This is a genomic window from Cerasibacillus quisquiliarum (genome assembly GCF_014202495.1).
Classification (GTDB): Bacteria; Bacillota; Bacilli; order Bacillales; family Amphibacillaceae; genus Cerasibacillus; species Cerasibacillus quisquiliarum.
On record NZ_JACHHA010000002.1, the window covers coordinates 115343 to 173013 of the forward strand.

Below are 57671 nucleotides of genomic sequence, written 5' to 3' on the forward strand. Positions count from 1 at the left end.
CTATCCTTCGTTATTAATGAACTGGGAGAAAATTAATAATCGCTTCTAACAATGCTGTCATAATCGGAATAGAAATGACTAAAATAAAAACCTTACCCGCTAACTCTATTTTTGTTGCAATTGATAAGAGACCCGCATCTTTTGTTAAAGATGAACCAAGTTCAGTCAGATATGCAATACCAACAATCTTTAAAATCGTTTCAATATACATCCCCTCTATAGATGCCCTCTCTCCCAAATTGTGAATTAATTCAAACACATCACTAATATGATTAATAACAACCGAAAAGATGAGAATACTAGTAACTAATATGATTAAATAACCAATTGGGGCGCCAAATTCTTGTAAAATTAAGTAAAATATACTTGCAATAATACCAATCATAACAAGTTGAACAATTTCCATAACAATCTATCCTTGTAGTAAAAAGACAGATTTAATTTTTTGGAAAAGATCAGAAAGACCATTAATCACAATAGCAAGAACGATGATGAACCCAACAAGTGTTGCAAAATGAGCAATCTCTTCTTTTCCCATCTGTTTTAGTATCGTATGAATCATTGCGACAATTATGCCAATTCCAGCGATTTGAAATAAAATGCTAGCATCAAAAATCATAAATACGCCCCTCCAAAAGTTAACAGACATATATCAAATAAGAATTAACACGATAAATACGCCTGCCAAAAATCCGATCGATTTAGCCATTTGAGAAAACTTTAAATGTTGATCTCTCGCCTCATCTAATTCACGATCTAAGTGCGTCATCGCTAAATAGATATGTTTTTGTTGTTGTGATAGATCATGTTGACCAATTGAACGACCAAACTGGTAAAGTACTTCAGCTTCATTTCTTCCTAAATATGACCGTGATAAAAATAATTGGACACTTTTTCGCCATATTTCTGGGAACTCATCATTTGTTTCTTTCATCTTCTTCACTAAGAGTCGAAACAAATAGTTAACAGGATATGGCATGCGTTTACTAACAATTAGAAATGCTTCTTGTAAAGGTAATTGACTATATAACATTTCTCCTTCTAATATTTGTAAGGCATGTTTTAATTGGCGAATTTGCTTTGGTCTTCCAGAAAGCTGGCGGCTCCATTCAAAGCCAATCATTGTTGTAGCCATGATGATTAGTAGAGCGCCAAACCACTTCATGTTTTTCCTTCCTCCCCGATCGGATGATTGGACGCATTGAAGAATCATAAATGACTTTTATTCGGCCTCTTTTTTTCTTATTTAAAATAACGAGTCTTTCAAAAATATTTTCTTCAAATAAACGTAAAAATGAAGGTCTCTTTCTTATATCTTTCACGGAACTTCCGTGGGCAGTGCAAATGACTTTAACCCCTGCATGAACTGCCTCCATTAAAGCTGTAACATCGTCGTTACTTCCGATTTCATCCACTACTAATATATCTGGTGACATTGAGCGAATAAGCATCATCATCCCTTCTGCTTTTGGACATGCATCTAAAATATCCGTTCTTTTTCCTAAATCATGTTGTGGTACCCCTTTTATAGATGCGCCAATTTCTGACCTTTCATCAATAACTCCAACCTTATGCGCAGGAACATGATTCCAACCACTCGAAATGAGGCGTATTAAATCACGGATATACGTTGTCTTTCCGGTTTGTGGCGCTCCGATGATAAGTGTATTTTTGTATTCTTTGTCATATAGATAAGGAATGAGCGTCTTGGCAACGCCTTTGATTTGTTTAGCGATTCTAATATTGAAATATGAAATGGGCTGAATAGCTTTTACTACCCCATTTTCCGTATTTACTTTACCCGCAATTCCAACACGATGACCTCCCTGTATAGTAATAAATCCTTCACGTAATTCATCTGTTAAACGATATAATGAAAATTCACTTAATTGATTAATAATATGGACACGGTCATGATGTGTCGGAATAAGATTCGGCAGCCACTCATGATGATTGGTAAAAATCAATTCAATCGGCTTTTCAGTCCGTATTCGTATTTCTTGTAGTTTGTCCCATCGATCAACAAGACTTTGTTCTAGCTGATTACGTATCACCTGCGGAAATAAACGAAGTATCTCTTCCATTCTTATCACTCTTTACAATTAACTTTATAAACATTGTATGTTTAAGATGACAAAATATGATTAATGGTCATTTAAAAACAAAAAAAGAACAGTCATTATGACTGTTCTATAAATATAAAATATATGGATTATGATGAACGGGATACATATTTTCCCTCTGATGTGTTAATAACTAACACATCACCAACATCTACAAATAATGGTACTTGTATCACTAGACCAGTCTCTAAAGTTGCTGGTTTAGAACCCCCACTCGCAGTGTCACCTTTAATACCTGGATCAGTTTCAGTTACGACCAATTCAACCGTATTTGGTAAATCAATTCCTAATACTTCTCCCTCATACATCACTAACGATACTTCTGTGTTTTCTTTAATAAACTTTAGTTCGTATTCAATTTGACTTGTTTGTAATTCAACTTGTTCATAAGTTTCTGTATCCATAAATGCATGTATATCACCGGAGGCATATAAATATTGCATGTTTTTGTGTTCAACATGAGCCCGCGCTACTTTTTCACCAGCACGGAATGTTTTCTCTTGAATATTTCCATTCCTTAGATTACGTAATTTACTGCGAACGAATGCTGCTCCCTTTCCTGGCTTCACATGTTGGAAATCAATGACTTGCCATACATCATTATCAAGTTGAATAGTAAGTCCTGTCCGAAAATCATTAACTGAAATCACTTATTATCCTCCTTTAGTGTTAACTGCCTGTTAACTGGCACCTATAATATAATCAATTCTTTCGTTGACTTTGTCAAGCGTTCATTACCTGTTTTAGTAATAACAATATCATCCTCAATACGACAACCACCAACTTGTGGCACATAAATACCTGGCTCAACAGTAACAACCATGCCTGGCTCTAAAACGGTTTCTGAAATATATGATAACGATGGTCCTTCATGCACTTCCATACCAAGACCATGACCAGTTGAATGACCAAAGTACTCACCGTAACCCTTCTCCGTTATATAATCACGTGTCAGTGCATCGGCTTCTTTTCCAGTCATACCTGGTTTAATTCCGTTTATCCCTCTTAATTGCGCTTCTAACACAATCTGATAAATTTCTTTTAATTGATCACTAATATCGCCAACTGCTAGTGTTCTTGTAATATCTGAGCAATAACCTTGATATAATGCACCATAGTCTAATGTAACAAGTTCACCAGATTGTATTTCTTTTTCAGAAGCAACGCCATGCGGCAGAGCTGAGCGATAGCCAGAAGCAACAATCATATCAAAACTTGAAGATGTAGCTCCTTGTTTTCGCATAAAAAATTCCAATTCATTGGCAATATCAATTTCTTTTACGCCTGGCTTTATGTATTTCTGAATATGTGCGTATGCATCATCAGCTATTTGTGCTGCTTTTTTCATAATGGCTAATTCTTCTTCAGTTTTATACATCCGAAGCTTTTCAACAACTTGATTTGTAGGGATTAATTCAGCATTAATAGCTTGTTTATATTGTTCATAAGTAGCAAAGGACAAATGATTTTTTTCAAAGCCAACGCGTTTTACATTCATTTTCTCAAGTTGTGAGTTAATCTCTTTATGCATTGCTTGTTTATGTTCGACAACATTAAAATGTTTAACTTGCTCTCCAGCTTGTTCTGTATAGCGGAAGTCTGTAATAAATACAGCATCATTCAAACTGACAATCGCTACGCCAGCTGTCCCGGTAAAACCGGTCATATACCGTCTGTTTTCTGGTTTTGTAATCAAAATAGCATCAAGATTTTCATCTTCTAAAACCCGTCTAATATTTTTAATTTTCTCCATTTCCCTATCTCTCCTCTATTTATTTTTGCCGTTTTGGAATAATTTCTTCAATTAAAGCTTCTGTGGCAAGTTTATAACCATAAAGACCTAATCCAACAATTTGACCGACACATGCTGACGCAATAAGTGACTGTCTGCGAAACGAATCACGTTGATGAATATTAGAGATATGTACTTCTATAACGGGTACTTCAATAGCTAATATAGCATCCAACAATGCAACACTCGTATGTGTATAAGCGGCTGGATTGAATATAATGCCTTCATACTTTCCTGTAGCCCCTTGTATTTCATCAATTAAGTTTCCTTCATGATTAGATTGAACAGATGTTACGTTATAACCTTTTTTTTGAGCAACTTCGTTTACAGTTCGTTCAATGTCCTCTAATGTAAAAGTACCGTAAATATCAGGCTCTCTAGCACCTAATAAATTTAAGTTTGGTCCATTCAATAATAAAATTTGCTTCATACTATCTAATCCCCTTATAGTTACAATATTCATTTTACCATAAATAGGGAAGAAAGATAATGATAATCTAGGATGACCATATTTTTAATATTAATTTGAATATTTTGCTTGCGCTTGCTCATAGTCATAAGAAATACTATAGCCAATGAAAATGCCATAAATAATGAATAAGCTTAACGTCGTAACGATTGTATTAAATGGTAATTCATTGATTGATGGATTTTGTGGGAACATTGGCTTAAGTATGTAAAAAGCAATTGCCCAAAGTACGATTCCATAGAAAATACCTGCTAAAATCGATTGGATTTTCTTAAGAAAAAGGTAATATAATAACGCCACTCCGATTGAAATGAATCCACTCATTAGTATCGTTATGACATCACCTAAAAAAGTTTCGGTCCACTCCGCTTTTATCCAAGAACGAAGTAAAAATGATTTAGGGGAAACAATTGTAAAATTAAATACATAGACAAGTATCCAAATCATACTCCAAAATACGCCACCAAAAAAACCCGTTGTTAATGTATGATTTATCGTTTGACTTCGCATACTTTTCTCCATGATATCACCCTCCACGTTTCGTATGATGTGACTAAATAAATAAACCAATGTGAAATCGGTTTGATAAAGGTATAATAAATTAAAATAGTGGTATAAAAGAAATAGATGGAAAGAAAGGATGGATTTCTAATGAAGCGTAATCACTTATTTGTTGTATTAGTCATTGGACTGGCCCTCTTTGGTGTTTTATCACAACTCGTGACAAATTTTACCGGATTTGTTAAACAGTTATTATATATTTCTCTTATCATATCCTTTGTTTTTATGATCAGTTATCTTTTAGTTAAATTTCTATCGAATCAGCCATCTGAAATGAAAAAATATAAACAAGCAGCCAAACAGTCGAATAAAAAGTATAACCAACCTAAAAAAATAAGAAAACAAAAAGAAAAAAGTCGGATCCAACCATTCCGTACCCACAAAAATCGCTCTCATTTTCACGTAATTGATGGAAAGAAAAAGTAGACATAGTCACCCGTTATATTCATTTTGATTTTTCTATTTATTGCACATTATATGTTCTCTTTTTTAATGTCTAGGATTTTATACGTCAATTATCACCTTGTCCTATTCATGAGTTATTTGTCCCCCACACCATCTTTGATAATGGATTTGGATGTAAAAAAACACAGTTCGTTCAGCCTATGAACTTTATATTGTTTTTTATTATGTACCAATAATGAATTATTATGTTAAATTTATCTTAAATAAAACAAAAAAGACGTGGACACTATGACGGTGTGCACGTCGATTCTGAGAATGATTAGTGAGGCCAACTTTTTAAAAAATTCCTTGCATAATATTTTCCTTTTTTCTTTAATTCCTCAATAGTTTTATGAGATAAATTAAAATCAATCGCTTCAACTTCGTGGACAGGAATAAAAATAATATGACGTTCATGATCTTTAGAAATGTAGCGAGCATCATGTGCTTGTTTCATAGTCGCAAAAAGGGCTAAAAATAAATCAAGCGCATGCTTTATTTTTTTCGGTTGTGTTTGTTCTACTGATTCACTTAATTTAACGCCGAGTACAGGACGCTTAAGCGTTTTAGAATTAGCCTTGTTTTGATCAAAAATCCACAATGGGAAATTGCTTAATAACCCGCCATCAACGATGATACTTACCGTTCCTCTCTTTCCATATATTCTATCTGGCATAAAAAAGAATGGAAATCCCGCACTCATTCGAACTGCTTTTGCTACAGAAAAAGTTTCTGGCTTCATGCCATATAAGCGTTCTAAATCGTCAGGGATAACGACGAGTCGGCCAAGGGTTAAATCACTAGCAACAACCTTTAAATCATCACTTTTTAAATCGCCAAATGTATGAATTCCTTTTTCAGCTAAAATGTGCTCAATCCAACTTTCTAATTTCTTTCCGCGATATAAACCCATTTGGAAATATAAAAATATCCATTTACTTCCAGGGATAATAGAGACGAGTCTCGGTGGATCTAATAGTTTTTTTAAATTTAAATATTTGAGGTGTCGTTCGATTTCAATCAGTGAATAACCTGCTGCAAGAAAGGACGCAAGAATTGCACCGGCTGAAGTTCCAGCTACACGCTTAATGGTTAAATTCGCTCCATAGATTTCCTCTAATGCCCCTAAAAAAGCATAGGCTTTCACACCACCACCAGAAAAAACAGCATCTATTTTCATCGATCCACTCCTTGCTTAACCTTTTTAATATTGTAAGCAAAAGGAGGGATCATTAGAACCTGTCGTCTGTTGAATCTTGGATTTTTCGTAATTGTTCTAATCTATTTTCATCTTCTTTAAAGTATGCGACTAAATCAGCTATCCGATCAATTGAATTCCAACTCAGATGATGTTCAATACCTTCTACATCTTCATAAATATTTTCTTGTTCAACACCTATAATTTCTAAAAATTCTTCAAGTAAATCATGACGGAAAACAAGTCGCTTACCAATTTTATTACCCTTTTCCGTTAAAACAAAGCCTCTATATTTTTCATAATCTAAATAATTATCCTTATCTAACTTCTGAACCATTTTTGTCACTGATGAAGGATGAACTTCGAGCTCTTCAGCAATATCAGATACTCGAGCATATCCTTTTGTTTCAATTAATATATAAATTTTTTCTATATAATCTTCCATACTCGGTGTTGGCATCATATCTCCTCTTTCTTCTTATCATAAAGGCAAAAATCTTTCATACAAATGATACCTTAAAAGTATTGATATTACAAGCTTATCGAGAATTATATTAATACAGTTCATAATAAAGTAAACCATTTAAAAACATTTTTGGTTTACAGAAAAAAATATGGACTGTTTAATTTATATATATTTCTTTTATAATAAACCTTTGAAAAAAATATCGATAAACAATATAATGATATGTATAAAGATATACGGGGGAAGTATTAATGAAATTTTTAGTCATTGCACTTGTTATTTTAGTAACAATTAGTGTGTTTCGATATTTTAGACAACGTACATTCTTAAAAACATTAACCGAAACACAATTTATTGAAGGTTATCGAAAAGCACAACTCATTGATGTCAGGGAGCCACAAGAATTTAATAGTGGTCATATATTGGGGGCTAGAAATATTCCGCTGTCACAATTAAAACATCGACTTGTTGAATTACGTAAAGATAAACCAGTATATTTATATGGTCAGAGTGAGTTTCGTTCTGCTAGGGCTGCGCAAATCTTGCATAAGCACGGTTATCAAGATCTAAATCAACTAAAAGGCGGCTTTAAAAAATGGACGGGTAAAGTAAAGCGTTCATAACAATCTAATAAAAAGGTTCCAAATTATCTTTAACCGATAATTGGAACCTTTTTTTAATATACCCCATCTGGCCTAGTCTTCTTTTATATATCTTAAAACCGGCTTTCTTGCTGCTAATGTTTCATCCAATCGCTTAACAACCGTCGTATGTGGTGCTTCTTGGACTATTTCAGGGTTGTTTTCAACTTCATCTGCAATTGTCAACATCGTATCAATAAATCCATCTAACGTTTCTTTTGTTTCAGTTTCTGGTGGCTCAATCATCATCGCTTCTTCTACATTAAGCGGGAAGTAAATTGTTGGCGGATGATACTCATAATCTAATAAGCGTTTAGCTATATCAAGTGTTCGAACTCCTAGTTTCTTTTGCTTTTTGCCAGATAAAACAAACTCATGTTTACAATGCTGTTTATATGGGAGTTCGTAAACTGATTCAAGTTTACGCATAACATAGTTGGCGTTCATCACTGCATACTCACTAACTTTCTTTAATCCTTCTGCTCCCAACGTTCGAATATAAGTATAAGCACGTAAATAAATACTAAAGTTTCCATAATATGGCTTAACGCGTCCAATTGATTGCGGTCGATCATAATCGAATGTATAGCCGTCCTCATTTTTTACGATGACTGGTTTCGGTAAAAATGGTTCTAATTCCTTTGTTACACCGATAGGACCTGATCCCGGACCACCACCACCATGTGGACCTGAAAATGTTTTGTGTAAGTTTAAATGAACAACATCAAAGCCCATATCTCCTGGACGTGCATAACCCATAATGGCGTTTAAATTTGCACCATCATAGTACAATCGACCACCAGCTTCATGCACAATTTTTTTCATCTCCAAAATTTCTGTTTCAAATAGCCCAAGTGTGTTTGGGTTTGTTAACATTAATGCCGCAGTATCTTCCCCAACAACACGTTTTAAATCATCTAGATCGACAAGGCCATTTTCATTAGATTTGACGGTAACTGATTCGAAGCCAGCAACTGTTGCTGACGCAGGGTTTGTCCCGTGTGCAGAGTCTGGAACAATAACTTTTGTTCGTTTAAAATCACCATTTGCCTCATGAAAAGCACGAATCATCATTAAACCAGACCACTCACCATGAGCGCCAGCAGCTGGTTGTAATGAGATTTCATACATACCGGTAATTTCTTTTAAATGTTGTTGCATATCATACATCATTTCAAGTGCACCTTGGACTGTTTTAGGATGTTGATATGGATGAATATGACTAAATCCTGGTAACCTAGCAATATCTTCATTTATTTTCGGATTATACTTCATCGTACATGAACCAAGTGGATAAAATCCAGAATCAACACCAAAATTTCGTGTAGATAAAGCAGTATAATGACGCATGAGCTCTAACTCGCTAAGCTCTGGTAATTCAGGTGGTGTTTGTCGGATATATTCATCGGAAAATTCTTCCGATAAATCCACTTCAGGCACGTCTAATTCTGGGAGACTATAGCTGACTCTACCTTCTTTACTACGCTCAAAGATTAACGGAAAATCTTTATTAGCCATTTAGAACAACCCCCAATTCTTTTACAAATGTATCAATTTCTTCTTTTGTACGAACTTCAGTAACGGCCACTAACATATGGTTTTTTAGTTCTGGATAAACCGTTTGCAAATCGTAGCCACCGATAATTCCCTTCTCTAACAGATAATCATTTACTTCTGAAACAGATTTAGGTAATTTAATGACGAATTCGTTAAAGAAAGGTCCGGAAAATGCAATATCAACACCTAAATCTTGAATCTTCTGTTTTGCATAACGCGCTTTTTTCATATTTAATAAAGTCATTTTCTTTATCCCATGCTTACCAATTGAACTCATAGCGACAGCACTTGCTAACGCATTTAAAGCTTGATTGGAACATATATTTGATGTTGCTTTATCACGGCGAATATGTTGCTCTCTTGCTTGTAATGTTAAGACAAAGCCACGCTTACCTTCTTCATCAACCGTTTGTCCAACGAGGCGACCAGGTACTTTACGCATTAATTTCTTTGTTGTGGCAAAGTATCCACAATGTGGTCCACCAAATTGCGTTGGAATACCAAACACTTGTGTGTCACCTACAACAATATCCGCTCCGAATTCTGCAGGGGGAGTTAGAAAGCCAAGTGCTAATGGATTACTGGATACGATAAACATCGTTTTCTTATCGTTCTTAATTAATTTATTTATCTTAGCCATCGGTTCGATTTGCCCAAAGAAATTTGGGTACTGAATGACCACTCCTGCTATTGTTTCGTCAAGATGTGCTTCCAACTGTTCTAAATCTGTTACACCATCTTTGTAATCAATCTCAATAACATCAATATGTTGCCCCCGTGCATATGTTTCAATAACTTCTCTTGATTCAGGATGAACAGTTTTTGAAACAAGCACTTTTTTCCTTCTCGTTTGTCCTGCACTTAATGTGACAGCTTCTGCTAATGACGTTCCACCGTCATACATAGAAGAATTTGCTATTGGTAAACCTGTTAGCTCCGAGATCATCGTTTGAAATTCAAAAATTGCTTGTAAGCCACCTTGAGAAATTTCTGGTTGATATGGTGTGTAAGCTGTATAAAATTCTGATCTTGAAATGACATGGTCAACAACAGATGGAATAAAATGATCATATACACCTGCGCCTAAAAACGATGTGTATTCAGTTAAATTATAGTTTTTATTCGCCATCTGTGTTAATTCTCTTTTTAATTCGGCTTCACTTACTGGTTTTTTTAATTTCAAAGGTTCTTTTAATAAAATATCTTTAGGAATATCTGAAAATAATTCATCTGATGAATCCACACCTATTGCTTTTAACATGTCTTTCTTATCATTTTCAGTCATTGGTAAGTAACGGAAATCCATATGAAAGCCTCCTCTATTTATTTTTTAAAAAAGGTGTCTCAATCACTTTCGCTTTTAATTTTCGTTTTCTGACTTGAATCATGATTTCAGTTCCTACATTGGCATAGTCAGTTTGGATAAGCGCTAGACCGATATTCTTTTTTAATGTAGGGGCTTGCGTTCCGGAAGTCACGTGCCCAATTTTTTCATCTTCATGCCACACATCATAACCTGTTCTTGGAATTCCACGATCAATCATTTCAATCCCTACTAATTTTCTCGTCGTACCATTTTCAATTTGATTTTTTAACACATCTTCACCGATAAATGGTATACCCTTATCAATTTTCACAAAGAACTTTAGTCCCGCTTCAATCGGTGTAATATTTTCTGTAAGTTCTTGACCATATAACGGAAGATTTGCTTCAAATCGTAGAGTATCCCGTGCTCCTAATCCTACTGGCACAAGTCCATCGTCTTTACCGGCTTCTAATATTTTATTCCAAAGCTCTATACCGAATGATTGATCAATATATATTTCAAACCCATCTTCTCCAGTATAGCCTGTCCGAGAGACAATTGCTTCTGTATTCATGCCATGGAAACGAATATCAGAACGAAAACGGAAAAACTTAATGTCTTCTAAGTTCGCGTCTGTTAATTTTTGCAAAATGTTTTCAGCTTTTGGCCCTTGAAGAGCGAGCTGGACGTAATCTTTCGTCACATTAGAAATAGTTAACTCTTCCGAACTATATTCATTATGTTTACTTAACCATTGGAAATCTTTTTCTGTATTTGCAGCGTTAACGACTAATAAATAATGTTGTTCTTCTAACATATAAATGAGGAAATCATCAATTACACCACCGTTTTCATTACACATAAATGTATATTGAGCGCGATTTGGTGTTAAATTTGAAACATCATTTGTTGTCATTTTTTGTAAGAATGATAAGCTTTTCGGGCCTTTTACGACAATCTCTCCCATATGAGAAACGTCAAATAAGCCTGCCTTTGTCCGTGTGACTTCATGTTCATGTTTAATTCCGGAAAATTGAACAGGTAAGTCCCAACCACCGAAGTCAATCGTTTTCGCCCCATATTTCTCGTATTCTGAAAATATTGGCGTTCTTTTCAGTTCGCTCATGACATCCTCTCCCTTATTCATTTTTTATTGATCACATCATCTTCCATCTCTGTCTTATAACCAGAAAGTTGCACACTTATTATAAGTGCTTGCTTCGTGGGTGGTTTACATTTATATAAACACTCTCCAGAGGCGCGTCAAGTAAGAGTCTGTTTGCCTGAGAGATTCGCCTTTATAGCTTGCTCCTTCGGCGGTACATAAAACTCGTCTGTACACTCTCCCCCTACTATCATTCGCTTGTTCATTATGAAATCATTTTTATTGGTTAAACTATGTTTATAACATGATGTCCTAAGTATTTCAAAACCATTATAGCATAGAAATTCTTGATTCGCTTTAATCTTTTTAAATTTGTTAACACATAAAAAAGGAAGTATTTATATATGAACGAACTTGACATTGTATTTGAAAAAAATTTTATACAACAATTAGAAGAAAGAGTCATAAACGATCTTCCTACGTCATCATGGGATTTATTTAAAATGACGTACGATATCCAAAAGTCTACACTCATTCACACATCTGACGACTTATTAGCCATTGATTATCTCCCTCATTTAACTTGTTTGCCGCATCAACTTAACACAGCCAAACAGGTCGTCATGCAGATGAATGGGTGTGCAATTCTAGCCGATGAAGTAGGGTTAGGTAAAACGATTGAAGCGGGTCTTATTTTAAAAGAATATATGATTCGTGGATTAGTAAAAAAGGTACTTATATTAGTTCCTGCTTCATTAGTTAATCAATGGATAGATGAACTCGTAAATAAATTTTATATTCCTGCCGTAGCTTATCGTAAAGGTTATTCGTGGAAACATGTTGATATTATGGTTGCTTCTTTAGATACAGCTAAAAGAGCACCGCATTGTTCTGAAATTCACAACATTAATTATGATTTAATCATTATTGACGAAGCGCATAAATTAAAAAATCATCAAACAAAAAACTATCAATTTGTCAAAGGAATTAAAAAGAAATATTGCTTACTTTTAACAGCAACTCCTATTCAAAACCATCTAAGTGAAATATTCAATCTCATATCCATTCTAAAACCAGGTCATCTCGGAAATTATAAAGCATTTATAGAGAAGTATGTTAAAGCGGTACCGAGCATTGAAGACAATCATTATTTAAAAGAATTAATCAATAAAGTGATGATACGCCATACGCGTAAAGATACAAATATTAAACCTTCAAAGCGCCATATTAAAACGATATGGGTTGATTTTTCTAAAGAAGAAGAAACATATTATAAGCAACTTGAATATGAGCTTGGAAATAAAGTACCATTTCTAAAATTAACTTTATTAAGAGAGATATGTTCTTCACGTGAAGCGTGTTACATGTCTTTAAAAAAGCTAAGTAACAATAGCGATCATCCAGTAGAAGATTTACATTCATTTATTGATGGTCTAGAAAAGTTACCACAACATGCAAAAGCTAGAAAGGTAATCGAAATCATTAAAAAAATAGGAAATGAAAAAGTAATCATCTTCACTGAGTATCATGCAACTCAATATTTTTTACAATGGTATTTACAACAGCATGGGATATCTTCGGTACCTTATCGTGGTGGTTTCTCGCGTTCAAAAAAAGAGTGGATGCGGCAATTATTTCAACATGACCGCCAAGTATTAATTGCTACTGAAGCTGGTGGTGAAGGAATTAATCTTCAATTCTGTCATTATATGATTAACTATGATTTACCGTGGAATCCAATGCGTCTTGAGCAACGTATTGGACGAATCCATCGATACGGTCAAAAGAAAGATGTTTATATTTATAATCTCGCTACTAAGCAAACGATTGAAGAACATATTATGAATATTTTATATAAAAAGCTCAATTTATTTGAAAGAGTAATCGGTGAACTGGATGATATATTATCAAAACTCCTTATCACAGACTTAGAATCAGAAATTCAAGCGATTTTTCATAAATCGACATCGACTGGTGAAGCAAAAGTAAAGTTGAATCACTTAACCTCAATCATCCAAGAAAATATTGAATTATATGAAGAGATGGGTGAAACAAATGGTACTAACAAACCTTGATTATTTTTTCACCACGTTTTTTAAAGCACATCGCTGTAAAATCATTCATAAAGAAAAAGGGCTAATAAAAGTACAACTCACTAAAGAATTAGATCGAGAATTAATGAATCGCCCTTTTTATTGGCATTATATGGAGAAAATGGGCCAAAAAGGTGAACCAATGAAACTTACTTTTATAACCGATCCAAATCATCCTAATCAACAGTCAGGTGAATGGGTTCATTTTGGAAGCCCACGTCTCCAACAAATAATAAATCATTTAAAAAAGAATGAGATATTTGCGAAACTCTATCAATACGTTTCTTCACATGTTGAAACACCGCTTTATCCTTGGTTAGTAATCAATATAAAAATTATTTATCAAGGGAAACAAACAAGAGAAGAGCTTTTTTCCATTGGATTAAACTTGATTAACGGATTAATGCGAACGAATATGATGGAGTCTATACATGATTTATCTTTTCAACGTTCAGTTCCGGATTTTTGTTTTCCATTGTCCCCGCTTATACGACTTAAAAGTGGATATCGGCGAATAGAGAACGTGTTAAAACAATATATCTATGACCAAGATCAAACATGGGTAGAAGAAACATTAGCTACCGGTAAACATGAATTAGCTTTATTACAGCATTTTTATGAATCAAGGGATGATGAAAATGAAGCACTTTATCAAAAGGAAGTATCAGATATAAAAAATCGTTATCAGCCGAAGATCATCGTTCAAGTCATTAATGGTGGGCTGTTCTATTTAACAGATTCTTACCAAAATTAAAATAGCATGGGTAATTAGCCATGCTATTTTTGCTGTAATTTCAATGCTGTTTTAATTAGAAATGGAAGGACACCGAACCATCGATCATAATATCCGCTCTGATCTTTAAATGATTTTGTCTCCTTGTTTAGTCTATGTTTTTTAGATCCATAATCGAGATAGCGAACAAATTGTTCAGTCGCATATTTAATAATATCACTTCCAGACATGAACATTTACCTCTCTTTACTTTTAATGATTACTTCTCTATATGATGCCAAATACATGCACGATTTATTCAAACATTCCATAATGTCTTGAATCACCGTCTCAACATCTTTCTCATCCGTATCTACTGTTATATCAGCACACGCTTCATACATTGCTTGCCGTTTTTTATAAAGTATTTTTCTTTTCTCTAAAGAATGTCCCCATAACGGTCTATTCATATCATCTTTCAACCGTTTTGAAATTTCATGAAACGATGCATACAAATAAATAATCGTACCATTTTGTTTCATCCATTCGATATTTTCCTTTCTCTCAACAATACCACCACCAGTGGCAATAATAGGTTCATTTAAATTTTTTAAAACTTTTGATTCATAATCTCGAAAAGCACTTTCACCTTGTTCGATAAAAATATCTGGTATTTTTTTTTCATACATTCTCTCAATTTCTTGATCTGTATCTGCATATGTTTCATTCCATAATTGACTTAATCGCTTAGCGATGGTTGACTTCCCACTACCCATAAAGCCAACTAAGTATACAATAGTCATTATTAAACATCCTTTGTAAAATATTTTTTATAAAAAGCAGGATTTTAGTAGTTTATGTCGAATAATATATTTAAAGGAGGTGAGCTATGTGTGAATCCTGCTAAATCACTTTCTGACAAATTACTTGAGTCTGCCTGTCGATTGAAAGCTACTGATATCCATTTCTATCCTATCACTGGGGAAACGAAAGTGTTTTTCCGAATTCATGGACAAAGAATTTACTATCAATCGATTCCACTAAAACAATATGAACTTCTTCTTACTTATTATAAGTTTACATCAGGAATGGATATAGGTGAAACGAGAAAACCTCAAAATGGGATGTTGCCTTATCAAACCCAATTACAAAATTATTCATTACGATTATCCACTCTTCCTGTAAATCACACTGAAAGTTTAGCTATTCGAATTCTTCCACAAGATGACGTTTCTTCGTTAAATGAATTATTCCTTTTTCCTTCTCAACTTAAGCAATTAAAGCAATGGTTCCATAACAGCTCTGGATTAATACTTTTTACTGGACCTACCGGTGTCGGTAAAACGACTACATTATACGCTATATTAAAATCGATTATTAAAGAAGGACGTTTTCAAACAATAACGTTAGAAGATCCGATTGAAAAAAATCTGCAAGGGATTTTACAAGTGCAAATCAATGAGAAAGCTGGTATCTCATATCACGTTGGTTTAAAGGCAGCCTTACGTCATGACCCTGATATCATAATGGTAGGAGAAATTCGCGACGCTTATACAGCAGAATTTGCCTTTGATGCTTCCTTAACAGGGCATCTCGTCTTAAGCACGATGCATGCACATGATACAATCGGTACTTTATATCGCTTACTTGAAATGGGACTTAATAAAACTGATCTCAGTCAAACTTTAATTGGTGTTGCATCTTTGCAACTTCTACATGTAGATATAAACAAGCAAATCAACAGACGTTTTGCCATTATGGAAATGTTGACTAAAGAACAAATCATGCTTACATTACAAGGACGCGAACACGAAGCAAAGAAAACGATTTATACTTTTCATCGTTTAAGAAAGAAGGCTTATGCTTATGGATTTATTAAAAAGGAAGATTTTTAAATCTCCTTCATTGTCTAAACATATACAACTAAAGTTTCTTAACCGACTTTCCCGCGCACTAAAGAACGGCTATCCGCTTCTAACAGCACTAGAAGCCTTTAAATGGGATAAAGAATTGATAAAACCTGTTACCCAAATGATCACTTCACTCCAAAATGGTTACCCTATCGATAAAGCATTAGAAAAAGCTTCTTTTCATCCCGTGATTACATCTTATTTATATTTCTCACGAGATGGCAATTTAGTCGATAACATTCAAAAAAGTGCTGAACTATTCTCTAGACAAATTGAATACACAACTAAATTACGCCAACTTTCCAGATATCCGATTTTCTTGTTCATTATTTTTATAACGCTTCTCTTTTTCATCAAACAATCGGTACTACCCTCCTTTATTGAACTGTTTCAAGCTCATCCACAAACAACAAAAACGATACAACTTTCACTTGTCATTATTCAGTTTTTGTCTCATCTAGCGATAATATTAGTTGTCATAATAATATTAATAACAGTTACTTGGTATTTAATACAACATAAAATACCGATAGGAAGAAAAGTTAAAATATACGCTTCAATACCTATCTTTCATAAGTTCCTTACGATTCGAACATCTTATCTTTTTGCAACACATTTTAGCACACTTCTAAAAACAGGACTTTCTTTAAAAGAAATCTTAAAGATGATGCTTAAACAAAACAATATGCCCATTCTCCATTACTACGCCACATTAATGATTCATCAACTAGAAAAAGGGATATATATAACAGACTTATTACAAAACTTACCCTTACTTGATCCACAAATCGGCCTAATTTTTCAAAAGCATGCTGATATGTCTGCTTTAGAGACAGATTTAAGCTTCTATGCTGAATTTAAAGCGGAGGAATTCCATGAACGAATGATGAAGCTCATTGTATCAATTCAACCGATATTCTTTATTATATTAGCTTGCTTTATCATTTTTATTTATTTAGCACTTATGTGGCCAATGTTTGAGCTCATTAAAACGATATAAAAGGAGTGATTCATATGATTAGTAACCAAAAAGCATTCACTTTGATTGAGATGCTCATCGTTCTTTTAATCATTTCTGTATTAATTATTTTAATTGTTCCGAATTTAAGTGGTAAAACAAAGGACGTAAATACAAAGGGTTGTGATGCTCTTGTTGCTGTTGTACAAGCACAAGTTGAATCATACGCTTTAGATAACGGGGTCTTTCCACACAGCTTACAATCTTTAGTAACGGAAGAATACATTACCGAAAAACAATTATATTGTGGTAATAAAGGTGATAGGCCACTTCGTTATGATGCCGAAAAAGGTAGAGTATTACCTCCGAGTGATCGATGATGTTATGCCAAAAAGGTTTTACATTCATAGAAACGCTTATCTCTTTATCTGTCTTGTCCCTACTACTTATCTTAACCGTTCCACTCGTCAGCTCTACAGTGAAAAGCCAAGAAAAATCCCTATTTTTAAAAACATTGCAATCAGATATCCTTTATGTACAAAATTATTCTCTTGGAATAAGGGAATATAGAACTAAACTTGCTTTCCACAAAACTTTTTATACCGTACACAAAAACCTAACAGAATCACCTATTACTAGAAAATTGCCAGAAGGTTGGGAAGTAGAGCGAAGTATGTATCATACCATTTACTTTTTAAACGGAACAATTGGAAGTGCAGGTACGATTCGAATCAATACAAATGAAGGTCATGTGTTAAAAATCATATTTCCACTAGGCAAAGGACGGTGTTATATTGTACAGGAATGAACACGGATTTACGATGATTGAGACGCTCATTGCCACATCAATCATATTAATGCTTATCATAACGATGATCCCTATCATCTCACTTATGAATACAGAGAAAAAGTTAAGATTGGAGAGACTAGAGTTCATGAATTCACTTCATGATGCTCTACAACCTTATTTATGGATGGAACAACCTATACCACATACGTATCAAAAAAATATCGACTTAAAACCTGTTACCTTCTCGTTTGTTCGAGAAGGTAACATGATCAAAGGATGTGTTGAATGGAATAATGTTAAACAAACAGAAGAACGAGTCTGCTTATATGGCATTCCTGAAAAATGAAACTGGTTTCACTTTAATCAATACCCTATTATCATTTGTGTTAATTACTTGCTCACTACCATTCCTTATTGTTTTATTACAGAAATCACAAGAACTTTTAAACCTTGAAGAAGAACTTTCTGTACAACACTTTTTTTATTTCCTTCAAGATGACGTTAAACGTTCAATTGATTATCAAATCATTCGTGATGAGCTATATATGACTTTAGATACAGGAAAACAAGTGCAAATAGGGAGAAATGGCCATGTGATTAGAAGAACAGTTGATCAAAAAGGCTACGAAATTTATTTGAGAAATGTCCAATCTTTTCATTTGTATAACCTTAAATACGGTTTTTTAGTTTCAATAGAAATGACTACAGGAGGACAATATGAGAAAGAAATTATCTTTTATAACAAATGAGCATGGATATTTCCTTCCCTTTGTACTTTTTTTCACAACGATTATTTTGCTGATAATCATAGGAAGTATCAATAACTATCATAACGAGCTCACCATGAGTCACCGATTACACGAACAAATAAAAATTGAAACATTGTATCAAATGGGACTTGCTCAATTTAAAAAAGATATAGCTTTAATAGGAGAAAGTGATACTATTCTATGGCCAAGAGAATTTGCATATCAATTTCCATATGGACACGTAGATATTACTTTTGAAAGAAAAGGCGATTATTTATATATAGCTTATTTTATTATGACAGATAAAGCTGTCTCATCATCAACGATTACAAATATTATTCCTGTATCAGAATTATTAAGCTTGGAAATGTCACAAACAAATGAATAGATTGTGTATATTTTTTGACATCTATCTATAAAAGATACATTGAACCCCTTTTATTTATTATAATGTAATTAACATACAGTTAGAGGTGTTCATAATGGAGCAAAAATTAAAAGTTACAAATGCTTTAAGTGATCCAACGCGTTTTAACATTTACCAACATATTATAGAACAAATGGAAGCCGTTACAGTAAATGATATAGCAGAGACATTCGATATTCATCCGAATGTAGCACGTATGCACCTATCTAAATTAGAAGATGTCGATCTTATTATCTCATATACAAAAAAGACAGGTAAAGGTGGTCGACCAAGCCGATTATATGAACTATCAAATCATGTCATTGAACTAAATTTTCCACATCGTGATTACAAATTACTTTCCGCTATTGCCTTAGAAACATTATCAAAACTAGGGAAACCCGGAGAAAAAGCCTTATTTGACACAGGATTCACTTATGGCCAGCGCATGATAGACCAGTATCAAGATGCATCAAAACTATCGTTAGAACAAAAGTTAAAACTATTACGAGATGCTTCTAAATTACTTGGTATGTATGCAGATTTCCATTATTCTGAAACTGACCAGTCGATTACTTATACGATTAATAATTGTCCTTTTAAAGAAGCCGCTACTAAAAATGAATCCATTTGTCATATGCATGAATTCTTCTTAAAAGGTATGTTTGAATCATTATTTGAAGGTATTACATTATCGGAAACGAATAATATGCTTAATGGCTGTAAAAACTGTACGTATATCGCAAAATTATCTGTCGTTTAATATGTTTTATTTACAATCAAGTCATACTCGTTTATAATATTATTTGAGAAGGTATGCTAAAGGAGGGGAAAGCATGGACAGAATATTTCGTATGCTTGCCTTTTGGACAGGAATTTTCACAGTGATGTTTTTTGTTGGTGAACGTGTTGATATCGCCTTATTATTCCTTGTTCAAACAGTTTTTTTCCTTACAATAGGCTATTTGAAACTATCTGAACGTATGTATATGTATTTGTTTGGACTTTATCTCACATTGTTTATGATTGGTTTCACTTGGTATTCCGAATTTATTCTCGTACCAGGATTTGCTCACTAGAAATAGCTGTACATAGCCAATCTAGTTTTAAAAATCCCACATCGTGTAAAAGGTGTTGGGATTTTTACTTTTTCTTAGTTTACACTATTGACAAGTTACTAACAATTGTATATATTTAAATTGTAGCTTAACTTTTATCCCTAACCAACAAAGAGCAAAACACATCCCCCCCTTAGAGGCTGATCCCCATCAGCCTCTTTTTTCATTTCTTTTAATCATTACTTTGTCCCTGGCACAAAAGGATTGTTTTGTTTTTCTTCAGCAATGGTCGTTTCTGGCCCATGTCCAGGGTATACGATATAGTCGTCTGGTAAATGATATAACTGATTAAGAATGCTATCCTTTAATTGGGGAAAACTTCCACCAGGTAAATCGGTGCGGCCAACGCCGTGTCGAAATAGAACATCACCTGATACAACAAAATGAGCGTCTTTAAAGACAAAGCTTGAGCTACCTGGAGAATGACCTGGTGTGTGTAACACATCGATTGAAAAATCACCAATATTTAGTTTATCTGGAGTAAGTAAATGCTCCGGTGATTCAGTACTAATTTCTTTTCCCATTAATGTTGATCTATTTAATAACGGATTTTCTAACCAATCTTCTTCATCTTGACCTAAATACACATCAATATGATAAAAATGTCTTAATGCATCTACTGCTCCGATATGGTCAAAATGAGCATGTGTTAACAAAATCGCCAATGGCTTTAATTGATGTTCATCTAAAAATGTGATGACTTCTCGTTCATCACCACCTGGATCAATGATTAATGCGTCATTTCCTTTGTACACAATATAACAATTTGTTCCTAATGGTCCTAGAGACATCCGTTTTATATTCATTTGTTCTATCTCACTTTCCTTCCATTCTTTTTTCTAGACTTCGCATTCGATTTGCCTAGCGTCTGTCTAGATGATATAATAAATGAGGATTTAATCTAATTAAATACATAATAGAATATGTCACTAATGGTTTTCAACTAGATAAGAACTGTAAGGAGGACATTAATTATGAATCATCTGGTTTTAGCAATTATTTTCTTAGTTGTTGCTGTTTTATCAGTTGCTGGATTATTTCGTTCCTTTAAGTTTAAAAACAAACTTGCGATTGTTTTTGCAGGATTATCAGCAGTAACATTTGGTTTCTTCTCAATTGCAACAATTATTGATGTGTTGAAAAATGCGTTTTAATGAATCATTCTAAAAAAGCTAACATATGTTAGCTTTTTTAATTTTCGTTCGTTTCAGATAAAACAACATAAGCAGCTCCCATTATGCCCGCATCATTTCCTAATGCCGCTATTTTCAATTCACATGTTTGACTAATTTCAGGCAATGCAATGCTCATAAACTTTTCTTTCAAAGGATTAAGTAGAGCATCCCCAGCATTAGAAACACCACCACCTATTAATATACGTGACGGATTAATGATTGTAGCCATATTTTGTAAAGCGAATGCTAAAACAGTTGTTGTATAATTAATGATTTGTTGACTATGCTCATCCCCATTTTTAGCTAGATTGAAGATGTCTTTTACTGAAATTGTCTGATTGCCTCTGTATAATTGTGCTACTCGACTCTCAGGATGACTTTTAACGATTTCTTTTGCCTGGTGTACCATTCCTGTAGCTGATGCAATCGTTTCAAGACAACCTTTTCTTCCACAATTACATGTTATCCCATCTTGCTTAACTATTACATGTCCGATTTCACTTGCTGCACCACTTTCTCCTCGTAATAAATGTCCATTAGCTATCACACCACCACCTACACCAGTACCAAGTGTAATTAACATGACATTTTCTTCCCCATTCCCTGCACCACGCCAATTTTCACCTAAAACAGCCATATTGGCATCATTTTCTATCCAAACGGGAAGGTTAAATATTTCTTCTATTTTTTCTTTCAATGGGTAATTCGTCCATCCTATATTGACAGCATGGACAGTGCCAGTCTTATGGTTTATAACTCCCGGTGCACCTATGCCTATGCCAAGAAATTGACCATTCTCAAGTGCTAATGTTACTTTACTTTCTACGATACTCTTTTTAATGTCCTGAACAATCTTGTCTCCAGAACCGTCCTTTTGGGTAGGAATTTCCCATTTATGTATGATTTCTCCTAATGTATCAATGAATCCTATTTTGATTGTTGTTCCACCTATATCAATACCGATGAGAAGTTTTTTCATTTTTTGTCACCTTCTTTAAGACGCCGCTTTTCTTTTCGTAAAATTAGAATAGCCATTTGATAGTCGTCCATTCTAATACAATGTTGTTCATATAATTCATTTAATTCAATTTCCATTAATTCTAAATCTGCAAGGCGATCACCAACATAAACAAATATACCAAAACGCTTTAACAATTGCTGCACATCATAGACAGTTTTCACTTCAAATCACCTATTAAATTATACCATAAAGCGAAACATAGATGATTAAACATAAATAACCTTTGAATATCATATCCTCTTATATAACACAATAAAGGATGAAGAAACAATGAAAAAACTCGTAATCTTCTATATCATGATGATAATATTTTTATCTACAGTCATTTTACACCGTATATATAGCCAGACTGAAACGACCATTACGTATTTTCCACCCGATGAAACGCTTTCTTTTATCAGTAATTCAACTGATTTAGATTTGTTAAATATCACAAATAAGATAAAAGAAATAGAATGGATCGTAAATTCTAAAACAAATAAACCAATTTATTTACGACAAGACATATCTATCGTTTATGCCGACGGAAAATTAAAAGCCATTCATAATAAATGGCTTCAACATGCAGATATCATATCTTTTGATGAAAAATTGACTGGTCATGAACATGTTTGGCAAGCAATTACATTACACTACGGTGAATCTCATCTCAATGAAGATACAATTAAAAGTAAGCAGCTCATGTCTTTTGACACGTTATTTATTAAACATTTATCATCAAATGATTACATTTACTTTCATAAACCCCATACAGAACAGGAAAAGATGATTAAAAAAGAATTAATCAATCAACTACATTTACACGCTTATTGGGAAGAGTTAATGGATTATTTTAATATTCAACAAAACGACTATGATATGATCCCTCTTACTGATTTATGGAAATATAATAAGAAACCGCTTCCCAACCTAACTTTGAAGCAAACAAACCAAGTCATTGGACAATTATGGGAAGGCCTTTATAAAAATTATCTCATTCCGATTGTCTCAAGTAAAAAAAAGATAGATTCTGGAATACCTATTATTTTATTAAATAAAAATCATAATCATTTGCTCGTCTTATATCATATCAATGAAAAAAAACAAAAACTTATTCAACATATCCCTTTTTAATTATACGTTTCCTGATGTAATTGCTTATACATGCCTTTAATTAATTCATCATCAGGATGCAGGTCATAAGCTTTTTTAATGGTTTCCTTTGCTTGTTTATATTGCTGAATTTCTATATAAATAAGTGCTAAATTATAATGTGCTTCGGGTATATTTGGATCGATTTCAATTAATCGCTCTAAATCTGACATAGCAGAATGATAGTCTAACAGTTTTAAATAGGCAAATGAACGTTGAAATAAAAATTCCGCTTCTAATTCATCGTAAGATTCTAAAGCTTTTGTCGTTAGCTGAATAGTTTCTTCATATGCTTCATTTTCTAAATAATGATTTGTTAAGTACCAATCATATTCGGGTGTACCTTTATGTTTTGATGCTCCATAAAGAAAGGTGATTGTTAATATACTGATTAAACTCATAGTTGCCAACAGCCGAATAGACCTGCTTTTTTTATGTGGTAAATGAACAACACCTGCTCCTAAAAAACCAGCTATTAATCCACCAAGATGGGCTGCATTATCAATGGCTGGCAGCATAAAACCGATTGTCACATTCAGACAAACTAAAAAAATAATATTCATTCCCATCGTCTTAAAAAACAGTTCTTTATAATAAATACCAAAAAATAAGATGGCACCAAATAAACCAAATATAGCTCCAGAAGCACCAGCAGAAACATGATAAGTAAAAGCAAAACTTGATAAACTTCCACCAATTCCAGCTATAAAGTAAATGACGATAAAACGCCACGAGCCGTATATTCGCTCAACGACTTGCCCCAAATAGAATAAAGCAAGCATATTCATAAAAAGGTGAATAAATCCGATATGAATAAAAGTAGATGTTATAAGCCGCCACCATTCTCCATCAATAAGTATGGCTGGGTTATACTTTGCACCGAACTTAATTAAGTTTACTGTATCCGTTGTTCCACCATTTAATGTCATAAATAAGAACATCATCACATTCATAGCGATCAGTATATATGTAAAGTTTGGTTTACCAAAAGAAAACACATTTTTCTCTTGTTTTATTTTATTATTTAAAAGCGCTGATAAACGATACTTCAATTGTTGAGTCGTTTTTAATTTGTCTGTCTCATTTTGCAGTGGAACAAAACTAATATTAAGCACTTTATTTAGGCGGTCCATCTCTATATTTTCAGTAAAGACATCTAGATAAAATAAATGCATTGTCATTCTTTGGTTTTCTGCATGAATAGGTCGCTTTAGCCTATCGAAGGAGTCGACTGGACTGTGTGTAGCAACATAAATATTATAAATCGTGACATTTTTTCTTTTAAAAACATAATCAAGCCGTTTAAAGACATGAAGTAAATCATTTTTCAAATGATTTTTCCAATGGAATTGACGGGCTACTAGACGAATTAAATAAACATCACGTTTATTAGCCACTTTTTTTAACCAAAGCTCATGATTGATCATATCTATATGCATGATTTCAAATTGTTGTTCAGTGATTAAATGATGAGCAACTGAATATTGAATATATTCCTGTTCGAGATGAATATTTCCCACCTCCTACATTAAAATGCACTTTTATATCATAACATGATTATATTTAAAAGAGGAGTCGCTTTATATACAACTCCATTAGTTTTTATTCGGAATCAGACTCGCCATGACACGCGAACGAATTCGTGGTTGACTAAAGGTAAAACGAATAATCAACTTTCGAAAAAATCCGATTGATAATAACATAGTTAAAACTTTCATGCGTTTTTTAATTAACCATGCTAAACCAGTTAACACCGTAAATATTATAATAATATATCTCATGCACACACCCCCTTTTCAAATATTATTCTTAATAAAAGGGGTATTATGCATTGAATGATGTTGGATTAATGATTCCTTTTTCTGTAATCAATTGTTTAACAGGAATATCATAGTATTCTGCTGGAATTTGCTTTAATAATTGTTTTGTATGAATAAGTGCGACTGTTGCGTTTTTATAATTAACTAAGTATCGATCGTAATATCCCCCACCAAAGCCGATTCGATAGCCTTTTTTATCAAATACAATTCCTGGTACAATAATAAGATCTATTTGATCATGAGTAACTAAAGCCGCTTTTTCTGGAATAGGTTCCCATAACTGGAAATACGTCTGTTGTAATTGATCACCTTCTTTATATGTATAAAAAATCATCTCTTTAGTTTTAGGTATACATTTCGGGATAACGACGGTTTTTCCCTCTTTCCACGCTTGTGTGATAATTGGCGTCGTATCCCATTCAATACTTTGCGAAATGGTAACTGCTATAATATTAGAAGTTTGCCACAGTTCTAATGCAAACAAATGTGTATATAGTAGGCGTTCAATCTCTTTCTTTTTTGAAAAAGATAGCTGTTTTAATTTTTCAATCATTTTATCTCGTAAGTCCACTTTATTCATTTGATTTCACCTTTCATTTCTATAAAAAAACCCTTATCAAACAATGCTGATAAAGGGTTACTATACGACATTATTTTGTTTCACGATGTAGTGTGTGTCGTTTTAAACGTGGTGAATATTTTTTTAGTTCTAAACGTTCTGGATTCGTACGTTTGTTTTTTGTCGTAATATAATTACGATCTCCTGTTTCTGTACAAGCTAATGTAATATTAACACGCATTGATATCCCTCCAAACTATTTCTGTAAAACAACGTATCATATTTTCTTTTGACCTTTATATGATAGCAAATGTTTACATTGCAATCAAGAAAGAATTATTATTTTATAGTTTTATCTTTTTTCTTAAGTATGATATAACTATAGTATGACCGAAATGGAGGGGAGAAAATGATTTATGCTGGAATTACCGTTATCGTTGTTGCGATAGTATTATTAATTTTATCCTTATTTATGAAAGATCGTATAGATGATTTAGAAAACCAAGTTGAACAGTTGTCTATTTCGAATATGCAGGATACATATCAATTAAAGAAAAAAATTAAAGTTCTTGAAGAAGAAATATTATCTGACGGTTTCCAAGATCATGCATCATCTCTTAAAAAGTAAATGTTTAAGACAAGCATTTGCCAAACTTAATTATGTGTGAGTGAGAGGAGGAGTCTTAATGAAGCAAACAGTACGTGCTTTCGCTTTAGGCCTATTTACTGCTGGAGTTGTTCTGTTAGGTGTTTATTATTTTTCAGATCAACCTGTACAAAACCATCAAGATTTATCTGTAGACGATATGGTTGAAGAAATGAAAAAGCAAGGATATCGTGTGTTAACAGAAGAAGAATATATTACATTATCTGTCGCAAAAGATCAAAAAAACAAAACAAATAAAGATGCAAAAAAACAACAAAGAGCTTCAGCTGATGAACAAAAGACTGATTCAAAAGACAATAAAGATTCAATCAAAAAAACTAAGAAAAATCCGGATAAGAAAACCGTCCAGAATAAATCAACAAAGAAAAAAGATAAAAAGGATAAAAAAGATAAAAAGGATAAAAAAGATAAAAAAGATAGTGTAAAAACATATAAATTAGTCATTGAATCAGGCATGCCTTCATCAAAAGTTGGTGAAATGCTTGAAAAAAATAAAATAATTGATGACGCTCAAAAATTCAACAAATTCTTAGAAGATAAAGATTATAGTCAGAGAGTTCAATTAGGCGAATTTAAAATTAAAAGTAATATGACATATGAAGAAATCGCAAAAGCGATAACAAAATAACCAAACAAAAAAAGGGCCTGAAAGCCCTTTTTTTGTTTGAATAATAATTATTCATCTTCTATCGCATCTGAACTTTCGCCTTGTTTTCGAGATTTTTTCAAATCAAAGTATTCATCTAAAATACCTTGTCCTATCTCATTGCTAATTGGATATTGACCTCTAATTGCTCCTAAATTAGGGGCAATAACAGCAAATGCTATTTCCGGATCGTCAAATGGTGCGTAACCGACTAAAACAAGGTTGTTGGTGTCTCCTAATTTTTGCCCAGTAATTTCATCATGAACCTCATTTTCCGCTGTACCAGTTTTTCCTGCTGGACTATATGGTTTATTAGAGAAGAAGCGAGATGCTGTACCGCTTGAGTATACTAAACGTAAACCTTTTTGTACGCGTTCAAGCCACTCGTCTTTCATTTGTACACGATTTAATACTTCAGGGTGATGTTTTTTATAAACGGGACCTAATTCATCATCATCTGTTGTAATTGGCTCTCGAATTTCCTTGACAAAGTGCGGTTTCATTCGGTAGCCACCATTGGCAATTGTTGAAATATATTGGACCAATTGAATGGCTGTATACGTATCATATTGTCCAATGGAATAGTCTAATAAATTTGGTGGATTTGATCCCTTATACCCTGTCGCTTCATATGGATAATCAACACCCGTTTTCACACCTAAACCGAACTGACTAAAGTAGTTACGAATTTCTTGTAATGATACTGGATTAAATTTAATATTCTTATTGGGACGATAATGATATTCACCACCCATACGCATTGCAATATTAAACATGTATACGTTAGAAGAACGTTCTAAGGCTTGTAAATCATTAACCCATCCCATATTGGTGACAGACTTTTTAATCGGTGTGCCTGCAATCTTTATCGGTGTATCAAAAAATTGTTGTCCTGGCGTAACTACTCCAGATTGATATCCAGCTAAAACTGTTGCCCCTTTAATCGCAGAACCAGGACGATGAGCATCATAGAGAACTTTATAGTCATGACTTTCGAATTTTTTCGTTTCACGGTTATAATGCTGCGCTGTTAACCCTAAAATTTCTCCTGTTTTTGGATTCATAGCAATAGCAATCGCATCTTCCAAAAAACGATTCGCTGACGTATGATTAATCGCATTTTTAAGATGCCGCTGTACAACTTTTTCTAATCGTTTTTGATATTCAACGTCAATAGTAAGAACAAGATCTTTCCCTCTTCTTCCTTCGACAACCGTTATCGCATCAATAATATTTCCTGATTTATCTGTTGTATATTCAATTTGCTCTTTTCTTCCTCGTAAAACGTCTTCATACTGTTCTTCTAACCCACTAATACCAACTCGATCATTCCTGCTGTATCCTTTGGCTAAATAATGTTGTACCTTTTCTTTTGGAATACCTCTCTTTTCTGTCGTAATCGTTCCTAATAAATTCTTTAATGTATGATCTAATGGATACTCTCTATCCCAATCTGTTGTCGCATTAATACCTGGGAGCTCGTCTAAATGCTCTGCCACTAAAGCATATTCTTCTGGTGTGACGCCTTCATTTTTCACAATTTGTGGTGTTAATGAATAAGCTTTGTCCAACTCTTTTTTTATTAGTATAATATCTTCATCTTCTTTTGTTAATTCGTCAAGTTCTTCCTTAGTAATTCTCTCTAACATTAATTTATATTGGTCAGCATGATCTAATTCTTCTTTTTCTTTTTCTGTTAACCGTTTATTTAGTTTTTTTTCATTTTCCTCGTTTTCTCCAAGTAAAAACCAGTACTCTCTTCGATCTCGATCTGTAATCGTCTTAACTTTTTTCTTTCTGTCATTCGAATCATTTGGATTATACATCGTTATATATTTAGACAATTTTCTCGCTACATCAAGACGATCTCTTGCTTGAACACCTTTTGGTGGTGTATACGTAATAGAATAAAGAGGTTTATTATCGACAATTAATGTGTGATTACGATCATATATTTTTCCACGGGGCACAGGTATTTTCGTTCGATCTTTCACCGTTCGTTCAATCTCTTTCTGATATGCTTCTCCATTTAAAATTTGCACAACACCAAGTTGTAAAATAAGTACCGAAAACAATAGGAACACAATAAAAAACAATATATTTAAACGTATCGGTATACGTCTTTGTTTCTTTTTTTCATCTTTTGCCGACATCTCTTTCCCCCACTTGATATCATCATTTACTCTGTTCCTATTATAACATCAATTTCAATTTGTTTAACCGTTTTTCACAAGTTTTTTGTTGTGTTATGAAAAAGCACATCGGTAAACATATACCGATGTGCTCAGTCTATATTATTATTTAGCTTCGTTATAATTCTTTTCTACTTGGTCCCAATTAACAACATTCCAAAATGCTGATAAGTATTCAGGACGTCTGTTTTGGTACTTTAAGTAATACGCATGCTCCCATACGTCAACACCAAGTAAAGGTGTTTTTCCTTCCATTAAAGGTGAATCTTGGTTTGGTGTACTCATGATTTCAAGTTTACCATTATTTAGAACGAGCCAACCCCATCCTGAACCGAAACGGCCTTTTGCAGCAGCTTCAAATTCTTCTTTAAATTTATCAAAGCTACCAAAAGTCTCATTTATTTTCTCAGCTAATTCACCAGTTGGTTCGCCACCACCATTAGGTGATAACACTTCCCAGAATAAGCTGTGGTTAGCATGACCACCACCATTATTACGTACTGCTGTACGGATTGATTCTGGTAAAGCATCTAAATGAGTTATTAATTCTTCTAAGGACTTATTCTGTAAGTCATGATGTCCTTCTAATGCTCCGTTTAAGTTGGTAACATATGTGTTATGATGCTTCGTATGATGAATATTCATCGTTTCTTTATCAATATGTGGTTCAAGTGCATCATATGCGTATGGTAATTTCGGTAATTCAAATGCCATAATAAATTCCTCCTTAAAAGATTTTTCTAAAGGAAATAATTGTATTCCTTATATTGAAGATACCAATAGTTGTTCGTTCTTGCAAACGTTTTGCATACTTTTCCCTATTTTAATAGTGTAAACATAAAAAACAAAAGCTAATGATTAATAAATCATTAGCTTAGGATGGCTCGGGACGGAATCGAACCGCCGACACAAGGATTTTCAGTCCTTTGCTCTACCGACTGAGCTACCGAGCCATATATTTATATAAACAATGAATGAATTGTTTGTTTTCCTTAAGAAAATGTTCGCTATAATAAGCATAAGTTTGTTCTTCATTCATTTCTTTTCTGACAAAAATCTATATGTATTAAGAACATAAAATGGAGGAGGTAGAGGGATTCGAACCCCCGCGGGCTTTGACACCCCTTTCGGTTTTCAAGACCGACCCCTTCAGCCAGACTTGGGTATACCTCCAAATAATTTAAATGGTGGACCCTGCAGGACTCGAACCTGCGACCAATCGGTTATGAGCCGATTGCTCTAACCAACTGAGCTAAGGGTCCCAATATATATTAAATGGGGCGACCGGTGGGATTTGAACCCACGCCTGCCGGAGCCACAATCCGGTGCGTTAACCACTTCGCCACGACCGCCATCGGTTATTTATTTTTTGAAAATAGCGGCGGAGGGGATCGAACCCACGACCTCACGGGTATGAACCGTACGCTCTCGCCAGCTGAGCTACGCCGCCATGTTGGCTCCACAGGTAGGATTCGAACCTACGACCGATCGGTTAACAGCCGATTGCTCTACCACTGAGCTACTGTGGAATGATGTCGCTATCGAAGTAGCGACAAGAATTATATTATCACGTTTAATTGGAATCGTCAATAGTTATTTTATATTTTTGTCAAAAAATGTAAATATGTATATGTCAATAAAAACAACAATATTAACTATACCATTTAATTTATAAAAAATCAATATGAAATAAAAAAAAGGAGAATTTTATCTCTCCTTTCTTTATTTATATTCACCTAACACTTCTTCTGCAATATTTACAGCATGATCACCAATTCGCTCTAAATTGCTAATAATATCGACAAAAACTATACCTGCAGAACCTTGGCAAATACCTTCATTCATACGAATAATATGCTTTTTACGATAGATTCGTTCCATTTTATCAATTTGATCTTCTTTTTGAACAACGGCGAGCGCTTCTTCACGATCATCATTTTCCAATGCTTTAACAGCTTGTTTTACGGTTAAAATAGTTAAATCAAACATATTATTTAAATCTTCTTGCGCTTGTTCTGTTAACACTACTTTATTTGAAATTTTATAATCAATTAATTCAATAATGTTCTCAAAGTGATCACCGATTCTCTCGATGTCACGAACCATATCCATTAATGAAGTATGTTTTTCGCTCTGCTCATCGGACATCGACATCGCTGATAAATCAACTAAGTATTCTGTAATGCTACGATCTAAGTTGTTTAATGCTCCCTCAACTTGTGTTGCCATTTCAGAATGGACTAGCTGTTGAGTAGTTAAGTATAAGTTTGTTTCTTCTAATCCTTTATGTGCATATTCACCCATTCGCACTATCTCTGCTTTTGCTTGATCTAACGCTACTGCTGGTGATTGTTGGATGAAAATAGGATCAAGATGTTTTGGCTTATATTCGATAATAACATCTTTTCCTGGAATTATTTTTGTTACAATCCAAGCTAATCCACCAATAAATGGAAACTGAATAATTGTATTAGCGATATTAAAAGTTCCATGAGCAAATGCTAATGTCATTTCAGGATTTAAATTAAAATAACTTTGTAAAAATTGAACAAAAGTTGTGAAAGTTCCAAGAAATATTAAAAATATCGTTGCACCGATGACGTTAAAAATGACATGTGTTAATGCTGCACGCTTTGCTGCAACAGATGCCCCTAGTGCGGCTAAAACTGCTGTTATCGTCGTTCCTAAGTTGTCTCCAAACAAAACAGGGAGCGCAGCATCAAGTCCGATTAAACCTTCAGAAAATAATCCTTGCAATATTCCAATCGTCGCACTCGAACTTTGCACGATTAATGTAAAGACTGTCCCAATAACTACACCAAGTACAGGACTTGTACTCATATCAATTGTTAATTGATGAAAAGTATCTAAATAACGCAATGGCTTCATACCATTACTCATGAGTTCTAAACCTAGAAATAGAGCTCCAAAGCCAAATACGGCTTGTCCTATAGCAGTCACTTTCTTATGTTTAAAAAAGAATAACATAAAGCTACCGATTGCAACGATTGGCAACGAATATTCTCCTATATTAAAACCAATAATAAATGCCGTAACAGTTGTTCCGATATTCGCTCCCATTATGACTCCAATAGCTTGTCTTAATGTCATAAAACCAGCATTAACTAACCCTACTGTTAAGACGGTCGTTCCAGAACTACTTTGAATAAGGATTGTTACGATAATTCCAGCTAGAACACCAAGAAACGGGTTACTTGTAAAACGATCAAGTATATCACGCAAACGATCGCCAGCTGATTTTTGTAAGCCCTCTCCCATATACTTTATCCCTAGTAAAAATATACCGAGTCCTCCAAGGAATTCAAATAAGACTCCTTGAATATCAAAGTCCAATGGTCATTCATCCCTTCACTAAACAGTTTTATGTCAATCTATTCTATTATGACAAAAAAAAAGTAATTGTAAAGATAATTCACGTAAAATTTACATTAACTTTACAATTCTCTTTTAAAGAACGGACAAATGTTATTCATTATTCATTTGTTCTATGAGTATTTTTGTTCCATCAACTTCGACAACACGTATTGATGTACCTTTAGAAATCCAGTAACCATTTGTAATCGCACTGTATTCCTTCCCTTGAATTTGAATCGTACCAACTGGACGCATATCAGTTATAGTCGTCCCTTCTTTTCCTAATAAGTCGCTATATGCTTGATTCATTGAAATATATCCTGCTTCAGTCGTTAATTGATCTTTTAATGTTATTTTGGTCCACATTGAGCGCCGTTTAAACACTTTTAAAAATAATAATGAGCTAGTCGCACCAATCATGACACCTAAAACCGCATACACACCTGCGACGAAGTTCGGTGCAGGTAAAGCAACTGCTAGTATCATGGAAAAAGCACCAATTGTAGATAAAGTGCCATCATTTAATAATTTCCCGTCGATAATAATAAGAATGATTCCAATAAAATACATCAGCAACATTAGAATAAGTGATTCGGCTTCAACATAAACTGAAAAATAAACGATAATAAATCCCAGTCCTAATATCGCAAAAAAGCCTCTCATATTTACGAGAACTTCTCCAATTAAAAACATCGTAGCAAAACCAACAATAAATAAGCCAACCCAATCATACGAAAATATTTGCATCATGATCCCTCCCATTCTTCAATACGAATACGAAGGATAAAATGTTTCATAAAGGAGAAAAAACATGAAGATTTTAAAGAAATCATGTCTATTGCTTTTCTTCACGCTCTTATTATTTAGCATATATAAAGATATAACGATTGACAAACAACCTAATCTCTACACCACAAATGAAAAGAGTCCATTAACAGATTTCCATGTCATTAAACGGCAAATGAAAACAGGAGAAACTATTTTATCAATTGTAGAAGAAATTCATGATGGCGAAATGCCACAGTCTTTGGATATAAAACAAATAGTCATCGATTTCAAGATGATTAATCCGGATACAAATCCTTACGATTTAAAAGTTGGTGAGTTCTATTTGTTTCCCGTTTATAATCCATAAAGGAAAGCCCCATTGCGGGGGCTTTCCTAAGTGAATGGGTTAATGAATAAACTGAGTATAATGGATACAGCACCTGCAATAATAGCTATATTACCTAATACTTCAGCATTCCTCGTTCTCGCAAAAATACCAACAATAATACCGGATGCTCCCATTAAGATGGGTAACCAGAAAAAGGAAATAGCGGATAACACAACTGCGATCCATCCTAAAGTGGCATTAGCATTTGTATCATCACCATTACTGTCAATGTCTCCAGAAATCTCAGCACCAGTTTCCTCTCTATAATCATCAAGGTTGTTTCGTTTTCGATCCAAAGCGATAACCTCCCTTTTTAAGAAAATGCGATACGTTTATAGTTTGTGGTAAAAGCTTAAATATACAATCGTTATTTTTTGGTAAACATTATTTATCAATTAACATATAATGAAGTGTCTTATGGTAAAGGAGAATTTTAAATGAGTGAGTTTTTAATGGAGTTAATTAAGCGCAGAATAAAATTAATTACAACGGAAGAAATATTATCTTACAGTAAACAATATGGCTTTTCAATTTCACGACCTGAAGCAGTAGCCATTATGAATTATTTAAAAACAACGCCTATTGAAGCATTACAAAGTAAGAAAAGTCTAATTTCTAATTTGGAGAAGCTAACAACGGTAGCAACAGCGAAAAAGGCTGAGAAACTACTCAATCAATTGATTAAAACTTATGGGCTAGATTATTTGTTTAAGGATTAGTATACTCATACACCATTCAAAAGAACTTCGATAATTTAGCCTTAAAGCGAAAAGTGAGCGAGACTCCCTGTGTCAATGCACACGGGGGTCTCACCAGACTTTCCCAATCACAAAATCCTTATCATCGACAACGACATACTTGCCGCTGTCATCAAGGGAATTTCTGCTAAACATTCGTGTTAAGTATGTTTCAATTGCTTCTTAATCTCTTTAGCCTTTGATTTTTTCTAGTAAATGTTTATCAAATTCACCTGATTTAATCATGTTAATTTCATGTTTATATGGTGGCTTTTTACTCTTTTTATCTTCACCAACATACGGCGTTTCTAAAATTTTAGGTATGTCGCGTAACTGTGGATGCATAATGACATCATAAAGTGGTTTAAATCCAATATGACCAAAACCAATATTTTCATGTCTATCTTTACGCGCACCACGCTCATTTTTACTATCATTAACATGGACAACCTTTATACGATCAATACCAATTATTTTATCAAATTCATTCAATATCCCATCAAAGTCGTTCACAACATCATAGCCAGCATCATGAATATGACACGTATCTAAGCAAACAGATAAATGCTCATTATGGGTGACTCCACCAATTATTTTAGCAAGTTCTTCAAATGAACGGCCTATCTCAGTGCCTTTTCCCGCCATTGTTTCTAAAGCGATTTGTACGTCTTCTTTTGCTTGGAGAACTTCATTTAAACCTTCAATTATCTTCTCGATACCTTTATCTGCACCTGCTCCGACATGTGCACCAGGGTGTAAAACAATTTGCTTAGCTTTTAATGCTTTCGTTCGATCGATTTCACTTCGCAGGAAATTAACGCCTAATTCAAAAGTCTGTGTTTTTTTCGTATTAGCTATATTAATTATATATGGAGCATGAACAATGATTTCATCAATACCATGTTCAGCCATATGAGCTAAACCAGATTCAATATTTAATTCTTCTATCGGTTTTCTTCTCGTATTTTGTGGAGCACCTGTGTAAATCATAAATGTGTTTGCGCCATAAGAAACGGCTTCTTCACTCGATCCTAATAACATTTTCTTCCCACTCATAGATACATGTGATCCAAGTTTTATCATCCGATTCCACCTCTTCTACCTATCTTCTATGATTTCTTTTTCTGTTTTTACTCTGTAACTTCTTCTTTATTTGCTCTTGTTGTTTTTTCATCTTTTTACGGTATCCTGGTTTCACTTTTTTAGGTTTCTTTACATATGACCAAGCTTCTTGATCAACCGATTGACTTTTCTTTCTACGTCGACGTTTACGTCTATCCCAATGTTTCGCTTCAACGAATGTTTTATTTCGTACATCGACATAGCGGAAAGTCAATCCTTTCCTTTCTAATTTTTCTAAAAGTGAGTAATCAGAATCATCATAAATACTAATCGCTGTTCCTTCCATATTAATTCGCGCTGTTCGACCAACTCGATGAATATAAAAATGCTCTTCTTTCGGCAACTGAGCATTAATGACATGGCTTATTCCTTCAATATCAATACCCCGTGAAATTAAATCTGTTGCGACTATATATTGATAACGGAGATTTTGAATATCATTAACGATCCTTTTTCTTACTCGTGGTTGCAAACCACCATGTAAAATGCCGACATTTAATCCTCTTTGGATTAACTCCTGACCAAGTAAATCAGCTTCTTCTTTCCCATTTGTAAATATAATCGCTAAATAAGGTTGAATAACTTTTGAAATCTCAAAAATAATTTCAGCTTCATTCCGATGTCGCTTAGCAATTAATAAATGCTCCATCGTTTCGGGTGATAATTGCTTTGCAACTTTTATATGAGAAGGATTTTTTAAATACTTTTTAAAAAAATGACTCAACTTATCAGGAATTGTTGCAGAAAATACAAGTACTTGAATATCCTCTCGACAGCGAACTAGGAGTCGATCGACATCTTTGATAAAGCCAAGGTCAAACATCAAATCGGCTTCATCAATTACAAATGATTTAGCCTGATAGATTGAAAGAACCCCTTCATTAATGAAGTCAAGAATGCGACTCGGTGTCCCCACAATGATGTGTGGTGGTCTTTTTAACTTTTCCTTTAATCTTTCTTTGTCCGTTCCACCAACGAGTAAGCGAATAAACCATTGATGTTCTTTATTCATTAAGGCAATCATATGACGGATTTCATCATAGATTTGTCTTGCTAACTCTCTTGTCGGAGCTGTAATAACAAACTGTACTGTTTGATTGTCTTCATCAATCATTTGCATTATTGGAAGTAAATATGCATGTGTTTTTCCTGAACCTGTCTGTGATTGCCCGATGACATCTTTACCTTGTAAAATAGCTGGTATTGCTTTTTCCTGAATTTCAGTAGGTTGCTTAAAATTTAGAGAATGAATGACTTCCAGCATATGTGATTTAAGTGCTAAGTTTTTAAAACGATTTTTTTCCATTGTTAAAACTCCTTTACATCGAGCAATACAAACTAAATAAATTGAAATGGTTCCGTATTAATTTTTGAAGCAATCACTTCTATAGATTCTTCACGAAGTATATTTACTAGATATGTCTTCGTAGCTTCAATCATTATCTTTTCAATATGATGCCCTGGATCAATAATTGATAAACCCATTTCTTGTGCAGTTTGAGCGGCATGGAATGTAATATCTCCTGTCACTAATACATCCACTTTCGCTTTATATGCATCTCCTATATATTTCTCACCACTACCGCCAATAATGGCTACTTTTTTAACATTTTTAGTTAAATCTCCTACTACTCTTACTGCTGGAACATCAAATGCCTGTTTAACCTTGTGACAAAGCCACTTCAAACTTTTAGCTCTCTCTAATTGACCTATCCGTCCTAAGCCATAGGGCATCCCTTTATTTTTTAAAGGATATACATCATAAGCTACTTCCTCATATGGATGAGCATGAACCATCGCGTTTACAGCATGTTCCAATTTAGAATGTTCGACAATCGTTTCGATCTTCATCTCAGCAACAGATGTTAAGTCATTTACTTCTCCAATAAATGGATTGGTTCCTTCTAATGGTTTAAATGTCCCTTGACCAGCTGTTTGAAATGTACAATGGCTATAATTACCAATATGTCCAGCACCACTTATACTTAAAGCATCCATTACTTCATGAACATGAGACTTTGGAACAAATACTGCAATCTTATACAATGGTTCTCTATATGTTTGAATAAGTGGTCGTCGTTTCTTTATATTTAATGCATCTCCTAATAAATCATTAACCCCACCTTGAGCGATATCCAAATTTGTATGACTGGCATATACTGTTATGTCATGTTGTAATAATTTTTGTATGATTCGTCCTTGTGGTAGGTCAAGGTCCAATTGTTTAATTGGTTTAAATAAGAGTGGATGATGGGCAATGATTAAATCTACATTGTTATTAATTGCTTCGTCAACAACTGCTTCTGTCACGTCAAGAGTGACCAATATCGTCTCAACTGTTTTTTTATACGAGCCTACTTGCATTCCGACAGGATCCCACTCATAAGCAAGAGTCTTAGGTGCCCATTTTTCCATAAGTTTAAACACATCTAAGGTCGTTCTCTTTTCACACATCGTCTAAAACCTCCTCAATCCAGCTTAATTCAAGTTCGAATCGAGCTATTTTTTCATTATTTCTCTTTTTGGCACGTTTCATTTGGTTTAATATGCGCGTGCGGACTTGTCGCTCTAATTGCCATTTTTCAATAAATAAAGGTCCGTTTTCTTTTTTAAGCTGCTTACCTAATAATAATTCTTTATCTGTCCATTTTTCTACCTTTTTATTTTTCAAAAGGTCCGCAATGATTATTTCATAAATATGTCCGTTTTCTTTAATTAATTGCTCATCTGTAATCGTATAGCCTAAATGAAGAAGTGCAACTCGTGCATCTCTCTCATCAATGTTGGGTTGTAAAATAATTCGTTTAATCTCCGTTTGTTTCAAGCGCCCTTTTTCTAAAATTTGTTTTATTAATGTTCCACCCATTCCAGCAATGACAAGTTCAAATGGAGTGTCATTTTCACCAATGATATCTAAGCCGTCACCAAGACGAACGTCTATTCGTTCGGATAATCCATATTTACTAACGGTTTGTTTAGAAGTTTGATATGGTCCTTCATTGACCTCACCTGCTATTGCTCTGGCTTCTAAATCATTTAAACAGACATAGCACGGTAAGTAGGCATGATCTGAACCAATATCTAAAAAATAACTCCCTTTTGATAAAAATGACGCAATCGTTTTTAGTCGTTTTGAAATTGGTACATGTTTTTCTATCATATACATATCCTCATTTTCAACCGGTAAAAGAAAAGCTTTCTGGCTTGCAGAAAGCTTTTCTTTTAATTATTGAATTATTTCTTTTCACTTAACCATTCAGCAATTGTGTCTGCTTCTTCAACACTAACTTGAACGGGCGGCATGCTGCCTCGACCTTTTTGGATAATTTCAGATATTTCTTCAGTAGACATCTTACTTCCAACATCTGTTAGTCCTGGACCCATACCACCGCCTAAATCAGCACCATGGCAAGACAAGCAATTTGCTTCGTATAGTGCTTCTGGATCATCACTAGCCACTTCTTCTGCTTTTCCTTCTCCATTTTGATCTGCCTGAATGGCTTCACGCTGACTTACTCCCATTCCAGAAACAATGACTATAGCTATAATCCCTATGATTGCAATGATTCCATAAGGGATTAGTGGGTTTCTTTTCATAGTCTTTTTCCTCCTTATGAATCCTGTATTTATAATATGTAGCATGAGCTATATACTATCTTACTCGAAATTCGCTTCAGTTTAAAGTACAACGTATGAAATTTTATAAACAAAATAAAAACAAACCATACATAAGCCGATCATACCACAGTATTTCACGTATTTTATATTTACTTTTCTTCCAATAACAAACCACATAAAAAAGTTTAGAAAAATAATAACGCCTGATACCCAATGCTTTTCTATAATAAGACGCACTAAGTATTCCGTTGAAATTAATATAAGAAACAGCATCGCCAACAGTGGAATATATACGTAATTCATATGTCGTTTTTTTAAATCATAAAGCACCCAAAGTGAATAGGACATAAAGAGACTTAATATTCCGATTTGCATTAACATGTGAAGTTCGGTAAAATAAATAACAAGAAATGAAAACGGTATCATAAGTAAGATGAGAGAAAGTTGGATCAGGAGGAGAGCACGTCCACCTGACCACCATGAGTTTCTTTCATCTTTCTCTATCGGTTCTCCTTTTGAGTAGAGATTAATAAGATAGTCACAATATGACTCTGGAAGGATTTTGTGTTCTTTCCAAAAGTTTATTTCATCTATAATCATTTTCGAGCGCTTATCTAACATCTCTCACACCTCGTAAAAGAAGCAAATCCACTAATTGTATTAATCCAGAAAGTCTTTTAATCGCTTACTGCGACTAGGGTGTCGTAATTTACGAAGTGCCTTAGCTTCAATTTGCCTAATTCTTTCACGCGTAACACCGAAAACTTTTCCAACTTCTTCAAGTGTTCGAGTACGTCCGTCATCTAGTCCAAAGCGAAGGCGTAAGACATTTTCTTCTCGATCTGTTAATGTATCTAATACATCTTCAAGTTGTTCTTTTAATAATTCATAAGCTGCATGTTCCGATGGTGAAACCGCTTCTTGATCCTCTATAAAATCTCCTAAATGCGAATCATCTTCTTCACCTATTGGTGTTTCTAATGAGACAGGCTCCTGTGCAATTTTTAAGATTTCACGCACTCTTTCTGGAGTTAAATCCATTTCTTCACCAATTTCTTCCGGCGTCGGCTCACGGCCTAAGTCTTGTAATAATTGACGTTGCACTCGAATAAGTTTATTAATCGTCTCAACCATATGAACAGGGATTCGAATAGTCCGTGCTTGGTCAGCAATGGCACGCGTAATTGCTTGGCGAATCCACCATGTTGCATACGTACTAAATTTAAATCCTTTCGTATGGTCAAATTTTTCAACCGCTTTTATAAGGCCCATATTTCCCTCCTGAATTAAATCGAGAAACAACATCCCACGGCCTACATAACGTTTAGCTATACTAACAACTAGACGTAGGTTAGCTTCAGCCAGGCGACGTTTAGCTTCTTCGTCCCCTTGCTTTATCCGAGTTGCCAGTTCCACCTCTTCTTCTGCAGTTAATAAGTCAACACGCCCTATTTCTTTTAAATACATACGTACTGGATCATTAATTTTAATCCCTAGTGGTACGCCCAAGTCTGGGGATTTACTCTCCTTTTGCTTCGATAATTGTTCAGCATCATCGGCATCTGAATCATCGGTGATTTCGATACCTTTTTCTTCTAAATACTCATAGAACTCATCAATTTGTTCAGAATCAAGTTCATAATGTGCTAATTTATTAGCAATTTCTTCATATTCTAAGGTGCCCTGTTTTTTTCCTATTTCTACAAGATGCTCCTTGGCTTGATCTAAAGTCATTTCCGGGTCAAATTCATGCACTTCATTTGTTGTATTATCAGCCATGAGTCCCCCTCCTTAAAATTCATTTCCATCGGTATTTTTACTTTTTTGTTGTTCTAAAATTTTTAATCCTATTTTTGCAGCAGTAATTGGATCATTTTGCTGTTCAGCCATTTTTTGTTCTCTTTTTAACTGATTTATATAAGAAACATCCTCATACTCTTCTCGAATAATTCGGATATAATCATTTATTTCATCATCACTTACTTCATAAACGGGTGATGTCATCGTTATTTCTGCTACTAAATGTTTTAATTTTTCATCCTTTAACTTCTCAATAAATAAGCTGATGTCTGGTGGGTTCCCCTCTTCATAATATGCGTATAAATGTGTCACAATAATCTTATGTTGATCAATATTAAACGAAGCACCTAATTCCTCTTTTACTTTATCAGTTATCGTCCGATCTTGTAGCATATATACAATAAGCTGTCTTTCCGCTTTATGAAATGCTGGTAATAACTGATTTTTCGCGTAAAAATGTTTCGTATTTTTATTAGTATAATTATCTTTCTTTCTGTTATCTTGCTGCCTTTTATTTGGTTTTAAAAAGGCTTTTATCTCTTGATTGAGTGATTCTAAAGTAAAATTAAATTCACTTGCCAATATTTTTAAGTAATACTCACGTTCGATTGAACTGTTAATGTTAGCAAGCTCCTTAAGTACTGTTTGGATATAACGTAATTGATCGCTTTTAGATTGGAGTTTAAAATCTTTCTTTAAATAACGCATATAGAATGACATAAATGTTTCACTTGGTTGAAGTACTTTATTAATAAAATTATCTCCACCATATGTTTGAATATACGTATCAGGATCGACGCCATTTTTTAATACAGCAATTTTCACATGACAATCCACTTGTTCAAGTAGGCGTGCTGCCCGATATGTTGCTTCAATTCCTGCCTCGTCAGAGTCATAACAAATGGTTACAGTATCAACATAACGCCTTAATAAACGTGCTTGAGATTCTGTTAATGATGTCCCCATTGTTGCTACAACATTCTTAATACCAGCTTGGTAAGCTGTAATAACATCCATATAACCTTCAAACAATATCGCTTCATTTTCTTTTCGGATATACTTCTTAGCTAAATCAAAATTATATAGAATTTTACTTTTTTGAAACAAGCTACTCTCGGAACTATTCAAATACTTTGGTTCTTGTTTATCAATAGATCTCGCACCGAACCCTACAGTTATACCAAGATGATTTCGAATTGGGAAAATAACTCGTCCAAAAAAACGATCAATGATTTCTCCGTCCGATTGATTGACTAGAATCCCAGCTTTTTGTAGTAGTTGAAGATGGAACCCTTTTTTCTTAAGAAAAGAGGCTGTGAAGGTTTTTTCATTTGGTGCATAACCAAGTTTAAATAAATCGACAGTTTCATTTGTTAAACCACGTTTTGCAATATACTCTTTACCTTCTTGTCCATCTTTAGAAAATCTTAATAAGTAATGGTAAAGTTTTTCTAACCATTTGTATGCAGATAATATTTGCTCATTACTACTTGATGTCGTATGCGTCTTAGTTGATTGCCTAATAGATTGTGGCAATTCAATCCCACGACGGTCAGCTAAGTATGTTATTGCTTCAATAAAAGTAAATCCTTCTAATTCCATTAGAAACGTAATGACATTGCCACCTTTACCACAACCAAAACAATGAAAAATTTGTTTGTCTTTTGTTACAGAGAAAGATGGCGTTTTTTCATCGTGAAAAGGACATAGTCCGAAATAATTTCGGCCTTGTTTTTTTAGCTGAACATAATCACTTATCACATCAACGATATCATTTGCATTTCTAATATCTTCGATGACGTCTTCGGGAACAAAATTTGACAAATCAACCACCATTCTTCGATTTTATTCACGCCACATTCTATGAATCTGCAAAAATCGACATTTTTCTTACTAGACTCGAAAAAAATCCCTTCTAAACAACCATGTTTATCATAGAAGGTCTTTTTTTATCTCATATTTAGCGTATCTCATACATGTCATAGATACTATATTATATTTATTCGACATCTTAATGCAGAATCCTTCTTTCTGACCAATGTTTAATTTTTCCGAATATAAAACAATAGATATTTCGCTTAATTTCGCTGAAGCTGAATCAGCTTTCACGGACATACATTGTAGTACATTTTACATTAAAATGCTAATCATATGATTCTATTTTACTAGAGTTTAAGATTTTATTTATTCTTCATGCTGCATATAATGCATCACAATGTTCGCTGTCTCCTCAACAGCTTTATTTGATACATCGATCACTCTACAACCAATTTTTTTAACAATTGTATCGAAATATTCGAGTTCTTTATGAATTCTACTTATGTTTGCGTATGTCGCTTGACTACCTAATCCGAGTGCTTTGAGTCTTTCTTTTCGAATATCAAACAATTTCTCTGAACTAATTTTGAGACCTATACATTTTTTTGGATCAACATGATATAGCTCTTCAGGTGGCTCTACCTCTGGTACAATTGGTATGTTAGCTACTTTAAATCTTTTTAAAGCTAAATATTGTGAAAGAGGTGTCTTAGATGTTCTTGATACACCTATTAATATAATATCCGCATGAGAAATTCCTCTTGGGTCTCGTCCATCATCATACTTCACAGCAAATTCAATCGCTTCAATTCGTTTAAAATAGTCTTTATCTAATTTATGGACAAGTCCTGGTTCAAGCTTTGGCTTTTCTTGAAATGCTTGCTCCATTGCCTCAAGCATTGGCCCCATAATATCAATAACAGCAATATTTAATCGCTCTCCTTGTTGATTGATATATGCTCTTAATTTAGGATCGACAATTGTAAAGCCAATAATTACTGCTTCTTGTTTAGCCAATTGCATGGCTTCATCAACCGTTTTCGAATCATTTACATAGGGGATGCGTTGGATCTTATATTCTCCATTATTAAACTGACTTAAACCTGCTTTCATCACTAATTCAGCTGTTTCTCCAACAGAATCAGATAAAACATATGCAATCGGTTTTCTCTCCATCAGTTTACTCCTTCCTCTTCTTATAAATGTTGGTCGGAATCTGTCACTAATTCAACAAAGGCCTTTGTAATTGTCGTTTTCGTTATTCTACCAATAACTTCTAATCCAGATGCTTTATCTCGCACAACTGGAACACCATCAATTTGACGATCAATAAGTAATTTTGCCACCTGGAATAAGGGGTCTTCTTTTCGACACACGGCAATATTCGGCATTCTCGTCATGATAATATGAACAGGAATAGCGCTTAATTTTTGCTGACCTATACTTGCACGTAATAAATCCTTACGTGATAAAACACCAGTCAAAAATCCTTTGTCATCGACAACAAATAATGTTCCAACATCTTCTAAAAACATCGTTGTAATTGCATCATATACCGATACACTTTCATTCACAACTATCGGAATCGATACATATTCATGTACCATAATTTTTTTTATTTTTTCCGTTAAGAGTTCTGTTCCTGTTTTTCCTGTATAGAAATACCCGACACGGGGCCGGGCTTCTAAATATCCAGCCATCGTTAATATGGCAAGATCAGGACGTAAAGTTGCTCTTGTTAAGTTAAGAAAATCTGCAATGTTTTCACCCGTAATCGGACCATTTTCCTTAACGATTTCTACGATTTTCTTCTGCCTATCTGATAATTCCACCTAAATCACCACCCCACCACTCAATATGACATACTATATATAATTATATTATATATGATTTAGGAGTGAAAGGATATGTATGTCATACAATTGTTGGAAACACAATAATCTACCCTTAATTAAAAGTGTTGGTTCCATTCAATTAATTGTAAATTAGCAAAAGAGTGGATTAGGGTCGATATTTCATACAATAAAGCTAAGCGATTATGACGTATATGTTCTTCTTTGGCCATAACCATATTATGTTCAAAAAACTCATGAATTGGATCTGATAATCTAGCCAAAGCATTTAATGCTTGATTAGCATCAGCAGCTTCTGAATAAACTTCTTTTGTTTCTAAATAAGATTGATATAATACCTTTTCCGAAGGTGTGCTTAGGATATCAACATCAATCTTCGTTCGTTCTGCTTTTTCTGATAAGTTTAGCACGCGAACAAGCGCTTCTTGCGTTGTTTTAAAAGTTTCTTCATTTCTTTTTCTAGATAATAATTGGGCTTTATCTTTGGCATAGGCTAAAACACCAATTTCATGATCAATAACTGCTCTAATAATATCAGATTCAATTGATTGCTGTTTAAATAAATATTCAATCCGATGCTTTAAAAAGGATAGGACAGCTTCTGATAATTCTGTTGATTCCATACCCGGAATATCAATATTCTTATATAAGTCAATAGCAATTTGCACAATATCTTCTACTTTAATTTGCCACTTTTCTTTATCCATAATTCGTAAAATACCGATAGCTTGGCGTCTTAATCCATAAGGGTCTTGAGAACCAGTTGGTCTTAAACCAACATGAATACACCCAACAATCGTATCTAATTTATCCGCAACACTTACGATAGAACCAATAATCGTATTCGGCAATTCTCCCTGAGCATGAAGTGGCATATAATGTTCACTTATCGCCTTAGCGACATCAGCATCTTCACCTTTTAATAAAGCATATTTCTCTCCCATGACACCTTGTAATTCTGTAAATTCATTAACCATATTTGTTACTAAATCAAACTTGCTTAGTGAAGCGGCTTGGACTGATTTACGAACCAAATCTTTATTTAATTGAAGTCGTTTCGCTATCTTTTCCGTCATTAACTTAACCCTCTGTACTTTATCATGGATCGTCCCTAACTTTTCTTGAAATACAACGGTTTTAAGCATTTCCTGAAACGAATCAATTTCAATATTTTGATCCTCTTCATAGAAGAAACGCGCATCTGCTAAACGTGCACGGAGAACTTTCTCATTTCCCTTAACGACATTGTCTAAAGCATATTGATCACCGTTACGGACGCCAATGAAATGTGGTAATAATTGACCATCTGTTGATTTTACCGGGAAATATCGTTGATGTTCTTTCATCGAAATAATTAGAACTTCCTCTGGTAAATCAAGAAATTCCTTCTCAAAGTTCCCCATAAAAACAGTTGGATACTCGACAAGATTACGCACTTCATTTAGTAACTTCTCATCGATTGGAATATGAACATGTTCATTTTTTTCAATTTCCTTAATGCCTTCTAAAATTGAGGTTTCACGTTTTTTCGGATCTACGATGACATATTGCTCTTGTAATAGCATTTCATATTGTTTCGGTTCGGTAATGGTAACATTTTCTCCTAGAAAGCGATGTCCTTTTGTGACATTTCCTGTTTTGACATGTGCTATTTCAAACGGTATGACCTTATCACCAAAAAGTGCGACTAACCAACGAATAGGACGAGCATAACGAATTGATTCTTCCCCCCAACGCATCGTTTGATTGAAAGGAATAGACAGAATAATGTCTTTAAAAGCAGGGAGAATGGAAAATGTTTCTTTTCCGTCTGTTCGTTTTTTAATAAATGTATAAGTTGTTCCATTTATGTCTTTTGTATATAGATCATCTGTTGTTTTACCTTGACCCTTTGTGAAACCAATAGCAGCTTTTGTCCAACTTCCTTGTTCATCTTTGGCAATTTTAAGAGCTGGTCCGCGCACCTCTTCTTCTATTGATTTCTGCTTATGGCTGACTTGGCGAATTAAAACTGCTAATCTTCTCGGTGTAGAAAAAGTAACGATTTCAGAAAATGGAATTCGCATTTCTTTAAACCATGATATTGTGCGAGCTTTTAATTCTCGTTCAGCTTGATCGATAAAGCGTGCTGGTAATTCTTCAACACCTATTTCAAACAAAACATCAGTACTCATTCTTGTTCCTCCTTGTTCAGCATTGGAAAACCAAGTTCTTCTCTTTTCGCAACGTACGATTTGGCAATTTCACGTGCTAAATGACGAACACGTCCGATATAACCTGTTCTCTCAGTAACTGAAATAACTCCACGTGCATCCAATAAGTTAAATGTATGTGAACATTTAAGCACGTAATCATATGCAGGAAAAACTAGTCCTTTTTCCATCACGCGTTTAGCTTCATTTTCATACATGTTGAACAGTTTAAACAATAAGTCGGTGTCTGATAGTTCAAATGTGTAAGTTGAATGCTCATATTCAGGTTGTAAGAAAATATCTCCAACCGTTATTCCTTCTGTCCATTCTAAGTCAAACACATTTTCCTTATCTTGTATGTAAGAAGCAAGTCTTTCAATTCCATATGTTAATTCTACCGTCACAGGATGCGCCTCTAAGCCACCAATTTGTTGGAAATACGTAAATTGGGTAATTTCCATACCATCTAACCAAACTTCCCATCCGAGCCCAGCTGCACCTAGAGTTGGGTTTTCCCAGTTATCTTCTACAAAGCGTATATCATGCTCTAAAGGATCAATCCCGATTGCTTTTAATGACTCTAAATATAAATCTTGAATGTTAGCTGGCGATGGTTTGATTACGACTTGAAATTGATGGTGTTGATATAATCGGTTTGGATTTTCACCATATCTTCCATCTGCTGGACGACGTGAAGGTTCAACATAAGCTGCACGCCAAGGTTCAGGTCCTAAACTTCTAAGCAACGTCATCGGTGACATCGTACCTGCTCCTTTTTCCACATCATAAGCTTGTACGATCACACAATTGTGCTTGGACCAAAATTTTTGTAAGTTCAATATCATTTCTTGAATATTCATTACAACCCCTCCATTTCAAAGCTTATACATAAAAAAGTCCCTATGTCTCCATTAGACATAGGGACGGATCATCCGCGGTTCCACCCTATTTGCCCATCCATAAGATGAGCCACTTATCAAAATATGCTCCGGAGTGCCTTCTTTACCACTTTACTATTCAGCTCACACAATCCTGAACTCGCTAGAAGTAAATAATAGTAAATACTTTTCTCCATCACAGCATGAAATATATGTAAAATAATACATGAGTCAGCTATAAATTGTCAAGTATAAACTGCCATAATATCCTTATAATTTTTCGATTTGTTTTAAAAAGCGACGTGTTTTTAAATAATAGCCACCATAATGATCATAATAGGCATCAAGTAGACGACGAAATAAAAGCGTATTCTCTGGCTTTACTGATATATTACCAATCCGGTTAAGACTAACATGACTAAATAAATAAAGCAATTTAACTAATGTTTCAGAAAGAAATATCGCATCACCGTCTACATGACGACATTTCGTACAAAGAAGTCCTCCTTCTTTAATTGAAAAAGCAAATGGAAATTGTTTATTCGAGCAGCGTACACATCTATCGAGCACAGGAGAAAAGCCTCCGACTTCATACATTTTAAGTTCGTACATCATAATCGGAATCTCCACTTCATCCTTCTCAGCTATCCAATGCATCGTCTGGTACAATTCATATAGTAAAAAATCTTGTGGATTTTTGTCTTCAATCATTTTATAAGTTAATTCTGCAAGGTATGCTGCATAAGCTGTTTTATATATATCTTCACGGATTGGTCGAAAAGATTCAATGATCTCTCCTTGTTGAATTGTGCCTAGACCTGAACCTAAATAAACTAAAAAATTTCCATAAATGAACGGCTGCGTCATCGCAGCCATTCTACTTTTTGGCTTTTTAGCACCTCTAGCCACTGCAGTAAACTTACCAATATGCTTTCCGAAAATAGTTACGATTTTATGTGTTTCTCTAAAATCTTGAGTTTTCAATATAATGCCTTCGATTTTCTCAAGCACATTTTTTTCCTCTCTTCTTATGCACTACTCGCTATCTTCTATACGTGAAATCATCTCTTGATTACTTTCTTTCGACATATTACTTTCTTCCAATTCTTTTAACAATAGATAAGTTTCTATATTTCCTGTTTTACTAAATAATTTCCAAGTTAAGTCAATCATAAAACCACCTTCCTTATACTTGAAAAATACTAAACAGTTATACGGTGCTTATTTGTTAGATTATCCATGAAAAATAAATCAATGATGATTAAAAATTACCAGCATTAATATTCTTCTTTATTAAAACCTAATTGTTCTAAATGATATAATTTATTACGCCAATCCTCTTTTACTTTAACCCATAACTCTAAAAAGACTTTTGATCCTAATAATTTTTCGATATCTTGGCGTGCTCTCATACCAATTTCTTTTAACATCTTTCCTTGTTTACCTATAATAATCCCTTTTTGGGATTTTCTTTCTGTAATAATTGTTGCCTGAATATAGACCGTATTTGAGGAACGCTTTTCAATGGTATCAATCACCACGGCAATTGAATGAGGTATTTCTTCACGTGTTAAATGTAAAGCTTTTTCACGAATTAATTCGCTAATAATAAAGCGCTCTGGATGATCTGTTATTTGTTCATCTGGGTAATACTTCGGCCCCTCTGGTAATTCGTTCGCAATTAAATCTAAAAGTTGTGGAACATTATGGCCTTCACCTGCTGATATTGGAACAATTTCTTTAAAATGGTACTTTTCTTTATATAACTCAATCAATGGTAAGACGTCTTCCTGTTTGATTAAATCAACTTTGTTGATGATTAAAAAAACTGGCTTATTAACTGATTGTAAGAGATCCATAATATATTGATCTCCTTTGCCATAACCCTCTTCAGCATTAATCATGAACAGTACGAGATCGACTTCATTTAAGGTATCCACTGCTATTTTAACCATAAAGTCACCTAAACGATGCTTCGGTTTATGAATTCCAGGTGTGTCAATGAAAACAAATTGTGCATCATCACGTGTTAAGACTCCTTGAATTTTATTTCGCGTCGTTTGTGGTTTATCACTCATGATTGCTATTTTTTGACCAATAACATAATTTAAAAATGTTGATTTTCCGACATTTGGTCTTCCAATGATTGAGATAAATCCTGATTTGTAATGATTTGTTTGCATATAATCCTCCACTTTTTCGGATAAATTAATGTGATTTGTTATTATCATACTATAAAATATTCATCATTTCATGCTTTCGACAAACGTTATAAAAAAGTATAAAAATGTGACAAAAACAAAAAGAGACCTGCTTTTTCAAGTCCCTTATTGCCATAATTCACAGACATATGGTATAAATACTATTAATCCTACAAAAACCGAGATGATGGCAGCGATTAAAACGGCTCCTGCTGCAAGGTCCTTAATCTTCTTGGCCATTGGATGAATGTCTGGTTTAACATAATCAATCAATCGCTCAATTGCACTGTTAACAGTTTCAGCAACGAGTACGAGTCCTATAACGAGTAGAAGGGCTAACCATTCAAAACGACTAACTTTTAACATAATACCTGTGAAAACAACTAAAGATGTTATAAAGAGATGAATCCGAAAATTTCTTTCTTCTTTAATCACAAAATAAATTCCAGACCAGGCATATTTAAAACCTATCGATGGTTTTTTACCTTTCAAGACCAAACGCTCCTAAAATTTCATTTTGTCGTAAAAACATTTCTTTTTCATCTTTTTCATTTATATGATTATAACCTAATAAATGTAAGAATCCATGAACTGCTAAAAATCCGAGCTCTCTTTCAAATGAGTGGCCATATTCTTCAGCCTGTTCCGTCGCTTTCTCGACAGAAATAATAATATCACCTAATAATATAGGTAATGATTTAGATTGAATAGCTAATTCACCTGCCTCCTCTTCTTCTAGTGCAAATGAAATAACATCTGTCACTTCATCTCGATTACGGTATGTTCGATTAATGATTTGAATCTCCTCATTTGTAACAAAACTGACAGAAACCTCTGAGTTAGAGTTTACTTGCTCTTTTTCCGCTGCAAATCGTAAAAGTTCATGGATTAATTGCTTATGAGATTCTGTTAATAACATCGTTTTATCTGTACAATCAATCTGCATTATGCTTTCTCCTTTATCGGGTATTGAATACGTGAATGAAATATTCCTTTTAACGTGTCACAAATGGCACGTTGAGCAATCTTAAGCTCCTTGAATGTAATCGAACATTCATCAAACTGTCCATCTGTTAGGCGATCATTTATGATAGAAGCAACAATATCTTCAATCTTTTCCTCCGTCGGTTCTTTTAATGAACGTACAGCCGCTTCAACAGAGTCACAAATTGATACAATGGCTGTTTCTTTTGTTTGTGGTTTCGGTCCGGGATAACGAAAGTCTGACTCTATAACTTGGTCATCACGTTCTTTTTCTTTAAAATAAAAATACTTTAATAAAGTGGTTCCATGATGTTGCTCAGCAATATCTATAATTTCTTTTGGCATTTTATATTTTTTCAACATATCTACACCATCATATGGGTGTGCAATGATAATTTTAGCACTTTCTCTAGGATCAATAAAATCATGAGGATTTTGAATGGCCAATTGATTTTCAATAAAATAGTGGGGTCTCACCGTTTTACCGATATCATGGTAATAAGCACCAACCCGAGCGAGTAATCCATTGACACCGATTGCCTCACACGCTGTCTCACTTAAATTTGCTACCATAATGGAATGATGATAGGTACCAGGTGCTTCTGTTAATAATTTTTTTAATAACGGATGATTTGGATTAGATAACTGTAATAATTTTATATCTGATAAAATGCCTAATCCCGTTTCAAAAAATGGCAGAAGTCCTATCGTAAAGACAGCTGATAAAAAAGCTGAAGCTACTGCATATCCTGACTGTAGAAACACATCAGATAACGTATATTTTTCAAAAGACAAGAATATAAATAAAATAACTGTAATGACATTGACGAAGGACATCCCTATACCTGATTTAATAATCGTTAATCTATCTTTAACATTCATTAAGAAAATAATAGCTGCCATTTGCGAAAAGAAAAAATAAATGCCTGCTTGTATATTTAATGAACCTGGTATTTCACCATTGAAAATAATAGAACCTAAAATCGCAATAGTTGAAGCTAAAACAACTGCTAATCTTTCATTGATTAACAATTTTATTAATAATGCACCTGTAGCAACAGGAACAATATAATATAATTCGTTCGTGGAAGTTGTAAAGCTGCTTATAACCTTCATTAATGATGCGATTAATAAGATTATTAATAACACAGATATAAAAGTACCTTTATTCAATTGACTCTTTTTATCTAACCGATATATTTCATAGCCGATAATGGATACAATCATCATAAGTAAAAGACTTAAACCGATAATTGGATAAAAGTTGCGTTCCTCACTTAATAACCCTACGAGCTTTAATTCTTCATAAATTTCATTTGTAATTGTTTGACCTTCTCGAACAATTATTTCACCCGCACGAATAATAACAGGATCTACATTACTTGCTGCTTCTTTTTGTGCTTCCATCGTTTTATCATAGTCAAAAAATGAATTTTCAACGATTGCAAATTCAGCAATTCTCGTAAGATTTTTTTTATATTCTTCATCAAGATCCGTATATTTAATACTTGATCGTACTTCTGATGTTGCACGTTCTTTATTTTCCATGCGAACACCACTCGTTAAGACATCTTTTACAGATTTAATCACAATTTCTTTACCACGTTTTCTATCCTTTTCATCCAACTCAATGAGATAAGAAAACACACTATCATTAATCTGCTCTTTAATCTCTGGTGACAAAATTTGTTTTAATTGTTGTAATTTTTCTTGATGATTAATAGGCATATCTGATTTTTTGGTGTCTTTTTGCCACTCTTTCTTTTCTAAAGTTGTTATCGCTTCAAAAATTTCATCGATATAGTGAAGGCGTTGTGCAGTTATTTCGTCAGATATCGTGTAACGATCTTCTACCGCTTGGACTGCCTCACGTGTCTTTCGTTCAGTCTCATTCTCATTTTCAATTGTAATGGGCGAACGAATTGTTTCTTTTGCTGTATTAAATCGTTTAATGTCATATGTTTTTGTATGAACATTATTCAATGTTAAAAACAGCAAAATAACGCCTAATATGAATAACGGAACACCAATTGAAATCCATTTAATTTGACGAACAGAGCGAAATATTTTAGCTACTCTCGATTTCATTTAAATCACCTCACTTCTTTAAATTCAATCTTTTTATCGTTTATATTTGTCATAAGCTTCGATAATTTTTTGTACGAGTGGATGTCTAACAACATCAGTTTCAGTTAAGTAAATAAATGAAATGGTATGGACATCTTTTAAGACGTGACTTGCAACTTGTAATCCAGAAGTGACACCTCTTGGTAAATCAATCTGTGATATATCACCTGTTATAACCATTTTTGAACCGAATCCCAATCTCGTTAAAAACATTTTCATTTGTTCTGGCGTTGTATTTTGGGCTTCATCTAAAATAGCAAATGCATCATCTAATGTCCGACCACGCATATAAGCTAATGGCGCAATCTCTATTATCTCTCGCTCTATTAATCGCATCGTTTGTTCGACTCCTAAAACGTCATGAAGTGCATCATAAAGTGGACGTAAGTATGGATCGACCTTTTCTTTTAAATCTCCTGGTAAAAAACCTAAACTTTCTCCAGCTTCTACAGCTGGCCTTGTTAATATGATTCGTTTGACAAGGCCTTGTTTTAAAGCCGTAACAGCCATAACGACTGCTAAATACGTTTTTCCTGTTCCTGCTGGACCAATACCAAATACGAGATCATTTTTACGTATCGCATCCACATAGTCACGTTGGCCTAGTGTTTTAATCCGAATGGCTTTTCCCTTCGTATTCCTTGCTATCTCATCTTCAAACAACGTTTCAAATTGACTTATTTTCCCTTTTCGAGCTAAGTCCACTGCATATACAACATCCCGCTCTGTAATCGTCATCCCTTTACGAATAATTGCTAGTAGTGCTGTAATAATCTTCTCAGTTAGCTGAATATGCTCTTCTTCTCCAGAGAGACGTAATTTTTCACCTCTAGATACTATTTTAACTTGTAATTGTTCTTCTAAGCGTTTAAGGTAGCGATCGTGATTACCGAAGAGTCCAAGCGCTTCATTCGGATCTTGTAATGTAAGTTCCAGTGTTTGGTGATTTTCCTCTGTCATAATCAATCTCCTATAACTCAATCTTTTTCTGTCTGATTCATAATTGGTTGAGGTTTTGCAATATTTTCTTCTACAGTAATGTATAAGGTTAATATAACTTTATCATGCTCAATAGCTTCATGCAAAACTTTATCCGATATGATGGTTGCATTTTTCCCTAAAAGGAGACGTAATTCTTGATAGGCTTGTTTTTTGCCAATTTCATGTGCTAATTTCTTCGACCGCTCCCAAGAACGTATTTCTTTTTCACTATGAATATTTTCAACAAGAGTAAAGGGAAGCTGCCAATTCAAAAAAAATAACGGGTGTTCAATGGTTTCTTTCTTTTCTAAGTCAAAGTCTACTTTAGAAAAATTCCATATTGGAATATCAATATTAAAGATATTTAAATAAAATTTTCTCAATTGTTTTCCAGTCAGCTGTTCATCGTTTCCTTTAAGAGGGATTGTCACATCAACTTCATACCATGTTCTTGCAATCACTTCACCAGTCGCAGCGACAAGTTTATTCTCTTCTGCCACATCTTCATCTATAGCAGTATCATCTAAGAGATAACCTGATACTAATAAATCACCTTTTTTAACATAATCATATGTACCGACACGTGCAACACCTTTAGATACAAATATTTTTTGGACAACACCGTCTTTAGCAGCGACCAAATGTTGAGGAGGTACTTCCTTTTCCTTATCGACAATTATTTTTTCTACACCTTCTAATTGGACACTTGTCCCCCTTTTTTCAATGCCTATCCATAATAATTCAGGTATATCATGAAGTAGTTGTTGTTGTAATTGACTTGACGAATCGATACGAAACATAAATGCACCAGGATAAACACCGTAGCCTTTAAGAGTTTTCATTATTTTTTGTTCTAATTCTTTAGGAAAACCTGTGATATCAACTCTCCAAACGATATTTGAAAGAAAAAATAGAGATACAATTGCTATGATGATACCGACTAATAAGTAATTTTGTCTTAATAATTTTTTGTATATATATGGTATTCCCTTTTCTTCGATAATTTTTAATGAATATTCACTCTCATGAGCTAAATCCTTTATCGTTTGGATATCTTTTTTTGCTAAAGAAGCAATACATGTATGTTGGTCCGTCTTTTCTATATTCCAAATAGCAATTTGTTTGTTAACACATGTTTGAATAAATCTCTCCGGCATGATACCTTTAACTTGTACCGTCACATAACCAAGTAAATATGATATTTGTAATCGCTTCATCTTTGCCTCCTAGTTAATCATATTATTTAGGAAGAAATGTTACATGCTCTATTTTACCTTCAAGTAATAATTCTTCTGGCAACATCATTTTAATTTTGAAAGAGGAACCATTAATTTGAATGAATCCATTCGGAGTGTTTAATCGTAACAAATCATTTTTGAATATCGCTATACCTTTATGATTTTCAACATAAACATGTAAGTCTCCAAGCATCGTAATCCGTGGTAACTCCATGACGGCATCTGATGGTAGAGAAAAATAATGAACGAGTATTTCTCGTAAGCGTTGATGGATTTTTTTCAAATAGTCTCCTCCTCTCATCATTTATATGTATGAATAAAACATTGTAATAAGAACAAAAAAACCATTCACATTAAATGTAAATGGTTCATAAATGCTCAACCACCATGTCGCTTAATTGGAACCGGTTGATATGGTTTCAATGCACGGGGTGGTCCTAATATTTCAGCCATAACAATTCCTTCAATTAATCCATCTTTCGTAAGCTTTTCTTTCATTTGTCTTTGGAATCGTTCATGGCGTAAGCTAGTCTGGTCATTATGAGAACGTAACGGTTGGACGATACTATCTGTCATTTCAGCGGAAGTTTCATCCATTGTTTCGATCGATTCAGAAGTTTTTATGTTCATACGTTCTTGATAACGTTTTAATTGATCTTGTAATTGATTATTAATATTTTCCATAATTTCATCAGACGTTTCTAGCTCTTCTAATTTTTCATCGACACCGACAAAGACAGGGCTTGTCTTTGGATGAATGGGATCCATTTGTGATTGATGATGCTGAATCGGTTTTGGGCGGTTCATGGTTTTTTCTTCTTCATCCCTCTTCATGTCATCAGTAAAAAATTTAAAAATCGCACCAATTATGAGGGCAAATATGACAAAATTCTCCATGATAAAATCAATCAAATCACCCATATAATCCCTCCTTTAAGACAAAAGTTTATTTTTTAGGCTTTTTGTCATCTGTTTCATCCTTATTATCCTTAGATAGTTTACCGATTGCATCACGCATACCTGTATCAGCGTTTATATTTTTATAGTTCATATAATCCATAACACCCATTTTCCCTGAACGAAGTGCTTCTGCCAATGCTTTAGGTACTTCTGCTTCAGCTTCGACAACATGTGCACGCATTTCTTGAACACGAGCAACCATCTCTTGTTCACGAGCAACAGCCATTGCACGACGTTCTTCTGCTTTTGCTTGAGCAATATTTTTATCAGCTTCTGCTTGATCTGTTTGTAAAATTGCTCCAATGTTTTTACCAATATCTACATCTGCTATATCAATTGATAAAATTTCAAAAGCCGTTCCTGCATCGAGACCTTTTGCTAAGACAGTATGTGAAATGGAATCTGGATTTTCCAATACTTGTTTATGAGAATCTGAGCTACCAATTGTACTGACAACACCTTCACCTACACGTGCAATAACTGTATCTTCTCCCGCACCACCAACTAAGCGGTCAATATTTGCACGAACTGTAATACGTGCAAGAGCTTTTACTTCAATTCCATCCATAGCTATACCAGCTATAAACGGTGTTTCAATTACTTTAGGATTAACACTCATTTGAACAGCTTCAAGTACATTTCGACCCGCTAAGTCAATTGCAGCAGCTCGTTCAAAAGTAAGCTCAATATTAGCTCGATGAGCTGCAATTAATGCATTTACAACACGATCTACATGACCCCCAGCAAGATAATGACTTTCTAATTGATTCGTCGTTACTTTTAAGCCAGCTTTATGTGCTTTAATCAGAGGATTAATCACACGACTCGGTATAACACGACGTAAACGCATACCTACTAAAGTAAAAATACCGACCCTTACTCCAGCTGCTAGAGCACTAATCCATAGCGTAACTGGAATAAATGTAAACAAAATAGCAAGAACAATTAACGCGACAACAATCAAAATGATTGGTGTTAATTCTAGAACTCCTAAACCCATTAAACATTCCTCCTAATAATAA

Annotated in this window: 69 protein-coding genes, 6 tRNA genes, 1 riboswitch and 1 other annotated feature; of the genes, 19 read left to right on the forward strand and 56 right to left on the reverse strand. The window is 34.0% G+C overall.

Features of this window, described 5'->3' with window-relative positions; genetic code table 11:
- Positions 1–13 precede the first annotated feature (13 nt).
- From spoIIIAD to HNQ35_RS03285, 8 genes are all read right to left on the reverse strand, one after another.
- Positions 14–406, reverse strand: coding sequence for a stage III sporulation protein AD (spoIIIAD, locus tag HNQ35_RS03250; RefSeq protein ID WP_146937046.1), 393 nt, complete (start codon positions 404–406; stop codon positions 14–16).
- Positions 407–412: 6 nt separating this feature from the next.
- Positions 413–619 (reverse strand): stage III sporulation protein AC, encoded by a 207-nt coding sequence (spoIIIAC, locus tag HNQ35_RS03255; RefSeq protein WP_146937044.1) that lies wholly within the window; start codon positions 617–619, stop codon positions 413–415.
- Positions 620–652: 33 nt separating this feature from the next.
- Positions 653–1165, reverse strand: coding sequence for a stage III sporulation protein SpoIIIAB (spoIIIAB, locus tag HNQ35_RS03260; RefSeq protein ID WP_146937042.1), 513 nt, complete (start codon positions 1163–1165; stop codon positions 653–655).
- Entirely contained in the window at positions 1110–2084 is a 975-nt protein-coding gene (spoIIIAA, locus tag HNQ35_RS03265) for a stage III sporulation protein AA (RefSeq protein WP_146937039.1), read from the reverse strand. The genes spoIIIAB and spoIIIAA overlap by 56 nt, the downstream gene beginning before the upstream one ends.
- 128 nt (positions 2085–2212) lie before the next feature.
- Positions 2213–2773, reverse strand: coding sequence for an elongation factor P (gene efp / locus HNQ35_RS03270; protein ID WP_146937037.1), 561 nt, complete (start codon positions 2771–2773; stop codon positions 2213–2215).
- Between the two features lie 41 nt (positions 2774–2814).
- Positions 2815–3876 (reverse strand): M24 family metallopeptidase, encoded by a 1062-nt coding sequence (locus HNQ35_RS03275; protein WP_146937035.1) that lies wholly within the window; start codon positions 3874–3876, stop codon positions 2815–2817.
- Positions 3877–3895: 19 nt separating this feature from the next.
- On the reverse strand, positions 3896–4345 hold the full coding sequence (gene aroQ / locus HNQ35_RS03280) for a type II 3-dehydroquinate dehydratase (protein WP_146937034.1): 450 nt from the start codon (positions 4343–4345) through the stop codon (positions 3896–3898).
- 90 nt (positions 4346–4435) lie between these two features.
- Positions 4436–4906, reverse strand: coding sequence for a YqhR family membrane protein (locus HNQ35_RS03285; protein WP_146937032.1), 471 nt, complete (start codon positions 4904–4906; stop codon positions 4436–4438).
- 129 nt (positions 4907–5035) lie between these two features.
- Between HNQ35_RS03285 and HNQ35_RS03290 the strand changes: the two genes are divergently transcribed.
- Positions 5036–5371: an SA1362 family protein gene (locus HNQ35_RS03290; RefSeq protein WP_146937030.1), complete on the forward strand. Its 336-nt coding sequence runs from the start codon at positions 5036–5038 to the stop codon at positions 5369–5371.
- Between the two features lie 298 nt (positions 5372–5669).
- Here HNQ35_RS03290 and HNQ35_RS03295 read toward each other — a convergent pair whose 3' ends face one another.
- Together HNQ35_RS03295 and mntR are read right to left on the reverse strand one after the other, a co-directional pair.
- Positions 5670–6569: a patatin-like phospholipase family protein gene (locus tag HNQ35_RS03295; RefSeq protein WP_146937028.1), complete on the reverse strand. Its 900-nt coding sequence runs from the start codon at positions 6567–6569 to the stop codon at positions 5670–5672.
- Positions 6570–6621: 52 nt separating this feature from the next.
- Positions 6622–7047 (reverse strand): transcriptional regulator MntR, encoded by a 426-nt coding sequence (gene mntR / locus HNQ35_RS03300; protein WP_146937026.1) that lies wholly within the window; start codon positions 7045–7047, stop codon positions 6622–6624.
- A 257-nt stretch (positions 7048–7304) separates the two neighbouring features.
- On the opposite strand from mntR, the gene HNQ35_RS03305 reads away from it, so the two are divergent.
- Positions 7305–7676: a rhodanese-like domain-containing protein gene (locus tag HNQ35_RS03305; protein WP_146937024.1), complete on the forward strand. Its 372-nt coding sequence runs from the start codon at positions 7305–7307 to the stop codon at positions 7674–7676.
- Positions 7677–7748: 72 nt separating this feature from the next.
- Here HNQ35_RS03305 and gcvPB read toward each other — a convergent pair whose 3' ends face one another.
- Genes gcvPB through gcvT form a run of 3 tightly spaced genes read right to left on the reverse strand, consistent with a single transcriptional unit; the run spans position 7749 to position 11683 of the window.
- Complete coding sequence (gene gcvPB / locus HNQ35_RS03310; protein WP_146937022.1) at positions 7749–9212, reverse strand: aminomethyl-transferring glycine dehydrogenase subunit GcvPB; 1464 nt, start codon at positions 9210–9212, stop codon at positions 7749–7751.
- Positions 9205–10557 (reverse strand): aminomethyl-transferring glycine dehydrogenase subunit GcvPA, encoded by a 1353-nt coding sequence (gene gcvPA, locus HNQ35_RS03315; RefSeq protein WP_146937020.1) that lies wholly within the window; start codon positions 10555–10557, stop codon positions 9205–9207. Before gcvPA ends, gcvPB begins: the two co-directional genes overlap by 8 nt.
- A gap of 13 nt (positions 10558–10570) precedes the next feature.
- Positions 10571–11683 carry a glycine cleavage system aminomethyltransferase GcvT gene (gcvT, locus tag HNQ35_RS03320; protein ID WP_146937018.1) on the reverse strand — a complete coding sequence of 371 codons (1113 nt, stop codon included), beginning with the start codon at positions 11681–11683 and terminating at the stop codon, positions 10571–10573.
- A gap of 135 nt (positions 11684–11818) precedes the next feature.
- Positions 11819–11916: riboswitch (glycine riboswitch) on the reverse strand.
- Between the two features lie 150 nt (positions 11917–12066).
- Between gcvT and HNQ35_RS03325 the strand changes: the two genes are divergently transcribed.
- Complete coding sequence (locus tag HNQ35_RS03325) at positions 12067–13737, forward strand: DEAD/DEAH box helicase (RefSeq protein ID WP_146937016.1); 1671 nt, start codon at positions 12067–12069, stop codon at positions 13735–13737.
- Positions 13718–14509 (forward strand): YqhG family protein, encoded by a 792-nt coding sequence (locus HNQ35_RS03330; RefSeq protein ID WP_146937014.1) that lies wholly within the window; start codon positions 13718–13720, stop codon positions 14507–14509. Before HNQ35_RS03325 ends, HNQ35_RS03330 begins: the two co-directional genes overlap by 20 nt.
- A gap of 23 nt (positions 14510–14532) precedes the next feature.
- On the opposite strand, the gene HNQ35_RS03335 is transcribed toward HNQ35_RS03330, so the two are convergent.
- Together HNQ35_RS03335 and HNQ35_RS03340 are read right to left on the reverse strand one after the other, a co-directional pair.
- Positions 14533–14718 carry a YqzE family protein gene (locus HNQ35_RS03335; protein ID WP_170226648.1) on the reverse strand — a complete coding sequence of 62 codons (186 nt, stop codon included), beginning with the start codon at positions 14716–14718 and terminating at the stop codon, positions 14533–14535.
- A 6-nt stretch (positions 14719–14724) separates the two neighbouring features.
- On the reverse strand, positions 14725–15270 hold the full coding sequence (locus tag HNQ35_RS03340) for a shikimate kinase (protein WP_146937010.1): 546 nt from the start codon (positions 15268–15270) through the stop codon (positions 14725–14727).
- A 90-nt stretch (positions 15271–15360) separates the two neighbouring features.
- On the opposite strand from HNQ35_RS03340, the gene comGA reads away from it, so the two are divergent.
- The 9 genes from comGA to HNQ35_RS03385 all read left to right on the forward strand — a co-directional run bounded on the left by comGA (position 15361) and on the right by HNQ35_RS03385 (position 20359).
- Positions 15361–16362 (forward strand): competence type IV pilus ATPase ComGA, encoded by a 1002-nt coding sequence (comGA, locus tag HNQ35_RS03345; protein WP_146937008.1) that lies wholly within the window; start codon positions 15361–15363, stop codon positions 16360–16362.
- Complete coding sequence (gene comGB / locus HNQ35_RS03350) at positions 16334–17377, forward strand: competence type IV pilus assembly protein ComGB (protein WP_170226646.1); 1044 nt, start codon at positions 16334–16336, stop codon at positions 17375–17377. Before comGA ends, comGB begins: the two co-directional genes overlap by 29 nt.
- A gap of 14 nt (positions 17378–17391) precedes the next feature.
- Complete coding sequence (comGC, locus tag HNQ35_RS03355; protein WP_146937004.1) at positions 17392–17715, forward strand: competence type IV pilus major pilin ComGC; 324 nt, start codon at positions 17392–17394, stop codon at positions 17713–17715.
- Positions 17715–18143 carry a competence type IV pilus minor pilin ComGD gene (gene comGD, locus HNQ35_RS03360; protein WP_170226644.1) on the forward strand — a complete coding sequence of 143 codons (429 nt, stop codon included), beginning with the start codon at positions 17715–17717 and terminating at the stop codon, positions 18141–18143. Before comGC ends, comGD begins: the two co-directional genes overlap by 1 nt.
- A complete protein-coding gene (locus HNQ35_RS03365; protein WP_146937000.1) occupies positions 18130–18471 on the forward strand; it encodes a prepilin-type N-terminal cleavage/methylation domain-containing protein in 342 nt (113 codons plus the stop codon). Before comGD ends, HNQ35_RS03365 begins: the two co-directional genes overlap by 14 nt.
- On the forward strand, positions 18452–18874 hold the full coding sequence (locus HNQ35_RS03370) for a competence type IV pilus minor pilin ComGF (protein WP_170226642.1): 423 nt from the start codon (positions 18452–18454) through the stop codon (positions 18872–18874). The genes HNQ35_RS03365 and HNQ35_RS03370 overlap by 20 nt, the downstream gene beginning before the upstream one ends.
- Entirely contained in the window at positions 18843–19262 is a 420-nt protein-coding gene (locus HNQ35_RS03375; protein WP_146936996.1) for a hypothetical protein, read from the forward strand. Before HNQ35_RS03370 ends, HNQ35_RS03375 begins: the two co-directional genes overlap by 32 nt.
- Before the next feature lie 94 nt (positions 19263–19356).
- Positions 19357–20043 (forward strand): helix-turn-helix transcriptional regulator, encoded by a 687-nt coding sequence (locus tag HNQ35_RS03380; protein ID WP_146936994.1) that lies wholly within the window; start codon positions 19357–19359, stop codon positions 20041–20043.
- A 73-nt stretch (positions 20044–20116) separates the two neighbouring features.
- Positions 20117–20359 carry a DUF2626 family protein gene (locus HNQ35_RS03385; RefSeq protein ID WP_146936992.1) on the forward strand — a complete coding sequence of 81 codons (243 nt, stop codon included), beginning with the start codon at positions 20117–20119 and terminating at the stop codon, positions 20357–20359.
- Positions 20360–20577: 218 nt separating this feature from the next.
- Here HNQ35_RS03385 and HNQ35_RS03390 read toward each other — a convergent pair whose 3' ends face one another.
- A complete protein-coding gene (locus HNQ35_RS03390) occupies positions 20578–21204 on the reverse strand; it encodes an MBL fold metallo-hydrolase (protein WP_146936990.1) in 627 nt (208 codons plus the stop codon).
- A gap of 168 nt (positions 21205–21372) precedes the next feature.
- Here HNQ35_RS03390 and HNQ35_RS03395 point away from each other — a divergent pair, with 168 nt between their 5' ends.
- Positions 21373–21552 (forward strand): DUF2759 family protein, encoded by a 180-nt coding sequence (locus tag HNQ35_RS03395; protein WP_146936988.1) that lies wholly within the window; start codon positions 21373–21375, stop codon positions 21550–21552.
- A gap of 37 nt (positions 21553–21589) precedes the next feature.
- Here the strand turns inward: HNQ35_RS03395 and HNQ35_RS03400 are convergent, their stop codons facing one another.
- Positions 21590–22552: an ROK family glucokinase gene (locus HNQ35_RS03400; protein WP_146936986.1), complete on the reverse strand. Its 963-nt coding sequence runs from the start codon at positions 22550–22552 to the stop codon at positions 21590–21592.
- On the reverse strand, positions 22549–22755 hold the full coding sequence (locus tag HNQ35_RS03405; protein ID WP_146936984.1) for a YqgQ family protein: 207 nt from the start codon (positions 22753–22755) through the stop codon (positions 22549–22551). Before HNQ35_RS03405 ends, HNQ35_RS03400 begins: the two co-directional genes overlap by 4 nt.
- 109 nt (positions 22756–22864) lie before the next feature.
- Here HNQ35_RS03405 and HNQ35_RS03410 point away from each other — a divergent pair, with 109 nt between their 5' ends.
- Positions 22865–23707 carry a hypothetical protein gene (locus tag HNQ35_RS03410; protein WP_146936982.1) on the forward strand — a complete coding sequence of 281 codons (843 nt, stop codon included), beginning with the start codon at positions 22865–22867 and terminating at the stop codon, positions 23705–23707.
- Here HNQ35_RS03410 and HNQ35_RS14390 read toward each other — a convergent pair.
- The 4 genes from HNQ35_RS14390 to rpmG form a co-directional block, all read right to left on the reverse strand.
- Positions 23704–25245 carry a rhomboid family intramembrane serine protease gene (locus HNQ35_RS14390; protein ID WP_146936980.1) on the reverse strand — a complete coding sequence of 514 codons (1542 nt, stop codon included), beginning with the start codon at positions 25243–25245 and terminating at the stop codon, positions 23704–23706. The genes HNQ35_RS03410 and HNQ35_RS14390 overlap by 4 nt on opposite strands.
- A gap of 75 nt (positions 25246–25320) precedes the next feature.
- Positions 25321–25506 carry a protein YqgO gene (yqgO, locus tag HNQ35_RS03420; protein WP_146936978.1) on the reverse strand — a complete coding sequence of 62 codons (186 nt, stop codon included), beginning with the start codon at positions 25504–25506 and terminating at the stop codon, positions 25321–25323.
- Between the two features lie 43 nt (positions 25507–25549).
- Entirely contained in the window at positions 25550–26125 is a 576-nt protein-coding gene (locus HNQ35_RS03425; RefSeq protein ID WP_146936976.1) for a 5-formyltetrahydrofolate cyclo-ligase, read from the reverse strand.
- 70 nt (positions 26126–26195) lie between these two features.
- Positions 26196–26345: a 50S ribosomal protein L33 gene (gene rpmG / locus HNQ35_RS03430; protein WP_146936974.1), complete on the reverse strand. Its 150-nt coding sequence runs from the start codon at positions 26343–26345 to the stop codon at positions 26196–26198.
- A gap of 168 nt (positions 26346–26513) precedes the next feature.
- Here rpmG and HNQ35_RS03435 point away from each other — a divergent pair, with 168 nt between their 5' ends.
- Positions 26514–26732 carry a hypothetical protein gene (locus HNQ35_RS03435; RefSeq protein WP_146936972.1) on the forward strand — a complete coding sequence of 73 codons (219 nt, stop codon included), beginning with the start codon at positions 26514–26516 and terminating at the stop codon, positions 26730–26732.
- Positions 26733–26790: 58 nt separating this feature from the next.
- Positions 26791–27399: an endolytic transglycosylase MltG gene (locus HNQ35_RS03440; RefSeq protein WP_146936970.1), complete on the forward strand. Its 609-nt coding sequence runs from the start codon at positions 26791–26793 to the stop codon at positions 27397–27399.
- Positions 27400–27446: 47 nt separating this feature from the next.
- Here HNQ35_RS03440 and HNQ35_RS03445 read toward each other — a convergent pair whose 3' ends face one another.
- The 10 genes from HNQ35_RS03445 to HNQ35_RS03490 form a co-directional block, all read right to left on the reverse strand.
- The gene (locus HNQ35_RS03445; RefSeq protein ID WP_146936968.1) at positions 27447–29570 is read right to left on the reverse strand and encodes a peptidoglycan D,D-transpeptidase FtsI family protein; all 2124 of its coding nucleotides are present in this window, start codon (positions 29568–29570) and stop codon (positions 27447–27449) included.
- Positions 29571–29714: 144 nt separating this feature from the next.
- A complete protein-coding gene (gene sodA, locus HNQ35_RS03450) occupies positions 29715–30323 on the reverse strand; it encodes a superoxide dismutase SodA (RefSeq protein ID WP_146936966.1) in 609 nt (202 codons plus the stop codon).
- Between the two features lie 166 nt (positions 30324–30489).
- A tRNA-Phe gene (locus tag HNQ35_RS03455) sits at positions 30490–30562 on the reverse strand.
- Positions 30563–30689: 127 nt separating this feature from the next.
- Positions 30690–30782: transfer RNA gene (locus tag HNQ35_RS03460), tRNA-Ser, on the reverse strand.
- A 12-nt stretch (positions 30783–30794) separates the two neighbouring features.
- A tRNA-Ile gene (locus tag HNQ35_RS03465) sits at positions 30795–30871 on the reverse strand.
- A gap of 14 nt (positions 30872–30885) precedes the next feature.
- Positions 30886–30961 (reverse strand) — tRNA-His (locus tag HNQ35_RS03470).
- Between the two features lie 24 nt (positions 30962–30985).
- Positions 30986–31059: transfer RNA gene (locus HNQ35_RS03475), tRNA-Met, on the reverse strand.
- A gap of 4 nt (positions 31060–31063) precedes the next feature.
- A tRNA-Asn gene (locus HNQ35_RS03480) sits at positions 31064–31138 on the reverse strand.
- A 193-nt stretch (positions 31139–31331) separates the two neighbouring features.
- Complete coding sequence (locus HNQ35_RS03485; RefSeq protein WP_146936964.1) at positions 31332–32963, reverse strand: Na/Pi cotransporter family protein; 1632 nt, start codon at positions 32961–32963, stop codon at positions 31332–31334.
- A gap of 132 nt (positions 32964–33095) precedes the next feature.
- Entirely contained in the window at positions 33096–33731 is a 636-nt protein-coding gene (locus HNQ35_RS03490) for an NfeD family protein (protein ID WP_146936962.1), read from the reverse strand.
- A gap of 64 nt (positions 33732–33795) precedes the next feature.
- Here HNQ35_RS03490 and yqfZ point away from each other — a divergent pair, with 64 nt between their 5' ends.
- Positions 33796–34119: a protein YqfZ gene (gene yqfZ, locus HNQ35_RS03495; RefSeq protein ID WP_146936960.1), complete on the forward strand. Its 324-nt coding sequence runs from the start codon at positions 33796–33798 to the stop codon at positions 34117–34119.
- A 26-nt stretch (positions 34120–34145) separates the two neighbouring features.
- On the opposite strand, the gene HNQ35_RS03500 is transcribed toward yqfZ, so the two are convergent.
- Positions 34146–34436 carry a DUF4190 domain-containing protein gene (locus HNQ35_RS03500; protein ID WP_146936958.1) on the reverse strand — a complete coding sequence of 97 codons (291 nt, stop codon included), beginning with the start codon at positions 34434–34436 and terminating at the stop codon, positions 34146–34148.
- 141 nt (positions 34437–34577) lie between these two features.
- Here HNQ35_RS03500 and HNQ35_RS03505 point away from each other — a divergent pair, with 141 nt between their 5' ends.
- On the forward strand, positions 34578–34859 hold the full coding sequence (locus tag HNQ35_RS03505) for a DUF2624 family protein (RefSeq protein WP_146936956.1): 282 nt from the start codon (positions 34578–34580) through the stop codon (positions 34857–34859).
- 210 nt (positions 34860–35069) lie between these two features.
- On the opposite strand, the gene HNQ35_RS03510 is transcribed toward HNQ35_RS03505, so the two are convergent.
- The 23 genes from HNQ35_RS03510 to floA all read right to left on the reverse strand — a co-directional run bounded on the left by HNQ35_RS03510 (position 35070) and on the right by floA (position 57649).
- On the reverse strand, positions 35070–35960 hold the full coding sequence (locus tag HNQ35_RS03510) for a deoxyribonuclease IV (protein ID WP_146936954.1): 891 nt from the start codon (positions 35958–35960) through the stop codon (positions 35070–35072).
- Between the two features lie 19 nt (positions 35961–35979).
- The gene (locus tag HNQ35_RS03515; protein ID WP_146936952.1) at positions 35980–37305 is read right to left on the reverse strand and encodes a DEAD/DEAH box helicase; all 1326 of its coding nucleotides are present in this window, start codon (positions 37303–37305) and stop codon (positions 35980–35982) included.
- Positions 37306–37337: 32 nt separating this feature from the next.
- Positions 37338–38453 carry a Nif3-like dinuclear metal center hexameric protein gene (locus HNQ35_RS03520; protein WP_146936950.1) on the reverse strand — a complete coding sequence of 372 codons (1116 nt, stop codon included), beginning with the start codon at positions 38451–38453 and terminating at the stop codon, positions 37338–37340.
- Entirely contained in the window at positions 38446–39159 is a 714-nt protein-coding gene (locus tag HNQ35_RS03525) for a tRNA (adenine(22)-N(1))-methyltransferase (protein ID WP_221261414.1), read from the reverse strand. Before HNQ35_RS03525 ends, HNQ35_RS03520 begins: the two co-directional genes overlap by 8 nt.
- A 74-nt stretch (positions 39160–39233) precedes the next feature.
- Positions 39234–39596, reverse strand: coding sequence for a cytochrome c550 (gene cccA, locus HNQ35_RS03530; RefSeq protein ID WP_146936948.1), 363 nt, complete (start codon positions 39594–39596; stop codon positions 39234–39236).
- Between the two features lie 81 nt (positions 39597–39677).
- Positions 39678–40238, reverse strand: coding sequence for a hypothetical protein (locus HNQ35_RS03535; protein WP_146936946.1), 561 nt, complete (start codon positions 40236–40238; stop codon positions 39678–39680).
- A gap of 39 nt (positions 40239–40277) precedes the next feature.
- A complete protein-coding gene (gene rpoD / locus HNQ35_RS03540) occupies positions 40278–41396 on the reverse strand; it encodes an RNA polymerase sigma factor RpoD (protein WP_146936944.1) in 1119 nt (372 codons plus the stop codon).
- A 12-nt stretch (positions 41397–41408) separates the two neighbouring features.
- The gene (gene dnaG / locus HNQ35_RS03545) at positions 41409–43241 is read right to left on the reverse strand and encodes a DNA primase (RefSeq protein ID WP_146936942.1); all 1833 of its coding nucleotides are present in this window, start codon (positions 43239–43241) and stop codon (positions 41409–41411) included.
- 360 nt (positions 43242–43601) lie between these two features.
- Positions 43602–44411, reverse strand: a complete 810-nt coding sequence (locus HNQ35_RS03550; RefSeq protein WP_146936940.1) for a pyruvate, water dikinase regulatory protein — start codon at positions 44409–44411, stop codon at positions 43602–43604.
- 20 nt (positions 44412–44431) lie between these two features.
- Entirely contained in the window at positions 44432–45067 is a 636-nt protein-coding gene (gene ccpN, locus HNQ35_RS03555; protein WP_146936938.1) for a transcriptional regulator CcpN, read from the reverse strand.
- A 119-nt stretch (positions 45068–45186) separates the two neighbouring features.
- On the reverse strand, positions 45187–47262 hold the full coding sequence (glyS, locus tag HNQ35_RS03560; RefSeq protein ID WP_146936936.1) for a glycine--tRNA ligase subunit beta: 2076 nt from the start codon (positions 47260–47262) through the stop codon (positions 45187–45189).
- The gene (glyQ, locus tag HNQ35_RS03565; RefSeq protein ID WP_146936934.1) at positions 47259–48140 is read right to left on the reverse strand and encodes a glycine--tRNA ligase subunit alpha; all 882 of its coding nucleotides are present in this window, start codon (positions 48138–48140) and stop codon (positions 47259–47261) included. Before glyQ ends, glyS begins: the two co-directional genes overlap by 4 nt.
- Before the next feature lie 56 nt (positions 48141–48196).
- Positions 48197–48367: a binding site (T-box leader), on the reverse strand.
- Positions 48368–48428: 61 nt separating this feature from the next.
- Positions 48429–49169, reverse strand: coding sequence for a DNA repair protein RecO (gene recO / locus HNQ35_RS03570; RefSeq protein ID WP_146936932.1), 741 nt, complete (start codon positions 49167–49169; stop codon positions 48429–48431).
- 24 nt (positions 49170–49193) lie between these two features.
- Positions 49194–49331, reverse strand: a complete 138-nt coding sequence (locus HNQ35_RS03575; protein WP_146936930.1) for a YqzL family protein — start codon at positions 49329–49331, stop codon at positions 49194–49196.
- Positions 49332–49435: 104 nt separating this feature from the next.
- Positions 49436–50341: a GTPase Era gene (gene era / locus HNQ35_RS03580; RefSeq protein WP_146936929.1), complete on the reverse strand. Its 906-nt coding sequence runs from the start codon at positions 50339–50341 to the stop codon at positions 49436–49438.
- A gap of 144 nt (positions 50342–50485) precedes the next feature.
- Positions 50486–50851, reverse strand: coding sequence for a diacylglycerol kinase family protein (locus HNQ35_RS03585; protein WP_146936928.1), 366 nt, complete (start codon positions 50849–50851; stop codon positions 50486–50488).
- Entirely contained in the window at positions 50841–51305 is a 465-nt protein-coding gene (gene ybeY / locus HNQ35_RS03590; protein ID WP_146936926.1) for an rRNA maturation RNase YbeY, read from the reverse strand. The genes HNQ35_RS03585 and ybeY overlap by 11 nt, the downstream gene beginning before the upstream one ends.
- Positions 51305–53431 (reverse strand): HD family phosphohydrolase, encoded by a 2127-nt coding sequence (locus HNQ35_RS03595; protein ID WP_146936924.1) that lies wholly within the window; start codon positions 53429–53431, stop codon positions 51305–51307. The genes ybeY and HNQ35_RS03595 overlap by 1 nt, the downstream gene beginning before the upstream one ends.
- A 33-nt stretch (positions 53432–53464) precedes the next feature.
- Positions 53465–54430: a PhoH family protein gene (locus HNQ35_RS03600; RefSeq protein WP_146936922.1), complete on the reverse strand. Its 966-nt coding sequence runs from the start codon at positions 54428–54430 to the stop codon at positions 53465–53467.
- A gap of 17 nt (positions 54431–54447) precedes the next feature.
- Complete coding sequence (gene yqfD / locus HNQ35_RS03605) at positions 54448–55668, reverse strand: sporulation protein YqfD (RefSeq protein WP_146936920.1); 1221 nt, start codon at positions 55666–55668, stop codon at positions 54448–54450.
- Between the two features lie 22 nt (positions 55669–55690).
- A complete protein-coding gene (gene yqfC / locus HNQ35_RS03610) occupies positions 55691–55972 on the reverse strand; it encodes a sporulation protein YqfC (RefSeq protein WP_146936918.1) in 282 nt (93 codons plus the stop codon).
- Between the two features lie 95 nt (positions 55973–56067).
- Positions 56068–56610, reverse strand: coding sequence for a YqfB family membrane protein (locus HNQ35_RS03615; RefSeq protein ID WP_146936916.1), 543 nt, complete (start codon positions 56608–56610; stop codon positions 56068–56070).
- Positions 56611–56635: 25 nt separating this feature from the next.
- Positions 56636–57649, reverse strand: a complete 1014-nt coding sequence (floA, locus tag HNQ35_RS03620; RefSeq protein WP_146936914.1) for a flotillin-like protein FloA — start codon at positions 57647–57649, stop codon at positions 56636–56638.
- Between the last annotated feature and the right edge of the window lie 22 nt (positions 57650–57671).

Coding starts and splice junctions, on each gene's coding strand:
- spoIIIAD (WP_146937046.1), bottom strand. CDS start 406: ATGGAAATTGTTCAACTTGTTATGATTGGTATTATTGCAAGTATATTT.
- spoIIIAC (WP_146937044.1), bottom strand. CDS start 619: ATGATTTTTGATGCTAGCATTTTATTTCAAATCGCTGGAATTGGCATA.
- spoIIIAB (WP_146937042.1), bottom strand. CDS start 1,165: ATGAAGTGGTTTGGCGCTCTACTAATCATCATGGCTACAACAATGATT.
- spoIIIAA (WP_146937039.1), bottom strand. CDS start 2,084: ATGGAAGAGATACTTCGTTTATTTCCGCAGGTGATACGTAATCAGCTA.
- HNQ35_RS03275 (WP_146937035.1), bottom strand. CDS start 3,876: ATGGAGAAAATTAAAAATATTAGACGGGTTTTAGAAGATGAAAATCTT.
- aroQ (WP_146937034.1), bottom strand. CDS start 4,345: ATGAAGCAAATTTTATTATTGAATGGACCAAACTTAAATTTATTAGGT.
- HNQ35_RS03285 (WP_146937032.1), bottom strand. CDS start 4,906: ATGGAGAAAAGTATGCGAAGTCAAACGATAAATCATACATTAACAACG.
- HNQ35_RS03290 (WP_146937030.1), top strand. CDS start 5,036: ATGAAGCGTAATCACTTATTTGTTGTATTAGTCATTGGACTGGCCCTC.
- HNQ35_RS03295 (WP_146937028.1), bottom strand. CDS start 6,569: ATGAAAATAGATGCTGTTTTTTCTGGTGGTGGTGTGAAAGCCTATGCT.
- mntR (WP_146937026.1), bottom strand. CDS start 7,047: ATGCCAACACCGAGTATGGAAGATTATATAGAAAAAATTTATATATTA.
- HNQ35_RS03305 (WP_146937024.1), top strand. CDS start 7,305: ATGAAATTTTTAGTCATTGCACTTGTTATTTTAGTAACAATTAGTGTG.
- gcvPB (WP_146937022.1), bottom strand. CDS start 9,212: ATGGCTAATAAAGATTTTCCGTTAATCTTTGAGCGTAGTAAAGAAGGT.
- gcvPA (WP_146937020.1), bottom strand. CDS start 10,557: ATGGATTTCCGTTACTTACCAATGACTGAAAATGATAAGAAAGACATG.
- gcvT (WP_146937018.1), bottom strand. CDS start 11,683: ATGAGCGAACTGAAAAGAACGCCAATATTTTCAGAATACGAGAAATAT.
- HNQ35_RS03325 (WP_146937016.1), top strand. CDS start 12,067: ATGAACGAACTTGACATTGTATTTGAAAAAAATTTTATACAACAATTA.
- HNQ35_RS03330 (WP_146937014.1), top strand. CDS start 13,718: ATGGTACTAACAAACCTTGATTATTTTTTCACCACGTTTTTTAAAGCA.
- HNQ35_RS03335 (WP_170226648.1), bottom strand. CDS start 14,718: ATGTCTGGAAGTGATATTATTAAATATGCGACTGAACAATTTGTTCGC.
- HNQ35_RS03340 (WP_146937010.1), bottom strand. CDS start 15,270: ATGACTATTGTATACTTAGTTGGCTTTATGGGTAGTGGGAAGTCAACC.
- comGB (WP_170226646.1), top strand. CDS start 16,334: ATGGATTTATTAAAAAGGAAGATTTTTAAATCTCCTTCATTGTCTAAA.
- comGC (WP_146937004.1), top strand. CDS start 17,392: ATGATTAGTAACCAAAAAGCATTCACTTTGATTGAGATGCTCATCGTT.
- comGD (WP_170226644.1), top strand. CDS start 17,715: ATGTTATGCCAAAAAGGTTTTACATTCATAGAAACGCTTATCTCTTTA.
- HNQ35_RS03370 (WP_170226642.1), top strand. CDS start 18,452: ATGGCATTCCTGAAAAATGAAACTGGTTTCACTTTAATCAATACCCTA.
- HNQ35_RS03375 (WP_146936996.1), top strand. CDS start 18,843: ATGAGAAAGAAATTATCTTTTATAACAAATGAGCATGGATATTTCCTT.
- HNQ35_RS03380 (WP_146936994.1), top strand. CDS start 19,357: ATGGAGCAAAAATTAAAAGTTACAAATGCTTTAAGTGATCCAACGCGT.
- HNQ35_RS03385 (WP_146936992.1), top strand. CDS start 20,117: ATGGACAGAATATTTCGTATGCTTGCCTTTTGGACAGGAATTTTCACA.
- HNQ35_RS03390 (WP_146936990.1), bottom strand. CDS start 21,204: ATGAATATAAAACGGATGTCTCTAGGACCATTAGGAACAAATTGTTAT.
- HNQ35_RS03395 (WP_146936988.1), top strand. CDS start 21,373: ATGAATCATCTGGTTTTAGCAATTATTTTCTTAGTTGTTGCTGTTTTA.
- HNQ35_RS03400 (WP_146936986.1), bottom strand. CDS start 22,552: ATGAAAAAACTTCTCATCGGTATTGATATAGGTGGAACAACAATCAAA.
- HNQ35_RS03410 (WP_146936982.1), top strand. CDS start 22,865: ATGAAAAAACTCGTAATCTTCTATATCATGATGATAATATTTTTATCT.
- yqgO (WP_146936978.1), bottom strand. CDS start 25,506: ATGAGATATATTATTATAATATTTACGGTGTTAACTGGTTTAGCATGG.
- HNQ35_RS03425 (WP_146936976.1), bottom strand. CDS start 26,125: ATGAATAAAGTGGACTTACGAGATAAAATGATTGAAAAATTAAAACAG.
- rpmG (WP_146936974.1), bottom strand. CDS start 26,345: ATGCGTGTTAATATTACATTAGCTTGTACAGAAACAGGAGATCGTAAT.
- HNQ35_RS03435 (WP_146936972.1), top strand. CDS start 26,514: ATGATTTATGCTGGAATTACCGTTATCGTTGTTGCGATAGTATTATTA.
- HNQ35_RS03440 (WP_146936970.1), top strand. CDS start 26,791: ATGAAGCAAACAGTACGTGCTTTCGCTTTAGGCCTATTTACTGCTGGA.
- HNQ35_RS03445 (WP_146936968.1), bottom strand. CDS start 29,570: ATGTCGGCAAAAGATGAAAAAAAGAAACAAAGACGTATACCGATACGT.
- sodA (WP_146936966.1), bottom strand. CDS start 30,323: ATGGCATTTGAATTACCGAAATTACCATACGCATATGATGCACTTGAA.
- HNQ35_RS03490 (WP_146936962.1), bottom strand. CDS start 33,731: ATGCAAATATTTTCGTATGATTGGGTTGGCTTATTTATTGTTGGTTTT.
- yqfZ (WP_146936960.1), top strand. CDS start 33,796: ATGAAGATTTTAAAGAAATCATGTCTATTGCTTTTCTTCACGCTCTTA.
- HNQ35_RS03505 (WP_146936956.1), top strand. CDS start 34,578: ATGAGTGAGTTTTTAATGGAGTTAATTAAGCGCAGAATAAAATTAATT.
- HNQ35_RS03510 (WP_146936954.1), bottom strand. CDS start 35,960: ATGATAAAACTTGGATCACATGTATCTATGAGTGGGAAGAAAATGTTA.
- HNQ35_RS03515 (WP_146936952.1), bottom strand. CDS start 37,305: ATGGAAAAAAATCGTTTTAAAAACTTAGCACTTAAATCACATATGCTG.
- HNQ35_RS03520 (WP_146936950.1), bottom strand. CDS start 38,453: ATGTGTGAAAAGAGAACGACCTTAGATGTGTTTAAACTTATGGAAAAA.
- HNQ35_RS03525 (WP_221261414.1), bottom strand. CDS start 39,159: ATGATAGAAAAACATGTACCAATTTCAAAACGACTAAAAACGATTGCG.
- cccA (WP_146936948.1), bottom strand. CDS start 39,596: ATGAAAAGAAACCCACTAATCCCTTATGGAATCATTGCAATCATAGGG.
- HNQ35_RS03535 (WP_146936946.1), bottom strand. CDS start 40,238: ATGTTAGATAAGCGCTCGAAAATGATTATAGATGAAATAAACTTTTGG.
- rpoD (WP_146936944.1), bottom strand. CDS start 41,396: ATGGCTGATAATACAACAAATGAAGTGCATGAATTTGACCCGGAAATG.
- HNQ35_RS03550 (WP_146936940.1), bottom strand. CDS start 44,411: ATGGAGAGAAAACCGATTGCATATGTTTTATCTGATTCTGTTGGAGAA.
- glyS (WP_146936936.1), bottom strand. CDS start 47,262: ATGAGTACTGATGTTTTGTTTGAAATAGGTGTTGAAGAATTACCAGCA.
- glyQ (WP_146936934.1), bottom strand. CDS start 48,140: ATGAATATTCAAGAAATGATATTGAACTTACAAAAATTTTGGTCCAAG.
- HNQ35_RS03575 (WP_146936930.1), bottom strand. CDS start 49,331: ATGATTGACTTAACTTGGAAATTATTTAGTAAAACAGGAAATATAGAA.
- era (WP_146936929.1), bottom strand. CDS start 50,341: ATGCAAACAAATCATTACAAATCAGGATTTATCTCAATCATTGGAAGA.
- ybeY (WP_146936926.1), bottom strand. CDS start 51,305: ATGCAGATTGATTGTACAGATAAAACGATGTTATTAACAGAATCTCAT.
- HNQ35_RS03595 (WP_146936924.1), bottom strand. CDS start 53,431: ATGAAATCGAGAGTAGCTAAAATATTTCGCTCTGTTCGTCAAATTAAA.
- HNQ35_RS03600 (WP_146936922.1), bottom strand. CDS start 54,430: ATGACAGAGGAAAATCACCAAACACTGGAACTTACATTACAAGATCCG.
- yqfD (WP_146936920.1), bottom strand. CDS start 55,668: ATGAAGCGATTACAAATATCATATTTACTTGGTTATGTGACGGTACAA.
- HNQ35_RS03615 (WP_146936916.1), bottom strand. CDS start 56,610: ATGGGTGATTTGATTGATTTTATCATGGAGAATTTTGTCATATTTGCC.
- floA (WP_146936914.1), bottom strand. CDS start 57,649: ATGGGTTTAGGAGTTCTAGAATTAACACCAATCATTTTGATTGTTGTC.